We start from the raw sequence: 44,300 nt of genomic DNA, 5'->3' as shown, positions 1-44,300 counted from the left end.
CCTGCTGTGCGAACGCGGAACCGCGAAGTAGGGCCGCCTGCTTACTGTTTCGCGAGCGGCGCTTCGACCGCCTGCCGTTCGATGTCGGCCAGCGCGGCTGCCAACTTCTCGGGGTTGATCGCGTAGCTATCCAGAAACAGGCTGGGGTCGGAAACCGTGTGCTCGTCGCCGGGCTGAAACAGCTCGTGTTCGCCAACGAGGATCTTGTAGTCGCAACCTGCGAACAGCGCCATGTTCGACTGCGAGCAAAAGAGTTGCGTGTAAGGCGACGACAGTGCCAACACCTGGGTGCCTGGCTGGCAGAAGATCAGGTTGGTGAATGCAGCCCCCATGGCGCCGACGATGGTGCTTGCTTCGGCGAACAGGCGCACCTGCTGCTCGAACGACAGCTTGCCGGTGTCGACGATCTCGTAGCCGAATGAAGCGAGGACTTCTTCCACTTCCGGCGTGTTGATGATGTTGCGGCCCGTGCGGCGCGCTAGGAACACCTTCCGGCCGCCACCACCAGGTGCGGCCTCTTCGATGCCGAAACGCCGAAAAACGGTGGAGCGCATGTGTCCGAGCGTCTTGAAGCAGATGGCCGAAAACTTCCACATCGGTCCGCGCAGGTTGTCCGTGAGGTTCGTGCATGCGGAAGGGATGTAGAGTTTCCTGACCTTCAGCAGCGTCGAATCGTCGAGCCTGTAGATGGGCCAGTCGGGCAACATGGCCTGCAGCGACTCGAATTCCTGGGGGAACATCTTGTCGTCGACGATCAGTGGCGTCTTCTTCAGATTGTCCCGTTCCGAAAGAATATAGGCCTTGCCCAGGTATTCGATCAGCCAGTGGTAGTAATTGGGGCTGCAGCGCCCGCTCAGCAATATGGCCGAAGGAATGCTGATTTCTTTTTTATAGCGAAACCAGAAAAGAACCTCGCTTTTTTCGTCGAGCGAAACGACATACGGCCAGATGCCTGCAACAAAACCCTGGTGCGGGTCTGCGGCGGGCTCGTAAATAACCATGCGGTTGTTGGCCACTACCTGGAAGCCACCCAAGACGGAGGCATTGTCGATGGTCGCGAGCCATTTTCGAGGGACCTCCGCCGTGCGCAAAGGGCGTTCGACGTTGGCGCCAATGATCTCCGGTTCATGGAAATCCATCGGATATGCCGGCTCGATGTCGTCGAGCTTGTAGCCTGCCTCGGGTAAATCGAAAAATTCAACCGTCCTGAATTTCGAGAGAAATATCTTCTCCCCTGAATTGCCAGAGCTCAGTTGTCGAGCAATCGCCTTGGACTTGAGTTTTTCAAAAATTCCTGTGCGGGCAGCCTCGAAGATCGCGTATTTGTAAAGTGCAATTTCTGCCTCGCGGGCGCTGGGTTCTTTCGAGAGCGAGGTAAATTCGAGGCGCAAGAAATAAATTGCGCCGCTCATCGCTGCAAAGAAGCGATTGACGTATCTTTTTTCTTTTCGCCCCTTCAATGCATAGTGAGTGCCAGGCGAAATTCCTTCTTCCCGAACGTCGCGATAGGTTCGAAGATAGTAAGCGTTGTCAAGACAGAAGCGAACCAGAAATTTCGTGGTGGTAGCGTAGATCCAATTCGCGATGCGCTCCGCGGTGTAATTGGGGTATCGTCCTTCTTTTATTCCGTATTTGAAATAATGATAATTCGAGTCCAGTCCGGCTCTTGCGACGTCCTTGTATTTTTGATTATAATATTTCGCGTCGACAAATTTGGTTCGAGTGAGTGCGCGCAGAAGCAGGGATCGAAGGCGAATCATGGTGTGAAAACGTGTGCGTTGCCGCTCAATCGAGAGTCTTGTGGAATTTCATAAAAATCATGGTTTTAAAATGACTTCAGATAATACGGTATTCATTCACCCCCTGGCCGATGTTCAGGCAACTGAAATCGGACCGGGAACAAAAATATGGCAATTCAATGTTGTTCTCGCGGGCGCGCGAATCGGTGCAAATTGTAATGTGTCGGCGCATTGCTTCATCGAAAGCGATGTGGTGGTGGGCGACAATGTCACGCTGAAGTCGGGCGTCTACCTTTGGGATGGGATCACGCTCGAGTCGAATGTGTTCGTCGGCCCGGGGGCCATCTTTACCAATGACATGTTGCCCCGCTCGAAGGTCTACCCTGATTCGTTTCTGCGCACGACCGTATGTCGGGGTGCATCCATCGGCGCCGGGGCAGTGATCACGCCCGGCATCACGATCGGGCACGATGCGATGATCGCCGCGGGCGCCGTGGTGACGCGCGATGTGCAGCCGTTCTCCCTTGTGATGGGGGCTCCGGCGCGACATGTAAAATTCCTGTCGCGCTGAGGATACCGAAGAACTAAGAATTTCCAATACAGAGGGAGCCTCTCCGGATGGCGAGAATTTTTCACCGGCCAATGGCCCCCATTGTTTTATATGTGGGCGTACTTTTTGTCTTGAGTTTTACTCGTGACAATTCTCTGCAACCGGACATTCTGATCCGCATTGCCGATTTTTTGAATTTCCCGATCAGCAGTGACCCTCGTACATTTGCCGGAGCGGGCCTGGAGGTAAGCAAGAACGGGTGGTTGACGCCGCAGTCCATGTGGATATTCCATTTGTGGCCTCCTGGTTTCGCGATGCTGCTCGGCGGCATATTTTGGCTGTTTGGTGTCGACGCGCCTTTTCTAGCCATTCTTCTGGCGCTGACTATCGCGATTTGCACCTTCATGCTGATGACGGTGCGCCGCTACCTGATGCTGCATATGCCGCCGCCTTTGGCAACATTGTTGCCGTTGGCGCCTTTTCTCTTTCCGGTAACCCGATTTTTTCTGCTGCAGCCGATTGGCCTCGCTTTTGGCGAAGGATTATCGGTCATGTTTTTTATTCTTTCGATTTTTCTTCTTCTTATTTCTGTCGAAAAAAAGAGTGTTTCAGAAGCGGTTTTGAGTGGGTTTTTTCTCGCGCTTGCCGCATATTTTCGATCGCAGTATGAGTTGCTGACTGTTTGCATGCTCCTGGGAGCATTGGCTCTTATTATCTTGCGCCTGGTGGTCAATTTTTTTCCAGGAAAAAGCAATCCTCCCCGAAAGCCTTGGTGGGGCCTTGGATTGATGGCGGTCGCCGTATTGACCGCGCAAGTTCTGATGCTGCCCTGGCGAATTCATAACTACATCGAAGCTGATAAATTGGGCTGGGTGCAGACACAGGATCTGGTCGCACGAAATGCATTGACGTCAGAAGCCGCGCTACTCAAGAACGGCGCCAAGTTCGTGATCATGGGCGGTGGGCATCTGGCCTGCAAATTCGAACCAGATTACTGCGGCAAGGAAGACAAAGAGCTTTTCTACAAGGCCTTTTTACAGAATACCGGTCAGTGGCTCCAATACAAGGCCTCGCTGCTCGGAGAGTACTGGTTCCCGTCGGTGGAGTTTTTCCCAGAAATCGTGGCGCCCGATTATCCTGGCGACTATTTCTGGAATTCCATTGTGCTCGCAGTTGCGTTAATTTCTTTTTTCTTGGTATTTCTGGTGCGCAGGCAGCAGGTCGCCGTCGTTTATTTTTGGGCCTTAGCGTCTTTTTACGGATGCTTCACCGTTGTCTTTTCGTTGGTTCACCTCGAGGTCAGGTATTTCTTTTTGGTAAAGATATTTGCACTTTTTTGCGGTATCGCGTTGGCGGCCGCAGCCTGGTCTGGCAGATTCGGGGCAGAGGCCTCGAGGGCCCGGATGGGCGCCACCTGAATTCCTGAAAAAATACGAGGATCACGACAATGAAAGCGGTAATTCTGGCGGGTGGATTGGGTACTCGCATCTCGGAGGAAACCGGGCTCAAGCCCAAGCCCATGATCGAAGTGGGCGGCAAGCCCATCCTCTGGCACATCATGAAGATCTACGCCGCCCACGGTGTGAACGATTTCGTCATCTGCTGCGGCTACAAGGGCTACGTGATCAAGGAGTACTTCGCGAACTACTTCCTTCACATGTCAGACGTCACCTTCGACATGGTTGGCAACACCATGGAAGTCCACCAGCGCAAGGCCGAGCCCTGGCGCGTGACGCTCATCGACACCGGCGAAGACACCATGACGGGCGGGCGGCTCAAACGCGTGGCGCCCTACGTGAAAGACGAAGAGCTGTTCTGCTTCACCTACGGCGACGGCGTCGCCGACCTGAACATCACCGAGCTCATCGCCTTCCACAAGGCGCAGAAGGTCAAGGCCACGCTCACGGCCACCTTTCCGCCCGGGCGCTTCGGCGCGCTCGACATGCAGGGCGACAAGGTGCGCAGCTTCCAGGAAAAGCCCAAGGGCGACGGCGCCATGATCAACGGTGGCTTCTTCGTGTTGTCGCCTTCGGTCATCGACTACGTCGCGGACGATGCTTCGGTATGGGAGCGCGAACCGCTCGAACGCCTGGCCTCCGAGGGACAACTCGCCGCCTTCAAGCACGGCGGTTTCTGGCAGCCGATGGACACCCTGCGCGACAAGACCCATCTCGAAGAGTTGTGGGCCAGCGGCCGCGCGCCCTGGAAGGTCTGGGAATGACACCATCTTTCTGGCGCGGCAAGCGCGTCTTCCTGACCGGCCACACGGGCTTCAAGGGCAGCTGGCTCGCGCTGTGGCTGGAGAAGAACGGCGCCATCGTTCGAGGCTATGCACTGGCGCCGTCCACAGAGCCCAGCCTGCATGCGCTGGCTGCAGGGCGCTCGGCCGCGGATTCGGTGATCGGCGATGTACGCGATCTCGCCGTACTGCGCGCCGCCATGCACGATTTCGCGCCCGAGGTGGTGTTCCACCTGGCGGCCCAGCCACTGGTGAGGCGCTCCTACGTCGATCCGGTGGAAACCTATTCCACCAACGTGATGGGCACGGTCCACCTGCTCGAAGCGGCACGCGCCTGCGGCAGCGTCCGAGCGGTCCTGGTCGTGACCAGCGACAAGTGCTACGAAAACCGTGAATGGCAGTGGGGTTACCGCGAAAACGAGCCGATGGGGGGCTACGACCCCTACAGCAACAGCAAGGGATGTTCCGAACTGGTGGTGGCCTCGTACCGGTCTTCGTTCTTCAACGAAGACCGCCATGCCGAGCACGGCGTGGCGTTGGCCACAGCCCGCGCGGGCAACGTGATCGGCGGCGGCGACTGGTCGGAAGACCGGCTGGTGCCGGACCTGCTACGCGCCTTTGCCGAAGGCCGTACCGCGGACATCCGCAACCCGCACGCCATCCGGCCGTGGCAGCACGTGCTGGAGCCGCTTCGCGGCTACATGATGCTGGCCGAACGCCTGTTCACCGACGGGCCGGCATGGGCCGAGCCCTGGAACTTCGGCCCCGCGGACTCGGACGCACGTCCGGTCTCCTGGATCGCGGACCAACTGGTCGGCCTTTGGGGCGGCGAGGCGCAATGGCGCAACGGTGCGCAGGCGAACCAGCCGCACGAAGCGAGCTGGCTCAAGCTCGACTGCTCCAAGGCCCGGCAGACGCTGGGCTGGGTCCCGCGCTGGGACCTGCGCACGAGCCTCGGTGCTATCGTCGATTGGCAGCGGGCCTGGCTCGACGGCCGCGACATGGCGGACGTCACCCTTGAACAAATCGAAAAATACGAAAGCACCCCCACCCATGACTGAAATCTCCTTCAAGAAAAACGAGCTGCGCAAGAAGATCCTGGCGCTGGTCGGCGAGTACGGCGAACTGGCCAGCGTGCCCACGCCCTTCGTACCCGGCGAAACCATGATCCCGCCTTCGGGCAAGGTCGTCGGCGCGCCCGAAATGCAGCTGATGGTCGACGCCTCGCTCGACGCATGGCTCACCACGGGGCGCTTCAACACGCTGTTCGAAAGCCGCCTGGCGGCCTACCTCGGCGTGAAGCATCTGATGACGGTGAACTCCGGCTCCTCCGCCAACCTGGTCGCGTTCTCGACGTTGACCTCGCCCAAGCTCGGCGACCGCGCGATCCAGCCGGGCGACGAGGTGATCGGCGTGGCCGCTGGCTTCCCCACCACCGTGAACCCGATCCTGCAGTGCGGCGCTGTGCCGGTGTTCGTCGACGTGCACATTCCCACCTACAACATCGATGCCGACCTGCTGGAGGCCGCGATTGGCCCGCGCACCAAGGCCATCATGCTGGCGCACACGCTGGGCAACCCGTACAACCTGAAGGTCGTGAAGGCCGCATGCGAGAAGCACGGGCTGTGGCTGGTCGAGGATTGCTGCGATGCGCTGGGCGCGCGCTACGAAGGGCAGCTCGTGGGCACCTTCGGCGACATCGGCACGCTGAGCTTCTACCCGGCCCACCACATCACGATGGGCGAGGGCGGGGCGGTGTTCACCAACAATGACGAACTGCGGCTGATCGCCGAGTCCATCCGCGACTGGGGCCGCGACTGCTATTGCGCTCCCGGCAAGGACAACACCTGCAACAAGCGCTTCTGCTGGAAGCTGGGTGACCTGCCCGAGGGCTACGACCACAAGTACACGTACTCCCACCTGGGCTACAACCTCAAGATCACGGACATGCAGGCCGCGTGCGCACTGGCGCAGCTCGACCGGCTGGACGGCTTCGTGGCCGCGCGCAAGAAGAACTTCGCCTACCTGACCGAGCGCCTGCGCAGCTGCGAGGAGTTCCTGGAGCTGCCCGAAGCCACGCCGGGCTCGGAGCCTTCGTGGTTCGGCTTTCCGATCACCCTGCGCGAAGCCGCCAACACGCGGCGCGTGGACCTGCTGACCTACCTCGACCAGCAGAAGGTCGGCACCCGGCTGCTGTTCGCGGGCAACCTGCTGCGCCAGCCCTACATGATCGGGCGCAACTACCGGGTGGTGGGCGAGCTCAAGAACACCGACCGGATCATGAACGACACGTTCTGGATCGGCGTGTACCCCGGCCTGACCGAGCCCATGCTCGACCATGCCGTCGAGAGCATCGAGACCTACCTCGGTCTGCGTTTTGACTGACCTGGCCAATCCTGTTCCGGCAACGGAACTCGATGAAGTTGTCCGGCTGACCGCACCTCCGGTGTGGGAGGCGTTTCGCAACCAGGCGATGTTCTTGACGGGCGGCACCGGCTTTGTCGGCAAGTGGCTGCTCGAATGCCTGCTGCACGCCGACAGGGCGCTCGGCCTTGGGTTGAAATTGACAGTGCTGACGCGGGAGCCGGACCGGTTCGTTCAGGCCAGTCCGCACCTGGCCAAAGCCGCCCCGGTGACGCTGCTGCAAGGCGACGTGGTCGATTTCGAGTTTCCGCGCGGGTCTTTTTCTTCGGTGATCCATGCGGCCTTGCCGGTGGCGTCTTCGGGCATGGGGCCAAGCAATCTCGAGCAACTGGCCGAGGCCGGAACCCGTCGTGCTTGCGAGTTCGCGGCTGCTTGTGGTGCACGCCGCTTCCTGCAGGTCAGCTCGGGCGCGGTCTACGGCCAGCAGCCCGGTGACCAGGGGCTCGCGGAATCGCTGTCGTGGCAAGAAGATGATGGGGCTGATGGCGCCAACACCTACACCCGGGCGAAGCGCCGCGCGGAAGCGGTCGTGGGGCAAACGTGGCCCTTCGAGGTGGTCATTGCGCGCTGCTTCGCTTTCATCGGTCCTTACCTGCACGCCTCCAGCGGCGTGGCGGCGGCGCAGTTCATTGCGCAGGCCGCCAGCGGCAAGGGCATCGTCGTTCAGGGCACGGGCGAGGCGATCCGCACCTACCAGTACGCGGGCGACATGGCGCGCTGGTTGTTGAGCTGCCTGGCACTGGGTGCCCCCGGCCGGGCCTACAACATCGGCGGCGAGACCCAGGTGAGCATCGCCCAGCTCGCGGCCGAGGTGACCCGGATTGCCGGCACGGGCATCCCGGTCGAGGTGGCCGGCAGGCCGACGCCGGGCCTCGCCGGCCATCGCTACGTGCCGAGCCTGCGGCGCGCGGCCGAGGAACTCGGGCTGGCGAACGCCGTCAGCCTCGACGAAGGCATTCGCAGAACCCTCGCCTGGCTCGCAACGCCGGGTGCAAACCGATCCTTTCCAGCATGAGACATTCATTCGATCCCGCTTCCCTGCGCAAAACGGTGGTGGAGATGGCGTATGCGGGCAACGCCGTCCACCTGGGCTGCGCGTTCTCCATCATCGAGCTGCTGTCGTGCCTGTACGGGCGCCACATGCGCTACGACAAGGCCGATGCCACCTACCCGTTGCGCGACTACCTGGTGCTCAGCAAGGGCCACGGCGTCATGGCGCAGTACGCCTGCCTGTATGAACTCGGCTGGATAGACCGCACGGACATCGACCAGTACTTCCACGACGGCTCGCGGCTGAAAGGCTTGTCCGATGCGCATGTGCCCGGTTGCGAGGTGACCTCCGGCACGCTCGGCCATGGGCTCTCGGTCGGCGTGGGGCTGGCGCTGGCTGCACAACGCCGCAAGACCGGCCAGAAGTGCTACGCCGTGATCGGCGACGGCGAGATCAACGAAGGGCCGATCTGGGAGGCCATGCTGTTCGCGGCGCACGCCAAGCTGGACAACCTCATGGTGATCGTGGATGCGAACGGTTTTCAGGCCATGGGCACCACCGACGAGGTGATGAAGCTCGGCGACCTGGGCGCCAAGTTCGCGGCCTTCGATTTCGACGTGCTCACCATCGATGGGCATGACATGGACGCCATCTCGGCGGCCATCGAGCAACTGAATGGGCGCAAGAACGGACGCCCCAAGGCGCTGGTCGCCAAGACGGTCAAGGGCAAGGGCGTGTCGTACATGGAGAACGTCAATGCATGGCACTACTCGCGCCTGAACGCCGACCTGTATGCGCAGGCCCTGCGCGAACTCGAAGGAGCTTCGGCATGAGAGCCGCTTTTTCCGCTGCCCTGGTCGAGGCCGCCACCAAGGACGAGCGCGTGGTGCTCCTGACCGGCGATCATGGCTACGCCCTTTTCGACGAATTTCGCAAGCGCTGCCCCGACCAGTACATCAATGCCGGCATCGCCGAGCAGAACATGGTCGGCGTGGCCGCCGGGCTGGCCAAGGCGGGCTTCCGGCCTATCGTCTACGGCCTGAGCGCGTTCGTGCCAGTGCGGGTCGTGGAGCAGATCAAGATCGACGTCTGCTACGAGAAGCTGCCGGTCATCTTCACCGGCGACGGCGCCGGGCTGGTGTACAGCACGCTGGGCACCAGCCACCAGAGCTTCGAGGACATCGCCTGCCTGCGGTCGGTGCCGTACATCGACATCATGTCACCCTGCGACGCGCACGAACTCACGGCCTGCATGTCGACGGCGCTGGCGCTCCAGAGCCCGGTCTACATGCGCATGGGCAAGGCCGACCTGGGCGCGGTGCATGCCGGGGCGCCTTCGCTGGCGCGCGGTGAACTGGTCTGCGTGCAGAAAGGTCAGTCCCGGGTGCAGCTCATCGCGACCGGCTCCATGGTCAAGACCGCATGCGCGCTGGGCGCCGAACTTGATGCGTCCGTGTGGAGCGCACCGTGGATCAAGCCGCTCGATGCCGGGCAACTGGGCGCACTGGCCGCGGGCAGCAGTGCCTTTGTCACGCTGGAGGAGCATTCGGCGGCCGGTGGGCTCGGCGCCGCGGTGCTCGAGGCAATCTCGGAGACGAACCCCGTTCCGGTCCTGCGCATCGGCGTGGGCGAGCGCTTCTCCGAAACCTGCGGCTCGCATGCCCACGCCATGCGCGAGCACGGGCTCGACCTGGCGTCGGTGCGCGCGCGGGTGGCGCCTTTCGTCGGCAAGTGGGCGGCGTCCGGCGCATGCTGAATTCGCAGCTCCTGCGCTTCCTGCTGGTGGGCGGACTGAACACCGTTGTCGGCTATGCGCTGTTTGCTGTCTTCGTGTGGATCGGCCTGCCGTACCCGGCGGCCATCGGGCTGGCGACCGTGCTGGGCGTTGCCTTCAACTTCCAGAGCACGGGGCGGCTGGTGTTCGGCGGCGCACGCTTGTCGCAACTCGGTCGCTTCGTCGGGGTCTACGGCTTCGTCTACCTGCTCAACGTCGGATCGGTGGCGTTGCTGTTGCGTGCCGGGCTCAATGTGTACGTCGCGAACGCGGTGGTCCTCCTTCCCCTGGCGCTGGTGGCCTTCGTGCTGCAGCGCCGCTTTGTCTTCGCAGCTTCATGAAACACATCACCGTCGTCACCCCCTGCTACAACGAAGAAGACAACATCGAGGAGGTGTATCGGCAGGCGCGCGCGGTCTTCGAGACCATCGAGGGCGTGACGTACGAGCACCTGTTCATCGACAACTTTTCGTCCGACCGCACGCCTGAACTGCTGCGCGCAATGGCCGCGGCCGACCGCAACGTCAAGGTGATCCTGAACGCGCGGAACTTCGGGCACATCCGCTCGCCTTTCTATGGGCTGCTGCAAGCGCGCGGCGATGCTGCCATCTTGCTGGTGGCCGACCTGCAGGACCCGCCCGAGCTCATGAAGGACTTCATCGAGCATTGGCGCAACGGTGCCAAGCTGGTGGTCGGCGTCAAGCCGACGGCCGACGAGTCGGGCTTGATGTTCGCGATTCGCCGCGCCTACTACCGGACGGTGACGCGCATCGCCGACGTGAAGCTCATCCAGAATTTCACCGGCTTTGGCCTGTACGACAGGGTTGTGCTCGAGCAACTGCGTCGCATCGACGATCCGTATCCGTATCTGCGCGGCCTGGTGTCGGAGGTGGGCTTCGAGGCCGTCCAGGTGCCCTACAACCAGCCTCGCCGCAAGCGGGGTATCACGAAAAACAATTTCTACACGCTCTACGACATCGCGATGCTGGGGATCACCTCGCATTCACGCGTGCCGTTGCGGATCGCCACGATGGCGGGCTTTGCACTGTCGGGGATCAGCCTGGGCGTGTCGTTGCTCTACCTTCTGCTGAAGGTGCTGTTCTGGAGCGAGTTCTCGATGGGCACTGCGCCGATTCTCATCGGCATGTTCTTCTTCGCCTCGGTACAGCTCTTCTTCATCGGCCTGCTGGGCGAGTACGTGGGCTCGATCCTCACGCACGTCATGAAGCGCCCGCTGGTGGTGGAGCGCGAGCGCCTGAACTTCGACAACTGACCGGCCGAGGCCGGGGGGCGGAGCGGCGGGCGTGTGAGGCGTCAGCGCTCTACGATCCGCCCGTGTTCCAGATGGATCACGCGATTGCATTCCTTGGCGATGAGCTCGGGCGAATGCGATGCCAGCACCAGAATCCCCGACTTCGACACCACGTCGCGCATGCGCTTCTCGGCCTTCTCGGTGAAGGCGGCATCGCCCACCGACAGCCATTCGTCCATCAGCAGAATGTCTGCCTCGACGCTGGTCGAGATCGAGAACGCGAGCCGCATCATCATGCCGGTCGAGTAGGTGCGGACGGGCATGTTGACGTATTCGCCTAGGCCGCTGAACTCGCAGATGTCGGCCGTGAGGCGGTCGACCACTTTCTTGCTCATGCCCATCACCAGGCCACGCAGCATGATGTTCTCGATGCCGGTCGCATCCATCTCGATGCCCAGCGCGGGGTCGATCAGGCTGGCCACCGAGCCCTGGCGCGTGAATTCGCCCGACGAAGGCTCGTACACACCCGCCAGCGTGCGCAGCAGCGTGGACTTGCCCGCGCCGTTGTGTCCGATCAAGCCCAGCCGGTCACCGCTCTTGAGCTCGAGGTTGAGGCCGCTGAGCGCCTGCACCACGGTGACTCCGGTTTCCTTGCCGAAGCGTCCACCGGTGACCGAAGCCGCCAGCGTCTTCTTGAGCGACGCCGAACCCGCCCCATAAATGGGGAAGCTGACCGAAACGTTTTTGAGTGAAATGGATGCCATGGATCAGAGCCAGTAGACGACGCGACGGCGGTATTTGATGAACAGCACGCTCGCGAGGGACACGCACAGCACGGTCCACACGCCGATGCCGATCCAGCTGTGGAGATGGGCCTCGCCGCCCATCAGCGGTGTGCGCAGCAGGTCGAGCATTTGCGCGAACGGGTTCCAGAGCACGTACTTGGCACGGCTCGGGAGGTTCTCGGGCAGCCAGAACACGGGGGTCAGGAACATCAGCATCTGCATGACGCTGGTGATGATCTGGGTCACGTCGCGGTAGCGGGTGCAGACAAGGCCCAGCAGCAGGCCGAGCGCATGCGCGTTGACGATAAGGATCAGGAAAGCGGGAATGATCAGGAGCACCGACCATGACAGCGAAACACCGGCCCAGATGGCCACGGGGATGTACAGCACGATCTGGTGGGCGAACTGGATCAGGTTGCGCGCCAAGCCTCGCCAGACGAACAGGCTGATGGGAAAGTAGCCCTGCTTCAGGTAGTTGGACGAGCCGACAAAGGCGTTGCAGGCGTCGGTGACCACGGTGGAGAACAGGCCCCAAAAAATCACACCGAGGGCCAGGTGCGGGAAGAACTTGTCTAGATGGGTGCCGAAGAGCGAGGCATACAGCGGGCCCATGCCGCCGATCATGACGCCCATGCTCAGCGTGAGCCACAGCGGCCCCAGCATGGAGCGGCGATAACGCAGCACGATATCGAACCAGGCCAGCGTCCACCAGATGTCGGTGCGGCGGGTGCCTTCCCACCAGTCGGCGAGGGCGCTTCGATGCAGATTGGAATGAACTTGGCTCATGCGTGTGCGTCAGTGTCGTTGTCTGCCATGCGGACAGTTTTGTCCTGGGTCAGGTCGCCGCCGCATGAAACGGCGATGAGCAAAAGCGCTTCTTGGCCGATGGGGGTCAAGCGGGATTTCTTTGAGGGCTATGGCCGTATCGGCCGGGTCGGTGCTCGTGCGAGCCCGCGCATTTTATTCGGAGTATCAACTGAGAGATAATTTTACCGGCTCCGGTTCCGCAGCAATTCGTAACCTGTGCAGAGCCCGCCGTTCCCCCGGCCAGAAGGGCAGCACCAGCAACTGCCACCGGCAGCATGCATTACAGAAACTCGATTCACCCATGCAGGCAGCCCGTCCCCTCGAAGTCTCCGTCGCCCTGTGCACCTACAACGGCGCCGCCTTCCTGCGCGAGCAGGTGCGCAGCATCTGCCTGCAGACCCGCCCGCCGGTGGAGATCGTGCTGTCCGACGACGCATCGCGTGACGGATCGGTCGAGGTGGTGCGGGCGACGATGGCCGAATGTGCGGCCGAGCGGGCCGGGCAGGCACCCATCGCCCTGCGCGTGTTCGAAAACGCCAAGGCGTTGCGCGTCGTCAAGAATTTCGAACAGGCCATCAGCGCCTGCACCAGCGAATTGATTGCGCTGAGCGACCAGGACGACGTATGGATGCTCGACCGGCTCGAAAAGATGGTGGCTCGCTTCGAGAAGGACGACACCCTGGTGTTGCTGCACACCGATGCGCGCCTGGTGGACACCGACCGCCACGACATCGGCCATACGCTGTTCCACGCGCTGGAGGTCTCGCCTTCGGAGCTGGCACGCGTCCATGCCGGCAATGCCTTCGACGTGCTGCTGCGCCGCAACCTCGTGACCGGCGCGACCACGGTCTTTCGCCGCTCGCTGCTCGCCGATGCCCTGCCGTTGCCGGTCGAATGGGTGCACGACGAGTGGCTCGCGATCATCGCATCGACGACGGCACGGGTCGACCTGCTGGAAGAACCCCTCATCGAATACCGCCAGCACGCGTCCAACCAGATCGGCGCGCGGCGCGACACCTTTGCGGAGAAAGTGCGCAAGGCACTGGCCTCCAGGGGCAACACGCACGTCGAGCGGACGATCAAGGCCGAGCTTCTTCTCGCTCGGCTGCTGCAACTGGGGGACCGGGTGTCGCCCGACATCCTCGCCCAGGTGCGCAGCAAGATCGAGCACCAGCGCTTTCGCGCCGCGTTGCCGGCCTCGCGGCTCGCGCGCTGCATTCCCGTCTTTCGCGAGGCGATGACGGGCCGCTACGACAAGTTCGGCCGCGGGTTTCGCGGTGTCGTTCGCGACCTTTTCGAATCTGTGTAGGCTTGCGCCGAGCCCAAGTGCCTTACCCGACAAAAACAATGACCTCTGCGAACCCCTCTCTACAGCCTCTCGTTACCGGAGGCGCTGCTCCTTTGCCGACCGTGGTGGTGATCATCCCGTTCTACAACGGGGCCGATTTCATCGAGCGCTCGGTGAAGAGCGTGTTCGAGCAATCGGTGCCGGCGAACGAAGTGATCGTGGTCAACGACGGCTCGCGATCCGAGGAGCGAGCGGCGCTCGACGCGTTGGCGGCCCGCTACCCGTTTCGCATTCTCGACAAGGAGAACGGCGGACAGGGCTCGGCGCGCAATGCCGGGGTGGCGGCGTCCACCTCCGAATACATCTGCTTTCTCGACCAGGACGATTTCTATCTTCCGAACCACATCGAGACGCTCGTCACCTCCATCCCGCATGACGACCGGCTGTTCGGCTATGTCTATGCCGACCTCTACGAGGCGGACGGCGACGGCAACGTCATACGCACGGGGGTCATCAAGGACCATGCCCAACATCCGAAGCGCAGCATCTTCGACCTGCTGCGCTACGACATGTTCGTGCTGCCATCGGCCACGCTGGTGAGCCGCAAGGCATTCGAGGCCGTGGGCGGCTTCGACTCCCAGTTCATGGGCTACGAAGACGACGACCTGTTCCTGCGCATCTTCCGCAAGGGCTACAGCAACCATTTCGTGGACAAGGCGGTGACGGTGTGGTGCATCCACACGGCCAGCACGTCGTTCGGCATCCGCATGGTCCGCAGCCGCTTCAAGTACTTCAAGAAGCTGCTGCAGATGTTCCCCGACGAGCATCAGCGCGGCCGCTACTACCTGCGCGAATACCTCATGCCGAGGTTCCAGCTGTTCTTCGTGAACGAGGCGATCGAGGCCATCAAGAAAGACGACCAGTACCGCACGGAAATGGAAGCGGTGCTGGCCGAATACGCCGCCATCGTCTTCGCGAACCCCTATGTGGGGCGCAAGAAGAAGCTGCGCTTGTGGATCACGTTGTTCCTGCTGCGCCACAGCACGCCGGGCATGGTGCGCTTCGTGGGCGCCGTCACGCGGCTGCCGGGCATTCGCAGCCTGCGGCGCATCTACAAGAACTGACCCGGCCCGGCCGCCCGCGCCCCGTGGACGGGGCTGGCGCTCAGCGGGGCGCGGCGGGCGCCGGCTTCGGCGTCGTCATGGCGGGGTCGATGTAGATCGCGAACTTGCGCACGTACTCGGCCCGCAGGTGGCCCGCATCCTTGTAGATCGGCGTGGCATCGGCGTCCGCGCGCAGGCACCAACTCTTGTCGCACAGTGTCGGAATCGGATCGATCACGATGGCGCCGCTGCGCAACGCCATCTGGCGCATGCGCTCGTGCAGCAGTTTCTGCTCCGGCGACCAGGGCGCGGTCGGCGACATGCGGCCCACGCTCATGTTCCCGAGCCGGCTGCCCTTGACGAACTCCTCGGGGCCGAAGCCTTCTCCCACCGGGTTGTCGAGCAGCAGGTAGACCTGCTTGTGCTTGGACAGCGTCGTCATCACCGACTCGAGCATGTTGAGTGCGTAGTCCGCACCGCCACCGCCCATGAAGCGGCGCTTGTTCTTGCCGTCGATGTAGTAGTAGCGGTCGGCTGCCGCGTTGGCGGCATCGGGCTTGCCGGTGTCGGCGAAGTAGCAGTTCCAGCATCCGCCGAAGACCACGGCATCGAATTTCTCGCTCATGGCCATGCGCATGCCGGCGTCGCGGCGTTTGGCGCACAGGATGTTCTGTTCGTCGACCACGTTGGGAATGGGTGGGCAGGCCCCCCAGGTGAGGAACGAGAGCGAATCGAGCGTGTCCGGGGCAGTCTTGGACAATTCCACGGCACGCGGCCCGTACTGTTCGCTGTGGCTGTCGCCGAAGAACAGCACCCGGCGCTTGCCATTCCCGATCTGCTGGACGATCTCGTCGTCGATCACGGTCGCGTTCATGCCGTCCGGATAGGTCCAGTCTTTTGCCGCGGCTGCGGTCTTGACGAAATACTGATCGCTGTGCCGCCCCACGTAGTAGCGCGTGGTGGCCAGGGCGCCGAGCAGCAAGAAGCCCACCATCACCGCCACCAGCACCGACGTCACCGCCGGGTTTTCGGACTTGCGCGTATAGCGTTCGACGAAGCGGTAGGTCAGCCACGCCAACACGAACGCAGCAACCAGCATCAGCGCGCGAATGCCATCGGAAGGCAATTTTCCTTCGAGGATGCGCGCGTACGCCAGCAGCGGCCAGTGCCACAGATACAGCGGATAGCTGATCAGGCCCACCCACACCATCGGCTTTGAGGCGAGCACGTAGCGGTTCAGCACGCCGGTCGGCCCAGCCGAGATACAGAGGTAGGCGCCCACCGTCGGCAGGATGGCCCACCAGCCCGGAAAGGCCTTGCCGCCGCGGATGAAGCACAGGCCCAGCACGATCAGCAGCAGTCCGGCAATCGACTGCGCATGGCGCCGCCAGCCGGGGATCGGGGGCGGACGGTGCAGCCGCACATAGGCCAGCATGCCGCCGATCATCAGCTCCCAGAAGCGCGAGAGCGGCGAGTAGAACGCGGCCGTCCGATGGCTGTGGATGGTCGTGACGTTGAGCAGGAACGACAGCGCCGCCACCGTGCCCAGCACCGTGAGCATGCGCCACTTGCGCTTCCAGGCCAGGCCCAGCAGCACGGGCCAGAAAATGTAGAACTGCTCTTCGATGGCCAGTGACCACAGGTGCAGCAGCGGCTTGGTCTCGGCGGCATTGTCGAAGTAGCCTGCCTCGCTCCAGAAGGCGAAGTTCGAGACGAAGCCCGCGCCCGCGGCGACGTGCTTGCCGAGCTGCTCCCATTCGTGCGGCAGCAGCGAGAACCAGCCGAAGGCCAGCGTGGCGGCCAGCACCAGCGCCAGCGCCGGAAAGATCCGCTTCACGCGCCGGGCGTAGAACTCGCGGTAGCTGAAGCCTTCGCCCTCGAAGCTGCCCAGGATGATCGTGGTGATCAGGAAGCCCGAGATGACGAAGAAGATGTCGACGCCGATGAAGCCGCCCTTGATCCACTGCGGGAACGCGTGGTAGCCCAGGACCGAGAGCACCGCCACGGCGCGCAGTCCGTCGATGTCCGGGCGGTATTTGGGGTGAACCAGGTGGGCGTGTTCGTTGTGGAACGTCGGGTTGCTCGTTGTCGTCGTCATCGTCGTTGCTGAAAGCGCGCTTGCTTTTTGACTCCCGATTGTCCTCGCAAACGCGCGAGGCCCTCCTCAGGGGCGGGGCAGCGGCATTCGCCGGTAGCGCCAGAAGGTGACCGACAGCCACACCTTCAACAGGCTGCTCACGTGCCAGTACAGGTACTTCCGGCTCCGATGGCTCTCGCGCTGCGCGTCGTGCCGCGCGACCAGATCTTCCCCCACTTGCAGCTTCCAGCCCGCCAGCCGGGTCCGGGCGCAGATGTCGAAGTCTTCCCCGTACATGAAGAACCGCTCATCGAATCCGCCGACCTGGCGATAGGCCTCGCTGCGAAACAGCATGAACAGCCCCGGAATCCACGCCGGCACTTTCGGCTGCACGTAGCCGGGCTTCTTGCGCCCCAGTATCTCGAACGGAGTGAGCAGCGCCCGGTGCGGCTCCGGCGTGTTCTTGCCGGGTTCCAGGATGCGCGGCGTCAGCAGCCCGGCATCGGGCTTGGCCTGCGCGAGCAGCGGCACCAGCACGTCGCCGTCGAAGCGGATGTCCGGGTTGAGCACCAGGAACCACGGCGTGCCGCAGCGCTCGAAGGCCTGGTTGTGATTGGCGCCGAAGCCCTTGGGGCTCGCGTTCTCGATCCGCTCGACCTCGAATCCCCAGCTTCGGCCCGCGAGCATGTCGGGCTCGGGGATGTTCAACGTGAGCACGACCTTGGCAACCGAGGCGCGGCTGTGCCGGTCCAGCTGGTCGAGCAGCGGCAGCACCAGTGCGAGCTGGCCGTGGCTCACGATTGAAATGGTGATCGGGGCGATCGGGGTGGGGGAGAGGGGCGTGGGCATGGTCTAATTTCGCTCGGGAATTCTAGGGTTCCCGAACCCCCACACATGATTGCTCTGATCGTCATCAGTTTCTTCGTCGCCGCCTTCGCGGTCCAGCTGTTCATGCGCCGCGCGCGCAGGCATGCGCGACGCTATGGCGCTGACATGCCCCAACGCTTCCACAAGGGCCATGTGCCGCGCCTGGGCGGTGCGGGCATCCTGCTGGGCATGGGCGTGGCCTGGCTGGCCGCCGGCATCACAGGCACCGACCCGTTCAACGTGTCGTGGCCGGTCAAGACCTCGATGCTGACGCTGCTGTGCATCGCGCCGGCGGTGCTGGGCGGCATCCTTGAAGACGTCACGCAGCGCGTCAAGGTGCGTTACCGGCTCGGGCTCACCATCGGCTCGGCGCTCCTGGTGTGCTGGCTGCTGGGGCTGGGCGTGGCGCGCACGGGCTTCACGACGGTCGACGGCTGGCTGGCGATGATGCCGTACGCCGCCGTGCTGTTCGCGGCGCTGGCCATCGGCGGCTTGCCGCATGCGTTCAACATCATCGACGGCTACAACGGCCTGGCCGGCACGGTCGCCGTGCTGGTCTGCCTGGCCATCTCCCACGTGGCGCTCCAGGTCGGCGACCGCCAGTTGGCGGCCATGGTGATCTGCCTGGTGGGTGCCACCTTCGGCTTCCTGGTGTGGAACTACCCGCGCGGCAAGATCTTTGCCGGCGACGGCGGGGCTTACGTCTGGGGCATGGTCATCGCCGTGGCCTGCGTGACGCTGGTGCAGCGGCACCGCGTGGTGTCGCCGTGGTTCCCGATGCTGCTGCTGATCTACCCGGTGTGGGAGACGCTGTTTTCCATCTACCGCAAGCTGGCGCGCGGCCAGTCGCCCGGCACGGCCGACGCCTTGCACTTTCACCAGCTGATCTTCCGCCGCATCGTGCGCGTGGCCTTCGCGGACGACGAGGCACGCCAGCTGCTGGCGCGCAACAACCGCACCTCGCCGTACCTCTGGATGTTCGCCGCGCTGTCGGTGGTGCCCGCCGTGCTGTTCTGGAACAACACGCTGGTGCTGATGTTCTTCTGCCTGTTGTTTGTCACGACCTATGTGGGGGCATACCTCATGATCGTGCGCTTCAAGGTGCCGCGCTGGCTGCGGCCGTGACCGCATCTTTGCGAGAATTTCCCCTCCTTTCGTCCACCGCTTTGGAGCCTGACCGCCCATGACCGACCCCGTCCTCAACATTCCCCCGCGCGACAAGGCCGAGATCCTGGCCCAGGCGCTGCCGTACATCCGCAAGTTCCACGGCAAGACCATCGTCATCAAGTACGGCGGCAACGCCATGACCGACCCGGCCCTGCAGGCCGACTTTGCCGAAGACGTGGTGCTGCTCAAGCTGGTCGGCATGAACCCGGTGGTGGTGCACGGTGGCGGCCCGCAGATCGAGGCGGCGCTGAACAAGCTGGGCAAGAAGGGCAGCTTCATCCAGGGCATGCGCGTGACCGACGCGGAGACCATGGAAGTCGTCGAATGGGTGCTGGCCGGCGAGGTGCAGCAGGACATCGTGGGCCTGATCAACCAGGCCGGCGGCAAGGCCGTGGGCCTGACCGGGCGCGACGGCGGCCTGATCCGCGCGCAAAAGCTCAAGCTGGCCGACCGCACCGACCCCAACCTGCACCACGACGTGGGCCAGGTCGGCGACATCGTTTCCATCGACCCCAGCGTGGTCAAGGCGCTGCAGGACGACGCCTTCATCCCCGTGGTCAGCCCGATCGGCTTCGGCGAGGACAACGAGAGCTACAACATCAACGCCGACGTCGTGGCGGGCAAGCTGGCCACCGTGCTGAAGGCCGAGAAGCTCATGCTTTTGACCAACACGCCCGGCGTGCTCGACAAGAACGGCAACCTGCTCACCAACCTGAGCGCGCGCGAAATCGACGACCTGTTCGCCGACGGCACCATCTCGGGCGGCATGCTGCCCAAGATCGAAGGCGCGCTCGATGCCGCCAAGAGCGGCGTCAACGCGGTGCACATCATCGACGGCCGGGTGCCGCACGCGATGCTGCTCGAGATCCTGACAGACCAGGCTTACGGCACGATGATCCGCGCGCGCTGAGCCGGAAGGCGCGTGCTTACTGCGCTGTGCGAGAATCAATTGATTACATCTTTGCACGCGCTCCCATGCAGAACGAAGAGACAGCGGCCTCCGGCGTAGACACCCAGGCGGAAACGCCCAGCACTCCGACGCGCAAGCGTCCGAAGCCGGGTGAGCGGCGCGTGCAGATCCTGCAGGCGCTGGCCGCCATGCTGGAGCAACCCGGCGCCGAACGGGTCACCACCGCCGCGCTGGCCGCGCGGCTCGAAGTGAGCGAAGCGGCGCTTTACCGCCACTTCGCCAGCAAGGCCCAGATGTTCGAGGGCCTGATCGATTTCATCGAGCAGAGCGTCTTCACGCTGGTCAACCAGATCATGGAGCGCGAGGGCGCCACCGGCGCCCAGCAGGCCGCAAAGATCCTCACCTTGCTGGTCCAGTTCGCCGAGCGCAACCCGGGCATGACGCGCGTCATGGTCGGCGATGCGCTGGTGTATGAAAACGAACGTCTTCAGCAGCGCATGAACCAGTTCTTCGACAAGATCGAAGCCACGCTGCGCCAGGTGCTGCGCGGGGCCGCCGCGGCCGATGGCTCGGCCACTCCCTCCGTTGATGCGCAGGTGCGCGCCGCGGCGCTCACGGCCTTCGTGGTGGGGCAACTGCAACGCTTTGCGCGCTCGGGTTTTCGCCGGGCGCCGTCTGAACACCTGGAAGCCACGATCGCATTGATCGTTTGATTCGTCCCTATCGGGACGATAGGTCAATCTGATGCAGCAACGCTGCATTCATTGACAGAATGCATGGGCACCGACAACTCCCACGAGGAAATGCCCATGACCGACACCCGCAAGCTCACCACCGAAAGCGGCGCGCCCGTTGAAAACAACCAGCAGTCGCAGACTGCCGGCGTCAACGGTCCCGTGCTGATGCAGGATCACAACCTCATCGAGAAACTCGCGCGCTTCGACCGCGAGCGCATTCCTGAACGCGTGGTGCACGCCCGCGGATCGGGCGCATTCGGTACCTTCGAAGTCACGGCCGACGTGTCGAAATGGACCAAGGCCAGGTTTCTCGGCCAGGTCGGCAAGAAGACCGAAGTGCTGGCCCGCTTCTCGACCGTGGCGCTCGAACTCGGCTCGGCCGACACCGTGCGCGACCCACGCGGCTTTGCGCTCAAGTTCTATACCGAAGACGGCAACTACGACCTGGTCGGCAACAACACGCCGATCTTCTTCATTCGCGATCCGCTGAAGTTTCCGGACTTCATCCATTCGCAGAAGCGCGACCCGTACAGCCACGTGCAGGAGCCCAACAACGCCTGGGACTTCTTCTCGCACTCGCCCGAAGCCACGCACCAGTTCACCTGGCTGTTCGGCGACCGCGGCATCCCTAAGAGCTACCGCCACATGGACGGCTTCGGCTCGCACACCTTCCAGTGGGTGAACGCCAAGGGCGAGGCCTTCTGGGTCAAGTACCACTTCAAGACCAACCAGGGCATCGAGACCTTCGTGGCCGAAGAGGCACAACGCGTGGGCGGCGAGAACCCGAACCACCACCACCTCGACCTGCTGCACTCCATCGAGCGCGGCGAGTTCCCGACGTGGAAGGTGCAGGTGCAGATCATGCCGGTGGCCGAAGCGCAGACCTACCGCTTCAACCCCTTCGACCTGACCAAGGTGTGGTCGCACAAGGACTATCCGAAGATCGACATCGGCATCCTCACGCTCAACCGCAACCCCGACAACTACTTCGCGGAAATCGAGCAGGCCGCGTTCAACCCGGCCAACTTCGTGCCCGGCATCGGCCCCTCGCCCGACAAGATGCTGCAGGGCCGCCTGTTCAGCTATGGCGACACGCAGCGCTATCGCCTGGGCATCAACCACACCCAGTTGCCGGTGAACCGCCCGCACGCGACCACGGCGCAAAACTATGGCCGTGACGGCGCGATGCGCGGCGACAACAACGGTGGCCGCGGCCCGAACTACGAGCCCAACAGCTTCAGCGATGCGCCGAAGCAGACCAACGAGCCGGTGTACGCACCGCTGGAAATCCACGGCTGGACAGGAAGCCACCAGTGGCAGAAGCACCCCGAGGACACGGACTTCGTGCAGGCCGGCGATCTGTACCGCCTGATGGATGAAGCAGCCAAGCAGCGGCTCGTGAGCAACATCGCCGGTGGGCTTGGCGCGGTGACGCGGCAAGACATCATCGATCGCGCGGTGAGCTACTTCCGCCAGGCCGATGCCGACTACGGCGCGCGGCTCGACAAGGCCATCAAGGCCGTGCAAGCCAGGATCAAGGGCGACGAGACGAGCGTGCAGGTCGGCAAGCCCGCGCACGACAGCAGCAAGAGCTGATTCGCGCCGGCGGCAGACAGGGTACCCACGTGCCCGGGGGCGACCTCGACTTGATCCAACGCCGCGCGTAGGATCGATTTCCCCCTTGCCGCCCGGTCGCGGCGACAAGTCCTTGTTCGTGTGGCTTCTTGAACGGAGGTCCGTATGAGCTACCACCTGGAAGGTCGCCTGCTCGAGGTATGCAACTGCAACGTTCTTTGTCCCTGCTGGATCGGCGAGGACCCTGACAACGGCACCTGCGACACCATCGTCGCGTGGCGCATCGACAAAGGGACGATCGACGACATCGACGTCAGCGGCAACACCATCGCGGCCGTGGCGCATGTGCCCGGAAACATTCTCGAAGGCAACTGGACGGCGGCGATCTTCATTGACGACCAGGCCTCCGAGGCGCAGAAAGAGGCGCTGCTCAAGGTTTACACCGGGCAGGCCGGCGGACCCATCGCCGACCTGGCGCAGCTCATCGGCAAGGTCGTGTCGGTCGAGAGGGCGCCGATCCGCTTCACCGTGAACGACGGCAAGGGCGAACTGGAGATCGGCAAGGACTACTACGCCGAACTCGCGCCCTACCGCGGCGCGACCGGCGGGCTGACCGTCCTTTCCGACACCGTGTTCTCGACGGTTCCGGGCGCCCCGGTGTTCGTTGGCAAGGCGCCGACCTATCGATCGAAGAATGCCGCGCTCGGCATCGACCTCGACATCAAGAACCACAACGCCCTGCAGAGCACGTTCGTCTTCGACGCATGACCCCGGCAGCCGGCTTGCCGCCGCGCAAGGCCTCCCGTCATCGGCAAGTGTTCCTGCCGGTTCTGGCGGCGCTGGTCGCACTCGCATGGACGGTGTTGTGGGCCTGGACGCGCAGTCCTCATGGGCGCTATCTCGAACACGGCGACTGGACCGCCTCGGGACCGGCCGCGGCCCTGTGCCAGGCCGTTCCCGCCGGCGGCGTGGTCGTGCCCATGGTGCTCTACGCCATGGGGTGGATCCTCATGACCGCAGCCATGATGCTGCCGACCACGCTGCCGCTGTTCAATGCCTTCGACCGGTTGACCGTCGGCCGTCCGGACCACGGGCGCCTGCTGATGCTGCTGGGGCTGGGCTACATGGCGGTCTGGGGCGCATTCGGGCTGCTGGCGCATGTGCTTCACAGCGGGGTGCTGGCCCTGCTCGCCATCTCGCCGACGCTGGCCTGGCATGGCTGGGTGATCGGCGCCGCGACCTTCGCGCTGGCCGGCGCCTTCCAGTTCAGCCGTCTCAAGTACCGGTGCCTTGAGAAGTGCCGCACGCCGTTGAGCTTCGTCATCGAGCACTGGCGGGGGCGGGCGCAAGCCCGTCACGCGTTCGCGCTGGGCGCGCACCACGGCCTGTTCTGCGTCGGCTGCTGCTGGGCGCTGATGCTGCTGATGTTCGCGCTCGGCACCGGCAGCCTCGGCTGGATGCTTCTGCTTGCTGCCGTCATGGCGATAGAAAAGAACGTTCCCTGGGGCCGCGGTCTCAGCGCACCGCTCGGGTTCGCGCTGCTGGGCTGGGCCGCTTTCGTGGTGGCAACGCATGTCTGAAGAAGCGCACGATGGCCGGTCCACCCTGCAGGCCGTCGCCCTTACCGCGGCGGCCATGCTCGCGTTCGCGGCCAATTCGCTGCTGTGCCGGCTCGCGCTTCAGCATGGCGGCATCGATCCGGCCAGCTTCGGCTGCATCCGGCTGGTCTCCGGCGCCATCATGCTGGCCCTCGTCGTGCGGTTCAGGGTGCAGCCGCCGCCATCGGCGGGCCGGACCGATTGGCTTCCCGCGGTCATGCTGTTCGCCTATGTTGCATTCTTTTCGTTTGCCTACCTCAGCCTGTCCGCCGGCACGGGCGCGCTGATCCTGTTCGGCGCCGTCCAGCTCACGATGCTTGGCGCGGGCCTGGGTTCCGGCGAGCGCTTCGGTCCTATCGCGTGGCTCGGCTTCGTCCTGGCGGCAGGGGGACTGGTCTATCTTGTGTCGCCGGGCATCGCCGCGCCGCCGCTCCTTGGCGCCGTACTGATGGCCATTGCCGGCGTGGCGTGGGGCGTGTACTCGTTGCGCGGCCGGGGCGTGGCCGACCCGCTGGCCGCCACGGGCCGCAACTTCATGCGGGCGGTGCCGCTGGCCATGGCGCTGAGCCTTGTTTTCCTGGCCCGCGCCGACGTGGACGCTGCCGGTGCAGCGCTTGCCGTGGCCTCAGGGGCCTTGACCTCGGGCCTCGGCTATGTCGTCTGGTATGCGGCACTGGCCCGCCTCTCGGCCATGCAGGCTGCGACCGTGCAGCTGTCGGTACCGCTCCTGGCGGCGTTCGGCGGCGTGCTGCTCTTGTCGGAGGCGATCACGCCGCGGCTGGCCGCCGCCTCGGTGGCAATCCTGGGCGGCATTGCGCTCGTGCTGAGCCAGAAGTCGCGCAACGCGCGCCGCTAGGCGCGAAGGCTTTTATGCGGCGGCCGCGACGGCCACGCCCACCTTGGCCCCGGCCGCGACGATCTCCCCCCACGTCGCATCGTCCACCCAGATGCCGTCGCGTCGGCGTGCCGCGCGCGCCTTGCGTTCGGGTTCGCCGGCAATCTGCACCTCGTCGAACCCTTGTCCCTTCGGGCTCTGGCGCAGCCAGTCGATGAAGGCGTGCGCCTCCTCGTCGAAGCTCGCCTGCGTGCCCAGCTTCGCCGGATCGATCAGCACCGTCAGCATGCCGTTGAGGATCGTGCGCGAAGTGTCGGCCTGGCGGTGCCACGTGCCGCCACCGGTGAGCGCGCCGCCGAGCAACTCGCACACCACCGCCATGCCGTAGCCCTTGTGCTCGCCGAAGGTCATGAGCGCGCCGAACAGGCCATTGCCTTGCGGCACCACCACCACGCCCGGGTTGTTGGTCGGTGCGCCGTTCTCGTCGATCAGGTAGCCGTCGGGCACCTGCTCGCCCTTGTTGTGGGCCACGCGCATCTTGCCCTGTGCCACGCGGCTGGTCGCGTAGTCGAGCACGAAGGGCTCGGCGCCTGCCAGCGGGATGCCGATGCAGCACGGGTTGGTGCCGAAGCGCCCGTCGCCGCCACCCCAGGGCGCGACCACCGGGCGCGACAGCACGTTGACGAAGTGCATCGACACCAGGCCCTGCGCGGTCGCCATTTCGGCGAACTGCCCGATGCGGCCCAGGTGGTGCGCATTCGCCAGCGTGAAGATGCAGCTGCCGTGCTGCTTCGCGCGCGCAATGCCGAGCTCCATCGCCTGCGCGCCGACGATCTGCCCGTAGCCGTGCTGGCCGTCCAGGCCCATCATCGTGCCGATGTCGAGGTTGACCTTCACGGCCGCGTTCGGCGCCAGGCCGCCCTCGGCCACTGCGTCGACATAGCGCGGCAGCATGCCCACGCCGTGCGAGTCATGGCCGCTCAGGTTGGCCAGCACCAGGTTGGCGGCCACCTGTTGCGCTTCGGCGGGCTGGCTGCCCGCGGCTTCGAGGACGCGGGCGACGGTGGCTTGCAGGCTGTCGGCGGGCAATGTACGAGGCATGGTGGTCAGGCTCCTTTGGCGTTTAGTGTGATGGCATAGAGCGACGTCGTCGCGCAGATGAAAAGCCGGTTGCGCTTGGGCCCGCCGAAGCAGACGTTGGCCACGCGCTCGGGCAGCAAGATCTTGCCGAGCAGCGTGCCGTCCGGGTGATAGGCGTGCACGCCGTCCAGCGCGCTGGTCCAGATGCGGCCTTCGGTGTCCAGGCGGAAACCATCGAACAAGCCGTTGGTGCATTCGGCAAACACTTCGCCGCCGCTCAGGCCGCGGCCGTCGCTTGCGACCTTGAATCGGCGGATGTGCCGCGGCCCGTCGGCCGCATGGCTCGCGCCCGTGTCGGCGATGTACAGCAGCGATTCGTCGGGCGAGAACGCCAGCCCGTTGGGCTTGACGAAGTCGTCGGCCATGCGCGCGACCTCGCCGCTGGCCGGGTCGATGCGGTACACGTGGCAGGCACCGATCTCGCTGTCGGCGCGCAGGCCTTCGTAGTCCGACAGGATGCCGTAGCTCGGGTCGGTGAACCACACGCCACCGTCCGAATGCACCACCACGTCGTTGGGCGAGTTCAGGCGCTTGCCTTGCCAGTGCGAGGCCAGCACGGTGATCGAGCCGTCGTGCTCGGTGCGCGTCACGCGGCGCGTGAGGTGCTCGCAGCTCACGAGGCGGCCTTCGCGGTCGACCGTGTGGCCATTCGTGTTGTTGGCCGGTTCGCGGAACACCGAGACCGTGCCGTTGCGTTCATCGAGCCGCAGCATGCGGTTGTTCGGAATGTCCGACCACACCAGCGTGCGGTGCGCGCCGAACCATGCCGGGCCCTCGCACCAGCGCGCGCCGGTCCACAGGCGCTCGACGCGCTCGGGGCCCGGAATGCAGGTGTTGAAGCGCGCATCCAGCCGTTCGAAGCCGGTGCCGTCGAGAAAACCGAAGGGGAGGGTGGCCATGCTGTTCCTTGCCGATGGGTTCACATCACTTCAGGTCAGGTCACGTCACATCACCGCGCCGACCTGCCACGGCACGAACTCGTTCTGGCCGTAGCCGTGCTGCTCGCTCTTCGAGTGCGCACCCGACGCCGTGGCGAGCACCATCTCGAAGATGCGCTGGCCCATCTCCTGGATGGAGGCCGTGCCGTCGACGATCTCGCCGCAGTTGATGTCCATGTCTTCTTCCTGCCGCTGCCACAGCGCCGAGTTGGTCGCGAGCTTGAGCGAGGGCGAGGGCGCGCAGCCATAGGCCGAGCCGCGCCCCGTGGTGAAGCAGATGATGTTGGCGCCGCCGGCCACCTGGCCCGTGGCGCTGACAGGGTCGTAGCCCGGCGTGTCCATGTAGACGAAGCCGTGCGCTGTCACGGGCTCGGCGTATTCGTACACCGCTTCGAGGTTGCTGGTGCCGCCCTTGGCGACCGCGCCCAGCGATTTTTCGAGGATGGTGGTGAGCCCGCCCGCCTTGTTGCCCGGCGAGGGGTTGTTGTTCATCTCGCCCTGGTTGATCTCGGTGTAGTGCTCCCACCACTTGATGCGGTCCACCAGCTTCTGGCCGACTTCGCGCTTCACCGCGCGGCGCGTCAACAAATGCTCGGCGCCGTACACCTCGGGCGTTTCGCTCAGGATGGCGGTGCCGCCATGCGCCACCAGCAGGTCGACCGCCGCGCCCAGCGCCGGGTTGGCGCTGATGCCCGAGTAGCCGTCGGAGCCGCCGCACTGCAGCCCGATGGTGATGTGCGCCGCGCTGCAAGGCTCGCGCTTCACCGCGTTGGCGCGCGGCAGCATTTCATTGATGAGCGCCACGCCCTTCTCGACTGTCTTGCGCGTGCCGCCCGTGTCCTGGATGTTGAAGGTGCGGAAGTTCTCGCCCTCGGCCAGATGGCCCGTCGCGAGCCAGGCGTTGATCTGGTTGGCCTCGCAGCCGAGCCCGACCACCAGCACGCCCGCGAAGTTAGGGTGCGTGGCGTAGCCCGTGAGCGTGCGCTCGAGAATCTGCATGCCCATGCCCTGCGTGTCCATGCCGCAGCCGGTGCCGTGCGTGAGCGCGATCACCCCGTCGACGTTCGGAAACGCCGCCAGCGCCTGCGGGTTGGTCTTGCGCGAGAAGTGGTCGGCAATGGCGCGCGCGGCCGTGGCCGAGCAGTTCACGCTGGTCAGCACGCCGATGTAGTTGCGCGTGGCCACGCGGCCATCGGCGCGCTTGATGCCCATGAAGGTGGCCTCGCGCTTCGCGGGCGCGGGCTTCACGTCGGCGCCGAAGGCGTAGTCGCGTTCGAAGTCCCCCTTGTCCGGGCCCATGTTCAGGTTCTGCGTGTGCACGTGCTCGCCGGCGGCGATGGGCTTGCTCGCGAAACCGATGATCTGGTTGTAGCGGCGCACCGGCTCGCCCTGCGCAATGGCACGCATCGCGATCTTGTGGCCCGGCGGAATCAGGCCGCGCACGGCCACGTTTTCGACGGTGGTGCCGCCGAGCAGCTGGGCGCGCGCAATGACGACGTCATCGGCGGGGTGGAGTCTGATGTAGGGAGTCATGGTGTGGGAATGTGCTGGCCGTATGGCTGGCGTTGTTCTTGAAGAAAAAGGGCTGGCGCGCGTTTTCAGGAGGCCTTGGCACGGCGCCAGCTTGCGCTGAATCTCTGGTGGAACTTGTCCATGTGCTGGTGCATGGCCTCGCGCGCCGCCGCGGGGTCGCGTGCCGCGATGGCCGCGAGGATGGCTTCGTGCTCGCCGATGGCGGCCTGCCACGAGTCCATGGTCTCGAAGTAATCGATCATTCGCGCGAAGATCGGCCCCTGCCGCGACTCCCAGAAGCCCTGCACGGTTTCGGTCAGCACCACGTTGCCGCAGGCGTTGACGATGGCCAGGTGAAAGGCGCGGTCGCCCTCGTGCGGCACTTCGTTGCGCGCCGCCATGTCCCGCATCATCTGGATCGCGCGGCGCATGGCGTCGACGTCCTTGCGCTTGCCATGCTGCGCGGCGGTGGCGGCGGTTTCGCCTTCGACCATGCGGCGCGCCCGGATGATTTCAAGCGGGCCCCATTCGGCCCCGGTGTTGCTTGCCGGCGTGCTGGTGCGGTGCGAACGGTCGAGCACGTACACGCCCGAGCCGGTGCGGATTTCGACCCAGCCTTCCACCTCCAGTGCAATCAGCGCCTCGCGCACCGACGGCCGGCTCACGCCCAGTTGCTTGGCCAGGTCGCGTTCGGCGGGAATGCGCGCGCCCACGCCGAATTCGCCCTTGCCGATGAGGCCCCGGAGCTGGTCGGCAATCTGGCGGTAAAGGCGCTGGGGTTCTACGGTCTGGAGCGGCACGAGGTCGAAGGAGTTAAGGGTTGTCCTGAATTGGACAAGTGGTAAGGCCAATTCAGAATACGATACACCGTTCGCGCCACCCATCGGGCCAAACCCCAATCGCGGCCAGCCGAACGGCTCACCCCTGTACCCCCACGCCCCAGGAGACACCATGAGATTGAAGGGAAAAACCGCGCTGGTCACGGCCGCCGGTCAGGGCATCGGCCACGCCAGCGTGCTGGCGCTCGCCGCCGAAGGCGCGCGCGTCTGGGCCACCGACGTCAACGAGAAGCTGCTCGAACGCTATGCGGGCGTGGCCAACGTCACGGCGCTGAAGCTCGACGTGCTCGACAAGGCCGCCATCGGGGCGCTGGTGGCGCAACTGCCCACGCTGGACGTGCTCTTCAACTGCGCGGGCGTGGTGCACAACGGCACCATCGAGCAGGCCAGCGACGACGACCTGGCGTTCGCCTTCAATCTCAACGTGCGCGCCCAGATGTGGACCATCCAGGCCGTGCTGCCCGGCATGCTGGCCGCGGGGCGCGGCAGCATCATCAACATGGCGAGCGTGTGCTCGAGCATGAAGGGGCTGCCCAATCGCTTCGTCTACGGCACCACCAAGGCGGCGGTGCTGGGCCTCACCAAGAGCGTGGCCGCCGACTACGTGACCAGGGGCATCCGCTGCAATGCCGTGTGCCCCGGCACCGTCGACACGCCTTCGCTGGGCGACCGCATCAACGCCAACGCCGACCCGGACGAAGCCCGCAAGGCCTTCATCGCGCGCCAGCCCATGGGCCGGCTCGCGCAGGCCGAAGAAATCGCACCGGTCGTGGTGTTCCTGGCCAGCGACGAATCGGTCTTTGCCACCGGCCAGTTCTTCACCGTCGATGGTGGCCTGACGATATGAACCAGCTCGACTTCGCGGGCCGCCACGCCGTCGTTACCGGCGGCGCCACCGGCCTGGGCTTCGGCATCGCGCAGCGGTTGGTGGCCTCGGGCGGCAGCGTCACGCTGTGGGACCGCGACGAAGCCGCCGCCAACCAGGCCGCCCATTCGCTCGGCGACACGGCCTTTGCGCTGAAGGTCGACGTGTCGCAGCAGCCCTCGGTCGCCAAGGCCGTGGCGGCCACGCTGGCGCAGGTGCCGCGCATCGATGCACTGGTCAACAGCGCCGGCATCACCGGGCCCAACGCCAGGCTGTGGGACTACCCCGTGGACGACTGGCGCCAGGTGATGGACATCAACATCAACGGCGTGTTCTTGTGCTGCCGCGAAGTGGTGGCGCAGATGCGCAAGCAGGGCAGTGGTGGCGGTGGTGGCAGTGGCTACGGCCGCATCGTCAACATCGCCTCCGTGGCCGGCAAGGACGGCAACCCCAACGCCAGTGCCTACAGCGCCAGCAAGGCGGCCGTCATCGGCCTGACCAAGTCGCTCGGCAAGGAACTGGCCGACACCGGCATCCGCGTGAACTGCGTGACGCCCGCGGCGGTGAAGACGGCCATCTTCGACCAGATGACGCCCGAGCACATCGCCTTCATGCTCTCGAAGATCCCGATGGGCCGCTTCGGCACGGTGGAAGAGGTGGCCGCCATGGTCGGCTGGCTCTGCACCGAAGACTGTTCTTTTTCCACCGGCGCGGTCTTCGACCTGTCCGGTGGCCGCTCCACGTATTAGCCCATTCAATGCACTGAAAGGAAAGCATGAAACTCGTCCGCTACGGCAACCCCGGCAAGGAAAAACCTGGCCTCATCGATGACAACGGCCAGCTGCGCGACCTGAGCGCGGTCGTCAAGGACATCGGTCCCGACCAGCTCGGCGACGCCGCCATTGCCAAGCTGCGCAAGACCAAGATCGACAAGCTGCCGCTGGTCAAGGGCAAGCCGCGTTTCGGCAGCCCCGTGGCCAACGTCGGCAAGTTCATCGCCATCGGCCTGAACTACGCCGACCACGCCGCCGAATCCGGCCTGCCGGTGCCCAAGGAACCCGTGGTGTTCACCAAGGCCAACAGCTGCATCCAGGGTCCGAACGATCCGGTGATGCTGCCCAAGGGCTCGGTCAAGACCGACTGGGAAGTCGAGCTTGGCGTGGTCATCGGCACGCGCGCACGCTACGTGTCGCAAAAGAGCGCGCTCGACTACGTGGCCGGCTACTGCACCATCAACGACATCAGCGAGCGCGAATACCAGATCGAGCGCGGCGGCACATGGGACAAGGGCAAGGGTTGCGACACCTTCGGCCCGCTCGGCCCCTGGCTGGTGACGCGCGACGAAGTGCCCAACCCGCAGAAGCTTGCGATGTGGCTCGACCTGAACGGCCAGCGCGTGCAGACCGGCAGCACCAAGACCATGATCTTCAGCGTGGCCAAGATCGTCAGCTACGTGAGCCAGTTCATGACGCTGATGCCCGGCGACGTCATCACCACCGGCACGCCTCCCGGCGTCGGCATGGGCATGAAGCCGCCGCTGTTCCTGAAGAAGGGCGACATCATGACGCTGGGCATCGAAGGCCTGGGCGAGCAGCGCCAGGAAGTGATTCCCTTCAAGCTCTGACCCTCTGGGGCAGGTAGACCCTGGCGACGGGCGTGCAACGCGCCCGCGCCCGGTGTCTGCGATCATCCGGCGGATGAAGGCGTCCCCGGACCATCGCAGCCTGGTGTTCACAACCCCCTGGGAGGGGGTTCACGGCACCCTGATCGACAGTGCCCGCCACTACGGCCGGCACTGGCACGCGACCTACGGGCTCGGGCTGCTGGAGCACGGTGCGCAAAGCTCGGCCAGCGGCCGCGGCAAGGTCGACGCCTATGCGGGCGACCTGATCACCACCAACCCCGGCGAAGTGCATGACGGGCGTCCGCTCGGCGGACCGTCGCGCCGCTGGCGCATGGTGTACCTCGACCCAGGCGTCATCGCCGGCATGAAGGGCGATGCGCAAAGTGGCACCGACGTGGAGCTCACCCGGCCCGTGATCCGCGATGCGCGGCTCGGCGGCACGCTGCGCCGCCTCTTTCTTCGTCTCGACGACTGGCATGCGGCACCCGCGTCGAACAGGGTCGAATCGCTGGCCTGCGAAGAATCGCTGGTCGAGGTCTGCGGCCTGCTCCTCGACGGCCATGCCAACGCCTTGCCAGCCAGCGAGGCGGCCGGCGATGTGCGGCGCGTGCGCGAACGGCTGGCAGACGACCTGCTCGCGCCACCCACGCTGTCCGACATGGCCGCGATGACCGGCCTGAGCAAATACCAGCTGCTGCGCCGTTTCGAGAAAGCCTACGGCGTGCCGCCCCATGCATGGCTCGTGCTGCAGCGCGCCGAGCGCGCACGCAAGCTGATTCGCCAGGGCGCGAGCCTTGCGCATGCCGCCACCGACAGCGGCTTTGCCGACCAGAGCCACATGACGCGCATCTTCGCGCGCCAGTTCGGCTTCACGCCCGGTGCGTGGCAGCGGGCGCAGCGCTCGCAATGAACAGACCCGGCATTCAGCCCAGCACGCGCACCAGTTCGTCGTACACCAGCCGCACGCGCGCCGGCACCGGCGCGCGTTGCGCCCGATAGACGTAGATCGGCCATGGCTCCGCCGCATCGGCTTCGAGCACCGGCACCAGCGCACCCGATGGCAGCCACGGCTCCACCAGCGGCGCGATGAGCTGGCCGAAGCCCAGCCCCGCGAGCACGGCCGCGCACTCGGCGTCGTAGTCGTCCGTCACGAAGGCGGGCGAGGGCACCGCCACCTGCCGCGACCGGCTGAAGAACCACGGCCACGGCCGCCGCGACTTGCGGTTGATCAGCGAGGTGAGCGGCATCGCCGCCAGTGCCTCGAGGTTCTTCGGCACGCCGGTGCGCGCAATGAGCGCCGGCGCGCCCACCACGTGCAGCGCCATCTTGCCCACCGGCCGCGCCACGAAGCGCGAGTCGCGCAGCGGGCCCACGCGCACGCCAATGTCGATCTGCTGGCCGACCACGTCGGTGTGCTCCTCCGCCACGCGCAGGTCCAGCACCAGGCCGGGGTGCGCGGCCAGCATCGGCGCCAGCGCCTGCGGAATGAAGCGCCGTCCGAAGATGCCCGGGGCCGTGACCCGCACCGTGCCCGCGTGCTGCGAGAGCGCGCGCCGGTCGGTGCGGTGAAAGAGCGCGTCGACACCGCCCACCGCCATGCGCGCGCGGTCCGCCAGCTGGCGGCCGAAGTCGGTGAGCTGCACGCCCCGCGTGCTGCGGTGGAACAGCGGCTCGCCCAGCTCTTCTTCGAGCTCGCGCACTGCGCGCGTCACCACCTGGGGCGACACCGACAGCTTGACGGCCGCATCGCGGAAATTGGCGGCGTCGGCGGCGGTGCAGAACACGCGCAGGGCTTCGAGGCGGTTGGACAAGGCGGCACCTTTTCAAGAGGAAGAGTGTTCCTGAATGGCGAATTCTGAAGTCGCGGGAGTTTCATTTACGGGAACGCCTGGATTTTCCACACTGCATGCACTTCTTCAACACATGCAAAGGAATTTCCCATGACATCCGTTCAAGACAACATCAAGGGCAAGGTCGCCATCGTCACTGGCGCGAGCAGCGGGCTCGGCGAATCGACCGCGCGCCACCTCGCCGCGCGCGGTGCCAAGGTGGTGCTCGCGGCCCGTCGCACCGACCGGCTCGACAAGGTCGTCGCCGAGATCCGCGAAGCCGGTGGCGAGGCCATTGCCGTGGCCACTGACGTGGCCAGGCGCGCCGACCTTGAAAAGCTCGCCGCGGCCACCGTCGAGGCTTTCGGCCGTATCGACGTGCTGGTCAACAACGCGGGCGTGATGCCGCTGTCGCCCATCGAGAAGCTCCGCGTCGACGAGTGGGACCACACCATCGACGTCAACATCAAGGGCGTGCTCTACGGCATTGCCGCCGTGCTGCCGCGCATGCAGGCACAGGGCAGCGGGCACATCGTCAACGTGGCGTCCATTGCCGGGCTGAAGGTGTTCACGCCCATCGGCACCGTCTACAGCGCGACCAAGCACGCGGTGCGCGCCATCTCCGAAGGGCTGCGCGTCGAAGTGGGCAACAGCGGCGTGCGCGTGACCATCGTGTCGCCCGGCGCGGTCGAGTCGGAGCTGAAGTTCGGCAGCAGCGACGCCGAGAGCGCGGCCGGCGTGAAGGCCTTCTACGACGCCAACCAGATTCCCGCCGACTCGGTGGCGCGCGCGGTGGTCTACGCCGTCGAGCAGCCGGCCAACGTGGACATCAACGAAGTGGTGCTGCGGCCGGTGTCGCAGGAGTTCTGATCGGCGATTCCCGGATGCGGGGAGGCCCTATGGCGGCCCTCCCGCGCATCAATTAACCTTCCATAACTGAAGGTTTTTTGCGGCTGAAAGTGAAAAGCCCCTGCAAAATAGAACGACCGTTCGTTTTTGTTTGGAAATTCCACGATGCCAGCCACAGCCGTTCCCGCCAAGCCAGCCCGGGCTGCCCAGAAGGGCCAGCAAACCAAGGCCGTGATCGTCGACGCCGCGCTGGCGTTGGCCGCGCAGATCGGGCTCGAGGGCCTCTCGATCGGCGCGGTGGCCGAGATCACCAAGATGAGCAAGTCGGGCGTCTTTGCCCACTTCGGCTCGCGCGAGGAACTGCAGATCTCGGTGGTGCGCGAGTATCACGCGCGCTTCGAGCAAGAGGTTTTCTTTCCCGCCCTCAAGGCGCCACGCGGCCTGCCGCGGTTGCGCGCCATGTTCGCCAACTGGATGAAGCGCACCTCGACCGAAATCGATTCGGGCTGCATCTACATCAGCGGCGCCTCCGAATTCGACGACCGTCCGGGCCCGGTGCGTGACGCGCTGGTCGAGTCGGTCAGCATCTGGCAGGCGGCCGTGCTGCGCGCCATCGTGCAGTCGCAGACCGAAGGCCACCTGCGCGCCGACGCCGACGAGCGGCAGGTCGCGTTCGAAATCCACGGCCTGATCCTCGCGCTGCACTACGAAGCGCGCTTCTTGCAGGTGCCCGGCTCCATCGGCCGCGCCAACACCGGCTTCGACAACATTCTTGCACGCAGCGCCACGCCCAACGCCCCGAAGGCCGAGGCCGCCGCCGCGCCCGCCGCCCGCCGCCTCAAGCCCGTGCGCTGAGCACGCGGGCCGCTCCCCGTTTTCGTTTTCCTTCTTTCTTTTTTCCCTTTTATCTAGCTTCGACCAGGAGAGTCCCGGATGCCTACCTACAACCCCCCCGTGCGTGACATGCAGTTCGTGCTGCACGAAGTGCTCAACGTCACCGAAGAACTCAAGGCACTCCCGGCCCACGCCGAAACCGATGCCGACACCATCAACGCGGTGATCGAAGAGGCCGGCAAGTTCGCCGCCGAAGTGACCTTTCCGCTGAACATCAGCGGCGACGAAGAAGGCTGCACGCTCGACAAGGCCACGCACGAAGTCAAGACGCCCAAGGGCTTCAAGGAAGCCTACGGCAAGTACGTCGAAGGCGGCTGGCCCGCGCTCTCGTGCGACCCGGCCTTCGGCGGCCAGGGCCTGCCTTTCGTGGTCAACCAGTGCCTGTTCGAAATGCTCAACAGCGCCAACCAGGCCTGGACCATGTACCCCGGCCTCTCGCACGGCGCCTACGAAGCGCTCAAGGCCCACGGCACCGAAGAACAGAAGAAGACCTACCTGCCCAAGCTCACCAGCGGCGAGTGGACCGGCACCATGTGCCTGACCGAGCCGCATTGCGGCACCGACCTGGGCCTGCTGCGCACCAAGGCCGAACCGCAGGCCGACGGCACCTACCGCATCACCGGCAGCAAGATCTTCATCTCGGCCGGCGAACACGACATGACGGACAACATCATTCACCTGGTGCTGGCCCGCCTGCCGGACGCGCCCAAGGGCAGCAAGGGCATCAGCCTGTTCGTGGTGCCGAAGTTCAAGGTCAAGGCCGACGGCTCGCTCGGCGAGCGCAACCCGATCTTCTGCGCCGGCCTGGAGCACAAGATGGGCATCCACGGCAACGCCACCGCGCAGATCGTGATCGAAGGCGCCACCGGCACGCTGGTGGGCGAGCCCAACAAGGGCCTGGCCGCGATGTTCGTGATGATGAACGCCGCACGCCTGGGCGTGGGCAACCAGTCGCTGGGCCTGACCGAAGTGGCCTACCAGAACGCACTGGCCTACGCCAAGGACCGCATCCAGATGCGTTCGCTCTCCGGCGTGAAGGCCAAGGACAAGGAAGCCGACCCGATCATCGTGCACCCCGACGTGCGCAAGATGCTGCTCACCGCCAAGGCCTATGCCGAAGGCGGCCGCGCGCTGCAGATCTTCTGCACGCTGCTGCTCGACAAGGAGCACAACCATCCCGACGAGAAAGTGCGCAAGGACAGCGGCGAGTTGGTCGCGCTGCTCACGCCCATCGTCAAGGCCTTCATTACCGACAACGGCCACATCGCGACCAACTCGTGCATGCAGGTGTTCGGCGGCCATGGCTTCATCAAGGAATGGGGCATGGAGCAGTTCGTGCGCGACAACCGCATCAACATGATCTATGAAGGCACCAACACCATCCAGTCGCTGGACCTGCTGGGCCGCAAGGTGCTGGGCAACAACGGCGCCTCGCTCAAGAAGTTCGGCAAGCTCGTGGGCAAGCTGGTGGAAGAAGAAGGCGTGAACGAGAAGATGGCCGAGTTCATCAACCCGATCGCGATGCTGGGCGACCAGCTCACCAAGTTCACCACCGAGATCGGCTTCAAGGGCTTCCAGAACCCCGACGAAGTGGGCGCCGCCGCGGTGGACTACCTGCGCGTGGCCGGCCACTTCGTGTTCGGCTACCTGTTCGCCCGCATGGCGCAGGTGGCGCTGCGCGAGATCGCGGCTGGCAACGCCGACCCGTTCTACGTGGCCAAGCTGCAGACCGCGCGCTTCTACTTCGCCAAGCTGTTCCCCGAGACCGCGACGCTGATGCGCACCGCGCGCGCCGGCAGCAAGGTGCTGATGGACACCGACGCAGCGCTGGCCTGAGGCCACTTACTCACTGTCTTTCTTCTTCATCGTTCACACCGGGAGCCGCTCATGAAATCGACGCTTGCAGCCATCGTCCTTGCAGCCACCGCCGTCATTGCCGTCCCGGCCATGGCCCAGAGCACCCCCGTGGGGCTCTGGCGCAATGCCGACGACAAGACCGGCGAGGTCAAGGCCGAGATCCGCATCGCCGAGACCAACGGCGCGCTCAGTGGCCGCATCGAGAAGTCGCTGAAGAAAGACGCCAAGCCCGACGCGACCTGCGACGAGTGCGGCGACGACCGCAAGGGCAAGCCCATCACGGGCCTGGAGATCATCCGCGGTGGCAAGAAGGCCGAGGGCAAGGACGTCTGGGAAGGCGGCAAGATCCTCGACCCCGAGAACGGCAAGGAATACCGCGCGAGCTTCACGCCCATCGACGGTGGCAAGAAGCTCGAAGTGCGCGGCTACCTCGGCCCCTTCTGGCGCACCCAAACCTGGACCCGCGCGCAGTAAACAAACCTGCCGAGCGTTTTCAACCGAAGAAATACCAAGCAACATGTCCCGATTTCAAGTGAAGAAGGTCGCCGTGCTCGGCGCCGGCGTGATGGGCGCGCAGATTGCCGCTCATCTCGTCAACGTGCGCGTGCCCGTCGTGCTGTTCGACCTGGCCGCCAAGGAAGGCCCGAAGAACGGCATCGTCACGCGCGCCATCGACAACCTCAAGAAGCTCAAGCCCGCGCCCCTGGGCGACCTGGTCGATGCAGGCCTGATCGAGCAGGCCAACTACGACGACGACCTTGCCAAGCTCGGCGAGTGCGACCTCATCATCGAGGCCATTGCCGAGCGCATGGACTGGAAGCTCGATCTGTACAAGAAGATCGCGCCCCACGTCGCCAAGCATTCGATCCTGGCGTCGAACACGTCCGGCCTGTCGATCACCAAGCTCAGCGAAGCACTGCCTGAAGCACTGAAGCCGCGTTTCTGCGGCATTCACTTCTTCAACCCGCCGCGCTACATGTTCCTGGTGGAACTGATCAACACGCCCACCACGCAACCGCAGGTGCTCGACGACCTCGAAGCCTTCGTCACCAGCACGCTCGGCAAGGGCGTGGTGCGCGCGCACGACACGCCCAACTTCATTGCCAACCGCGTCGGCATCGCCGGCATGCTGGCCACGCTGAAGGAAGTCGAGAAGTTCGGCTTGACGCCCGACGTGGTGGACGACCTCACCGGCAAGAAGCTGGGCCGCGCCAGCTCGGGCACCTTCCGCACCGCCGACGTGGTGGGCCTGGACACCATGGCCCACGTCGTGAAGACGCTGCAGGACAACCTGAACGCCGAGAGCGATCCGTTCTACGCCAACTTCGCGACGCCGCCGGTGCTTGCCAAGCTGCTGGAGCTGGGCAACCTGGGCCAGAAGACCAAGGCAGGTTTCTTCAAGAAGGTCGGCCGCGACATCCTGCGCTTCGACCTGAAGAGCGGCGAGTACGTGCCCGCCGGCGCCAAGGCCGACGAGGTGTATGGCCGCATGCTGAAGAAGCCCGCGGGCGAGCGCCTGAAGCTGCTGCGCGAGAGCGAAGGACCGCAGGGCCAGTTCCTCTGGGCCATCCTGCGCGACGGCTTCCATTACGCCGCCGTGCACCTGGCCGACATCGCCGAAAGCGCACGCGACATCGACTTCGCGATGCGCTGGGGCTTCGGCATGAAGCAGGGCCCGTTCGAGCTGTGGCAGGAAGCCGGCTGGGCGCAAGTGGCCAAGTGGGTGCAGGAAGACATCGACGCAGGCAAGGCGCTGAGCAGCGCACCGCTGCCCAAGTGGGTGTTCGAAGGCCCGGTGGCGCAAGCCGGTGGCGTGCACACGCCCGAAGGCTCGTGGAGCGCGTCGCAGAACAAGTTCGTGCCGCAGCGCAAGCTGCCGGTGCATGACCGCCAGTTGTTCCCCGAGAGCGTGCTCGGCGCGAACGCGGCCGATGCCAACAAGGCCGGCACCACGATCAGCGACGAAGGCGACGTGCGCGTGTGGACGCTGGACGGTGAAGTGCTCATCGCCAGCATCCATTCGAAGATGCACGCCATCAGCCCCGATGTGGCCGAAGCGCTGGGCGCCGCCGTCGACCTGGCCGAAGCCGAATACAAGGGCCTGGTGATCTGGTCGCCCGACGAGATGTTCTCGGTCGGCGCCGACCTGCAGGCCATGCTGCCGGCCTTCGTGGTTGCTGGCATCGGCGCGGTCGAAGGCGCGGAAGAAGAGCTGCAGAACGTGATGCTCAAGATCCGCTACGCCAGCGTGCCGGTCGTGTCGGCCGTGCGCGGCCTGGCACTGGGCGGCGGTTGCGAGCTGGCCGTGTATTCGGCCAAGCGCGTGGCGGCGATGGAAAGCTACATCGGCCTGGTCGAAGTGGGTGTGGGCCTGATTCCCGGCGCGGGCGGCCTGACCTACATCGCACGCCGCGCGGCGGAGAACGCCTCGGCTTCCACGGGCACCGACCTGCTGCCTTTCCTGACCGAAGGCTTCACCGCCGCGGCCATGGCCAAGGTCGGCACCGGCGCGCTCGATTCGAAGAAGCTGGGCTACCTGCTCGACAGCGACGTGATCGTGCCGAACAAGGACGAGCTGCTGTACGTGGCGCTGCAGCAGGCGAAGGCCATGGCCGACGCCGGCTACCGCGCCCCGCTGCGCCGCACCTTCCGCGTGGCCGGCCGCAGCGGCGCCGCGACGATCAAGGGCCAGCTGGTGAACATGCGCGACGGCGGTTTCATCAGCGCGCACGACTTCCACATTGCCAGCCTGATCGCGAACGTGGTGACGGGTGGCGACGTGGACGCGGGTTCGCTCGTGACCGAGGAATACCTGATGACGCTGGAACGCAAGGCGTTCTGCTCGCTCATCGTGCATCCGAAGACGCAGGAGCGGATCATGGGGATGCTGAGCACGGGGAAGCCGGTGCGCAACTGACCTGGCAAGGACCATGAGCGAAGACATCGACACGTCCGGTCCCCTCTCCCGCTCGCGGGAGAGGGCTAGGGTGAGGGCACGCAGCCTTCGAGAAACCCCGACGGACGCCGAGTCCCTGCTCTGGTATCACTTGCGGGATCGCCGCATGGCCGACCACAAGTTCCGTCGTCAGCGTCCGATCGGTCCTTACTTCGCAGACTTCGCCTGCCTTGAAGCGAAGCTGATCGTCGAACTGGACGGCGGCCAACATCTGGAGGCCGCTGCCTACGACGAGAACCGGACCCGTTTCATGCAAGCCCAAGGCTATCGCGTGCTCCGGTTCTGGAACAACGAAGTGCTGACGCAGACGGATGTCGTTCGCGAACGGATCCTGCAAGCGCTGCAGGAAGACAACCCTCACCCCAACCCTCTCCCGCAAGCGGGAGAGGGGGCAAGACAAGATACAAGGACTGAAAAGCCATGAAACAGATTCAAGACGCCTACATCGTCTCCGCCACCCGTACGCCCATCGGCAAATCCCACCGCGGCTACTTCCGCAACTACCGTCCCGACGACCTGCTCGCGACCACGCTGAAGGCCGCACTCGCGGCAGTCCCGGGCCTTGACCCCAAGGCCATCGAAGACATCATCTGCGGTTGCGCGATTCCCGAATCGCAGCAGGGCCTGAACGTCGCGCGCATCGGCGCGGTGCTGGCGGGCCTGCCGACCAGCATCGGCGGCATCACCGTCAACCGCTTCTGCGCATCGGGCCTGTCGGCCGTGCAGATGGCCGCCGACCGCATCCGCGTCGGCGAGGCCGACGTGATGATCGCGGCCGGTGTCGAAAGCATGAGCATGGTGCCGATGATGGGCAACTCGCCGTCGCTGTCGCCTTCCATCTTCGAGCGTGAAGGCGATGTCGGCATTGCCTACGGCATGGGCCTCACGGCCGAGAAGGTCGCGCAGCAGTGGAAGGTGAGCCGCGAGGCGCAGGACGAGTTCGCGCTCGCCTCGCACCAGAAGGCACTGGCTGCGCAGAAGGCCGGCAAGTTCGCCGACGAGATCACGCCCATCGAAGTGACCGACCGCACGCCGAACCTGGAGACCGGCGAGTCGATCGCGAAGACGCGCACCGTCAACCTCGACGAAGGCGCGCGACCCGACACCAGCCTCGAAGGCCTGGCCAAGCTGCGCACCGTGTTCGCCGCGCGCGGCACCGTGACGGCCGGCAACAGCTCGCAGACCTCCGACGGCGCGGGCGCGCTGATCCTGGCGAGCGAGAAGGCGGTCAAGCAATACGGCCTCACGCCGCTCGCGCGCTTCGTGAGCTTCGCCAGCAAGGGCGTGCCGCCGCACATCATGGGCATCGGCCCCATCGAGGCCATTCCCGCCGCGCTGCGCTATGCCGGCCTGAAGCACGAAGACATCGACTGGTTCGAGCTCAACGAAGCTTTTGCCGCGCAGTCGCTGGCGGTCATCAACACGCTGGGGCTCGACCCGTCGAAGGTCAACCCGATGGGCGGCGCGATCGCATTGGGCCATCCGCTCGGCGCAACGGGCGCGATCCGCGCAGCCACCGTGGTGCATGCGCTGCGCCGCGAGAAGCTGAAGTACGGCATGGTCACGATGTGCGTGGGCATGGGGCAAGGCGCCGCAGGCATCTTCGAACGGGTCTGACCGATCGGCAGCGCGCAAGGCACCGCAACGAGTGTCGGCACAACGAAGGAGACAACTTCATGCAGACGCAGCAGCAACTCCCCGTCGATGGCGGCACGCAGCATGTGGCGGTGCGCTGCTACGAGCCCGCCGGTGCGCCGCGCGCCAGCATCGTCATCGGCGGTGCGATGGGCGTGCGCCAGTCGTTCTACGAGCCCTTCGCGCAATGGCTCGCAGAGCAGCAGGGCCTGCGCGTCTGGACCTTCGACTACCGGGGCTCGGGCGACTCGCGCGGCAATGCGCCGTTGCGCGGCTTCAAGGCCGACCTGTTCGACTGGGCGCGCGACTACGAAGCAGTCGTCGACGCCGCCAAGGCCGCGCTGCCCGACGCACCGCTGTACCTGCTGGGCCACAGCCTCGGCGCGCAGCTGCCGGGTTTTCTGCAACGCCCGGAGCAGGTCGCGGGCCTCGTGAGCATCGCGGCCGGCAGTGGCTACTGGCGCGAGAACGCGCCGAAGCTCAAGCGCAGCATCCTGTACTTCTGGTTCGTGCTGGTGCCGCTGGTCACGCGGCTGTTCGGCTACTTCCCTGGCCGCAAGCTGAAGAAGGTCGGCGACCTGCCGCGCGGCGTGATCCTGCAATGGCGGCGCTGGTGCCTGAACCCGCGCTACAGCGTGGGCGCCGAAGGCGAGCTGGCGTCGCAAAGCTACGGCCGCGTGCGCTTTCCGGTGCTCGCACTGTCGATCACCGACGACGAGCTCATGACGCTCGCCGGCACCGAGAGCCTGCTGAGTTTCTATGCGGGCGCACCGAGCGCGGTCGAGCGCATCGCGCCGGCCGACGTGCAGGCGCGTCGCATCGGCCACTTCGGTTTCTTTCGCGAGCAGTTCAGCCAGAGCCTGTGGCCGAGCACGGTCGACAAGCTGCACCGGCTGGCCGCGCTTACCGCGGTGCAACACGCCAACGTCCCGCACACGACTGCGTGACGCCGCCCACCGGAGGCACACTGCCGATCACCATGAGCAGCACGCAACACCCACACCCCTTCGACAAGGCCCTGGCACTGCACCACAGCGACATCCGCGTGGGGCACTTCACGGGCATGACCAGCCCCGATTACTGGAACATGGTCGGGCCCTTCGGCGGCACCACCGCGGCGATTGCGCTGCAGTCGGTGCTGCAGCATCCCGACCTGCTCGGCACGCCGATCGCGCTGACCGTCAACTACGCGGCCGCGCTCGAAGCCGGCGCCTTCGACGTGCAGGCCACGGCCGTTCGCACCAACCGCTCGACACAGCACTGGACGGTGCAGATCACGCAGGCCGGCGCCAGCGGCGCGCCGAACATGACAACCACCGCCACGGTGGTAACGGCCGCGCGCCGCGACACCTGGGGCCAGAGCGACATGCCGATGCCCGCCGATGTGCCGAAGCCCGAGACGGTCGATCGCATGACCATCGGCCCATCGGGCGTGGCCTGGATCAACCAGTACGAGATGCGTCCGTTCGGCGGCGCCATTCCCTCGAAGTGGGACGGCAGCCTGCACCACAGCGAAACCCGCATCTGGCTGCGCGATGCCCAGGCGCGGCCACTCGACTTCGCGTCACTGGCCGCGATGAGCGACATGTTCTATCCGCGCGTCTGGCTGCGCCGCGCCAAGCACGTGCCGGCCGGCACGGTGTCGATCACCACTTATTTCCATGCCGGGCCCGAGCAGTTGGCCGAGGTCGGCACGGGCTTCCTGCTGGGCCGCGCGGCGGGGCAGCAGTTCTTCAACGGTTTCTTCGACCAGACGGCGCATCTGTGGAGCGAGGCGGGCGTGCTGCTCGCCACGTCGAACCAGATCGTCTACTACAAAGAATAAGGAACAGCATCATGACGCCCACCAAAGCCGCACTCATCGTCGGCGCAGGCGATGCCACCGGCGGCGCGATTGCCCGCCGTTTCGCCCGCGAGGGCTATGCGGCCTGCGTCACGCGGCGCAGCCTCGACAAGCTGCAGCCGCTGGTCGCACAGATCGAGGCCGACGGTGGCCGCGCCCATGCCTTCGCCTGCGATGCGCGCAAGGAAGAGGAAGTGGTGGCGCTGGTCGAGCAGATCGAATCGACGATCGGGCCGATCGAGGTGATGGTGTTCAACATCGGCGCGAACGTGCCGGAGAGCATCCTGACGGAGAGCGCGCGCAAGTATTTCAAGGTGTGGGAGATGGCCTGCTTTTCGGGCTTCCTCAACGGACGCGAAGTGGCGAAGAGGATGGTGGCGCGCGAGATGCCGAAGGGTGGTCATCGCGGCACGATCATCTTCACGGGCGCGACGGCATCGTTGCGAGGCGCAGCGAACTTCGGCGCCTTCTCGGGCGCGAAGATGGCGTTGCGTGCATTGGCCCAGTCGATGGCGCGCGAACTGGGGCCGCAGGGCATTCACGTGGCCCATGTGGTGGTCGATGGCGCGATCGACACGGAGTTCATTCGCAGCAATTTCCCGGAGCGCTATGCGTTGAAGGAGAGCGACGGCATCCTGAACCCCGATCACATTGCCGACAGCTACTGGATGCTGCACTCGCAGCCGCGCGATGCATGGACGCACGAGCTTGACCTGCGTCCGTGGTCCGAGAAGTTCTGACATGACTTGTTCGGGGCTTGAGCCGGGGGGCTGCTGTTCGGGGCGACGCCCGCGCCGACGG

Annotated in this window: 43 protein-coding genes; 33 read left to right on the top strand and 10 right to left on the bottom strand. The window is 65.1% G+C overall.

Annotated features, from left to right (window positions below; all coding sequences use genetic code 11):
• Positions 1 to 41: 41 nt before the first annotated feature.
• Entirely contained in the window at positions 42 to 1,760 is a 1,719-nt protein-coding gene (locus DBV14_RS26610; RefSeq protein WP_124463804.1) for a DUF563 domain-containing protein, read from the bottom strand.
• A gap of 40 nt (positions 1,761 to 1,800) precedes the next feature.
• On the opposite strand from DBV14_RS26610, the gene DBV14_RS26605 reads away from it, so the two are divergent.
• From DBV14_RS26605 to DBV14_RS26560, 10 genes are all read left to right on the top strand, one after another.
• Positions 1,801 to 2,310 carry an acyltransferase gene (locus DBV14_RS26605; RefSeq protein ID WP_260397242.1) on the top strand — a complete coding sequence of 170 codons (510 nt, stop codon included), beginning with the start codon at positions 1,801 to 1,803 and terminating at the stop codon, positions 2,308 to 2,310.
• Between the two features lie 71 nt (positions 2,311 to 2,381).
• The gene (locus tag DBV14_RS26600) at positions 2,382 to 3,707 is read left to right on the top strand and encodes a hypothetical protein (RefSeq protein WP_124463802.1); all 1,326 of its coding nucleotides are present in this window, start codon (positions 2,382 to 2,384) and stop codon (positions 3,705 to 3,707) included.
• A gap of 29 nt (positions 3,708 to 3,736) precedes the next feature.
• Positions 3,737 to 4,510, top strand: coding sequence for a glucose-1-phosphate cytidylyltransferase (gene rfbF / locus DBV14_RS26595; protein ID WP_124463800.1), 774 nt, complete (start codon positions 3,737 to 3,739; stop codon positions 4,508 to 4,510).
• Positions 4,507 to 5,589, top strand: a complete 1,083-nt coding sequence (gene rfbG / locus DBV14_RS26590; protein ID WP_124463798.1) for a CDP-glucose 4,6-dehydratase — start codon at positions 4,507 to 4,509, stop codon at positions 5,587 to 5,589. The genes rfbF and rfbG overlap by 4 nt, the downstream gene beginning before the upstream one ends.
• The gene (rfbH, locus tag DBV14_RS26585) at positions 5,582 to 6,913 is read left to right on the top strand and encodes a lipopolysaccharide biosynthesis protein RfbH (protein WP_124463796.1); all 1,332 of its coding nucleotides are present in this window, start codon (positions 5,582 to 5,584) and stop codon (positions 6,911 to 6,913) included. The genes rfbG and rfbH overlap by 8 nt, the downstream gene beginning before the upstream one ends.
• A complete protein-coding gene (locus DBV14_RS26580; RefSeq protein WP_185546133.1) occupies positions 6,906 to 7,967 on the top strand; it encodes an NAD(P)-dependent oxidoreductase in 1,062 nt (353 codons plus the stop codon). Before rfbH ends, DBV14_RS26580 begins: the two co-directional genes overlap by 8 nt.
• On the top strand, positions 7,964 to 8,776 hold the full coding sequence (locus tag DBV14_RS26575) for a transketolase (RefSeq protein ID WP_124463793.1): 813 nt from the start codon (positions 7,964 to 7,966) through the stop codon (positions 8,774 to 8,776). Before DBV14_RS26580 ends, DBV14_RS26575 begins: the two co-directional genes overlap by 4 nt.
• Complete coding sequence (locus DBV14_RS26570) at positions 8,773 to 9,699, top strand: transketolase family protein (RefSeq protein ID WP_124463791.1); 927 nt, start codon at positions 8,773 to 8,775, stop codon at positions 9,697 to 9,699. Before DBV14_RS26575 ends, DBV14_RS26570 begins: the two co-directional genes overlap by 4 nt.
• The gene (locus tag DBV14_RS26565) at positions 9,693 to 10,058 is read left to right on the top strand and encodes a GtrA family protein (protein WP_124463789.1); all 366 of its coding nucleotides are present in this window, start codon (positions 9,693 to 9,695) and stop codon (positions 10,056 to 10,058) included. Before DBV14_RS26570 ends, DBV14_RS26565 begins: the two co-directional genes overlap by 7 nt.
• Positions 10,055 to 10,990, top strand: a complete 936-nt coding sequence (locus DBV14_RS26560; RefSeq protein ID WP_124463787.1) for a glycosyltransferase family 2 protein — start codon at positions 10,055 to 10,057, stop codon at positions 10,988 to 10,990. Before DBV14_RS26565 ends, DBV14_RS26560 begins: the two co-directional genes overlap by 4 nt.
• Before the next feature lie 41 nt (positions 10,991 to 11,031).
• On the opposite strand, the gene DBV14_RS26555 is transcribed toward DBV14_RS26560, so the two are convergent.
• Positions 11,032 to 11,733 (bottom strand): ABC transporter ATP-binding protein, encoded by a 702-nt coding sequence (locus DBV14_RS26555; protein WP_124463786.1) that lies wholly within the window; start codon positions 11,731 to 11,733, stop codon positions 11,032 to 11,034.
• A 3-nt stretch (positions 11,734 to 11,736) separates the two neighbouring features.
• Entirely contained in the window at positions 11,737 to 12,540 is an 804-nt protein-coding gene (locus DBV14_RS26550; RefSeq protein ID WP_124463784.1) for an ABC transporter permease, read from the bottom strand.
• A gap of 130 nt (positions 12,541 to 12,670) precedes the next feature.
• Between DBV14_RS26550 and DBV14_RS26545 the strand changes: the two genes are divergently transcribed.
• Both DBV14_RS26545 and DBV14_RS26540 read left to right on the top strand, forming a co-directional pair.
• Positions 12,671 to 13,870: a glycosyltransferase family 2 protein gene (locus tag DBV14_RS26545; protein ID WP_260397241.1), complete on the top strand. Its 1,200-nt coding sequence runs from the start codon at positions 12,671 to 12,673 to the stop codon at positions 13,868 to 13,870.
• A 101-nt stretch (positions 13,871 to 13,971) separates the two neighbouring features.
• Complete coding sequence (locus DBV14_RS26540; RefSeq protein WP_260397240.1) at positions 13,972 to 14,973, top strand: glycosyltransferase family 2 protein; 1,002 nt, start codon at positions 13,972 to 13,974, stop codon at positions 14,971 to 14,973.
• A gap of 40 nt (positions 14,974 to 15,013) precedes the next feature.
• On the opposite strand, the gene DBV14_RS26535 is transcribed toward DBV14_RS26540, so the two are convergent.
• On the bottom strand, positions 15,014 to 17,050 hold the full coding sequence (locus DBV14_RS26535; RefSeq protein ID WP_124463778.1) for an acyltransferase family protein: 2,037 nt from the start codon (positions 17,048 to 17,050) through the stop codon (positions 15,014 to 15,016).
• Positions 17,051 to 17,116: 66 nt separating this feature from the next.
• Positions 17,117 to 17,878 (bottom strand): glycosyltransferase family 2 protein, encoded by a 762-nt coding sequence (locus DBV14_RS26530; protein WP_124463776.1) that lies wholly within the window; start codon positions 17,876 to 17,878, stop codon positions 17,117 to 17,119.
• A 45-nt stretch (positions 17,879 to 17,923) separates the two neighbouring features.
• On the opposite strand from DBV14_RS26530, the gene DBV14_RS26525 reads away from it, so the two are divergent.
• The 7 genes from DBV14_RS26525 to DBV14_RS26495 all read left to right on the top strand — a co-directional run bounded on the left by DBV14_RS26525 (position 17,924) and on the right by DBV14_RS26495 (position 24,739).
• The gene (locus tag DBV14_RS26525) at positions 17,924 to 19,021 is read left to right on the top strand and encodes a glycosyltransferase (RefSeq protein WP_124463774.1); all 1,098 of its coding nucleotides are present in this window, start codon (positions 17,924 to 17,926) and stop codon (positions 19,019 to 19,021) included.
• 58 nt (positions 19,022 to 19,079) lie between these two features.
• A complete protein-coding gene (gene argB / locus DBV14_RS26520) occupies positions 19,080 to 19,973 on the top strand; it encodes an acetylglutamate kinase (RefSeq protein WP_124463772.1) in 894 nt (297 codons plus the stop codon).
• A gap of 65 nt (positions 19,974 to 20,038) precedes the next feature.
• Entirely contained in the window at positions 20,039 to 20,686 is a 648-nt protein-coding gene (slmA, locus tag DBV14_RS26515; RefSeq protein ID WP_124463770.1) for a nucleoid occlusion factor SlmA, read from the top strand.
• A gap of 96 nt (positions 20,687 to 20,782) precedes the next feature.
• Complete coding sequence (locus DBV14_RS26510) at positions 20,783 to 22,306, top strand: catalase (RefSeq protein ID WP_124463768.1); 1,524 nt, start codon at positions 20,783 to 20,785, stop codon at positions 22,304 to 22,306.
• A gap of 144 nt (positions 22,307 to 22,450) precedes the next feature.
• On the top strand, positions 22,451 to 23,053 hold the full coding sequence (locus DBV14_RS26505) for a DUF1326 domain-containing protein (protein WP_124463766.1): 603 nt from the start codon (positions 22,451 to 22,453) through the stop codon (positions 23,051 to 23,053).
• Positions 23,050 to 23,865: a DUF2182 domain-containing protein gene (locus tag DBV14_RS26500; RefSeq protein ID WP_124463764.1), complete on the top strand. Its 816-nt coding sequence runs from the start codon at positions 23,050 to 23,052 to the stop codon at positions 23,863 to 23,865. Before DBV14_RS26505 ends, DBV14_RS26500 begins: the two co-directional genes overlap by 4 nt.
• Entirely contained in the window at positions 23,858 to 24,739 is an 882-nt protein-coding gene (locus DBV14_RS26495; RefSeq protein ID WP_124463762.1) for a DMT family transporter, read from the top strand. Before DBV14_RS26500 ends, DBV14_RS26495 begins: the two co-directional genes overlap by 8 nt.
• A gap of 12 nt (positions 24,740 to 24,751) precedes the next feature.
• On the opposite strand, the gene DBV14_RS26490 is transcribed toward DBV14_RS26495, so the two are convergent.
• The 4 genes from DBV14_RS26490 to DBV14_RS26475 all read right to left on the bottom strand — a co-directional run bounded on the left by DBV14_RS26490 (position 24,752) and on the right by DBV14_RS26475 (position 29,108).
• Positions 24,752 to 25,819 carry a malate/lactate/ureidoglycolate dehydrogenase gene (locus DBV14_RS26490; protein WP_124463760.1) on the bottom strand — a complete coding sequence of 356 codons (1,068 nt, stop codon included), beginning with the start codon at positions 25,817 to 25,819 and terminating at the stop codon, positions 24,752 to 24,754.
• A 5-nt stretch (positions 25,820 to 25,824) separates the two neighbouring features.
• Positions 25,825 to 26,757, bottom strand: coding sequence for an SMP-30/gluconolactonase/LRE family protein (locus tag DBV14_RS26485; RefSeq protein ID WP_124463758.1), 933 nt, complete (start codon positions 26,755 to 26,757; stop codon positions 25,825 to 25,827).
• 45 nt (positions 26,758 to 26,802) lie between these two features.
• Complete coding sequence (locus tag DBV14_RS26480) at positions 26,803 to 28,329, bottom strand: UxaA family hydrolase (protein WP_124463756.1); 1,527 nt, start codon at positions 28,327 to 28,329, stop codon at positions 26,803 to 26,805.
• A gap of 65 nt (positions 28,330 to 28,394) precedes the next feature.
• Positions 28,395 to 29,108 (bottom strand): FadR/GntR family transcriptional regulator, encoded by a 714-nt coding sequence (locus tag DBV14_RS26475; RefSeq protein WP_124463754.1) that lies wholly within the window; start codon positions 29,106 to 29,108, stop codon positions 28,395 to 28,397.
• A 151-nt stretch (positions 29,109 to 29,259) separates the two neighbouring features.
• On the opposite strand from DBV14_RS26475, the gene DBV14_RS26470 reads away from it, so the two are divergent.
• The 4 genes from DBV14_RS26470 (at position 29,260) to DBV14_RS26455 (ending at position 32,546) form a co-directional block, all read left to right on the top strand.
• The gene (locus DBV14_RS26470) at positions 29,260 to 29,994 is read left to right on the top strand and encodes an SDR family oxidoreductase (RefSeq protein ID WP_124463752.1); all 735 of its coding nucleotides are present in this window, start codon (positions 29,260 to 29,262) and stop codon (positions 29,992 to 29,994) included.
• Positions 29,991 to 30,761 carry an SDR family NAD(P)-dependent oxidoreductase gene (locus DBV14_RS26465; protein ID WP_124463750.1) on the top strand — a complete coding sequence of 257 codons (771 nt, stop codon included), beginning with the start codon at positions 29,991 to 29,993 and terminating at the stop codon, positions 30,759 to 30,761. Before DBV14_RS26470 ends, DBV14_RS26465 begins: the two co-directional genes overlap by 4 nt.
• Before the next feature lie 26 nt (positions 30,762 to 30,787).
• Complete coding sequence (locus DBV14_RS26460; protein ID WP_124463748.1) at positions 30,788 to 31,636, top strand: fumarylacetoacetate hydrolase family protein; 849 nt, start codon at positions 30,788 to 30,790, stop codon at positions 31,634 to 31,636.
• Positions 31,637 to 31,739: 103 nt separating this feature from the next.
• Entirely contained in the window at positions 31,740 to 32,546 is an 807-nt protein-coding gene (locus DBV14_RS26455) for an AraC family transcriptional regulator (protein ID WP_311732867.1), read from the top strand.
• A gap of 13 nt (positions 32,547 to 32,559) precedes the next feature.
• Here the strand turns inward: DBV14_RS26455 and DBV14_RS26450 are convergent, their stop codons facing one another.
• Entirely contained in the window at positions 32,560 to 33,447 is an 888-nt protein-coding gene (locus DBV14_RS26450; RefSeq protein ID WP_124463745.1) for a LysR family transcriptional regulator, read from the bottom strand.
• A gap of 129 nt (positions 33,448 to 33,576) precedes the next feature.
• Between DBV14_RS26450 and DBV14_RS26445 the strand changes: the two genes are divergently transcribed.
• The 10 genes from DBV14_RS26445 to DBV14_RS26400 all read left to right on the top strand — a co-directional run bounded on the left by DBV14_RS26445 (position 33,577) and on the right by DBV14_RS26400 (position 44,239).
• Positions 33,577 to 34,335, top strand: a complete 759-nt coding sequence (locus tag DBV14_RS26445; protein WP_124463743.1) for an SDR family oxidoreductase — start codon at positions 33,577 to 33,579, stop codon at positions 34,333 to 34,335.
• A gap of 144 nt (positions 34,336 to 34,479) precedes the next feature.
• Entirely contained in the window at positions 34,480 to 35,169 is a 690-nt protein-coding gene (locus DBV14_RS26440) for a TetR/AcrR family transcriptional regulator (RefSeq protein ID WP_124463741.1), read from the top strand.
• Between the two features lie 78 nt (positions 35,170 to 35,247).
• Positions 35,248 to 37,044, top strand: coding sequence for an acyl-CoA dehydrogenase C-terminal domain-containing protein (locus tag DBV14_RS26435; protein WP_124463739.1), 1,797 nt, complete (start codon positions 35,248 to 35,250; stop codon positions 37,042 to 37,044).
• Between the two features lie 51 nt (positions 37,045 to 37,095).
• Entirely contained in the window at positions 37,096 to 37,539 is a 444-nt protein-coding gene (locus DBV14_RS26430; RefSeq protein ID WP_124463737.1) for a DUF2147 domain-containing protein, read from the top strand.
• Positions 37,540 to 37,582: 43 nt separating this feature from the next.
• A complete protein-coding gene (locus DBV14_RS26425; RefSeq protein WP_124463735.1) occupies positions 37,583 to 39,982 on the top strand; it encodes a 3-hydroxyacyl-CoA dehydrogenase/enoyl-CoA hydratase family protein in 2,400 nt (799 codons plus the stop codon).
• A gap of 13 nt (positions 39,983 to 39,995) precedes the next feature.
• On the top strand, positions 39,996 to 40,445 hold the full coding sequence (locus DBV14_RS26420) for an endonuclease domain-containing protein (RefSeq protein WP_124463733.1): 450 nt from the start codon (positions 39,996 to 39,998) through the stop codon (positions 40,443 to 40,445).
• Positions 40,442 to 41,638, top strand: a complete 1,197-nt coding sequence (locus tag DBV14_RS26415) for an acetyl-CoA C-acyltransferase (protein ID WP_124463731.1) — start codon at positions 40,442 to 40,444, stop codon at positions 41,636 to 41,638. Before DBV14_RS26420 ends, DBV14_RS26415 begins: the two co-directional genes overlap by 4 nt.
• A 59-nt stretch (positions 41,639 to 41,697) precedes the next feature.
• A complete protein-coding gene (locus tag DBV14_RS26410; protein WP_124463729.1) occupies positions 41,698 to 42,603 on the top strand; it encodes an alpha/beta fold hydrolase in 906 nt (301 codons plus the stop codon).
• Positions 42,604 to 42,635: 32 nt separating this feature from the next.
• Positions 42,636 to 43,481: an acyl-CoA thioesterase II gene (locus DBV14_RS26405; protein WP_124463727.1), complete on the top strand. Its 846-nt coding sequence runs from the start codon at positions 42,636 to 42,638 to the stop codon at positions 43,479 to 43,481.
• Positions 43,482 to 43,492: 11 nt separating this feature from the next.
• Positions 43,493 to 44,239 carry an SDR family oxidoreductase gene (locus DBV14_RS26400; protein ID WP_124463725.1) on the top strand — a complete coding sequence of 249 codons (747 nt, stop codon included), beginning with the start codon at positions 43,493 to 43,495 and terminating at the stop codon, positions 44,237 to 44,239.
• Positions 44,240 to 44,300: the final 61 nt, after the last annotated feature.

Origin of the sequence: Variovorax sp. KBW07, assembly GCF_003852515.1 — a bacterium.
Lineage (GTDB): Bacteria > Pseudomonadota > Gammaproteobacteria > Burkholderiales > Burkholderiaceae_C > Variovorax.
The sequence above is the reverse complement of the archived record's forward strand: the minus strand, read 5'-3'. Positions and strand labels throughout refer to the sequence as shown.

Bases quoted from the DNA above. Each gene is read 5' to 3' on its own strand.
- DBV14_RS26485 (WP_124463758.1), bottom strand. From the start codon at position 26,757: ATGGCCACCCTCCCCTTCGGTTTTCTCGACGGCACCGGCTTCGAACGG.
- DBV14_RS26525 (WP_124463774.1), top strand. From the start codon at position 17,924: ATGATTGCTCTGATCGTCATCAGTTTCTTCGTCGCCGCCTTCGCGGTC.
- DBV14_RS26535 (WP_124463778.1), bottom strand. From the start codon at position 17,050: ATGACGACGACAACGAGCAACCCGACGTTCCACAACGAACACGCCCAC.
- DBV14_RS26500 (WP_124463764.1), top strand. From the start codon at position 23,050: ATGACCCCGGCAGCCGGCTTGCCGCCGCGCAAGGCCTCCCGTCATCGG.
- DBV14_RS26470 (WP_124463752.1), top strand. From the start codon at position 29,260: ATGAGATTGAAGGGAAAAACCGCGCTGGTCACGGCCGCCGGTCAGGGC.
- DBV14_RS26400 (WP_124463725.1), top strand. From the start codon at position 43,493: ATGACGCCCACCAAAGCCGCACTCATCGTCGGCGCAGGCGATGCCACC.
- DBV14_RS26510 (WP_124463768.1), top strand. From the start codon at position 20,783: ATGACCGACACCCGCAAGCTCACCACCGAAAGCGGCGCGCCCGTTGAA.
- argB (WP_124463772.1), top strand. From the start codon at position 19,080: ATGACCGACCCCGTCCTCAACATTCCCCCGCGCGACAAGGCCGAGATC.
- DBV14_RS26425 (WP_124463735.1), top strand. From the start codon at position 37,583: ATGTCCCGATTTCAAGTGAAGAAGGTCGCCGTGCTCGGCGCCGGCGTG.
- rfbF (WP_124463800.1), top strand. From the start codon at position 3,737: ATGAAAGCGGTAATTCTGGCGGGTGGATTGGGTACTCGCATCTCGGAG.
- DBV14_RS26410 (WP_124463729.1), top strand. From the start codon at position 41,698: ATGCAGACGCAGCAGCAACTCCCCGTCGATGGCGGCACGCAGCATGTG.
- DBV14_RS26600 (WP_124463802.1), top strand. From the start codon at position 2,382: ATGGCCCCCATTGTTTTATATGTGGGCGTACTTTTTGTCTTGAGTTTT.
- DBV14_RS26570 (WP_124463791.1), top strand. From the start codon at position 8,773: ATGAGAGCCGCTTTTTCCGCTGCCCTGGTCGAGGCCGCCACCAAGGAC.
- DBV14_RS26460 (WP_124463748.1), top strand. From the start codon at position 30,788: ATGAAACTCGTCCGCTACGGCAACCCCGGCAAGGAAAAACCTGGCCTC.
- slmA (WP_124463770.1), top strand. From the start codon at position 20,039: ATGCAGAACGAAGAGACAGCGGCCTCCGGCGTAGACACCCAGGCGGAA.
- DBV14_RS26480 (WP_124463756.1), bottom strand. From the start codon at position 28,329: ATGACTCCCTACATCAGACTCCACCCCGCCGATGACGTCGTCATTGCG.
- DBV14_RS26430 (WP_124463737.1), top strand. From the start codon at position 37,096: ATGAAATCGACGCTTGCAGCCATCGTCCTTGCAGCCACCGCCGTCATT.
- DBV14_RS26555 (WP_124463786.1), bottom strand. From the start codon at position 11,733: ATGGCATCCATTTCACTCAAAAACGTTTCGGTCAGCTTCCCCATTTAT.
- DBV14_RS26490 (WP_124463760.1), bottom strand. From the start codon at position 25,819: ATGCCTCGTACATTGCCCGCCGACAGCCTGCAAGCCACCGTCGCCCGC.
- DBV14_RS26560 (WP_124463787.1), top strand. From the start codon at position 10,055: ATGAAACACATCACCGTCGTCACCCCCTGCTACAACGAAGAAGACAAC.
- DBV14_RS26465 (WP_124463750.1), top strand. From the start codon at position 29,991: ATGAACCAGCTCGACTTCGCGGGCCGCCACGCCGTCGTTACCGGCGGC.
- DBV14_RS26405 (WP_124463727.1), top strand. From the start codon at position 42,636: ATGAGCAGCACGCAACACCCACACCCCTTCGACAAGGCCCTGGCACTG.
- DBV14_RS26435 (WP_124463739.1), top strand. From the start codon at position 35,248: ATGCCTACCTACAACCCCCCCGTGCGTGACATGCAGTTCGTGCTGCAC.
- DBV14_RS26495 (WP_124463762.1), top strand. From the start codon at position 23,858: ATGTCTGAAGAAGCGCACGATGGCCGGTCCACCCTGCAGGCCGTCGCC.
- DBV14_RS26550 (WP_124463784.1), bottom strand. From the start codon at position 12,540: ATGAGCCAAGTTCATTCCAATCTGCATCGAAGCGCCCTCGCCGACTGG.
- DBV14_RS26420 (WP_124463733.1), top strand. From the start codon at position 39,996: ATGAGCGAAGACATCGACACGTCCGGTCCCCTCTCCCGCTCGCGGGAG.
- DBV14_RS26575 (WP_124463793.1), top strand. From the start codon at position 7,964: ATGAGACATTCATTCGATCCCGCTTCCCTGCGCAAAACGGTGGTGGAG.
- DBV14_RS26545 (WP_260397241.1), top strand. From the start codon at position 12,671: ATGGCCGTATCGGCCGGGTCGGTGCTCGTGCGAGCCCGCGCATTTTAT.
- DBV14_RS26415 (WP_124463731.1), top strand. From the start codon at position 40,442: ATGAAACAGATTCAAGACGCCTACATCGTCTCCGCCACCCGTACGCCC.
- DBV14_RS26610 (WP_124463804.1), bottom strand. From the start codon at position 1,760: ATGATTCGCCTTCGATCCCTGCTTCTGCGCGCACTCACTCGAACCAAA.
- rfbH (WP_124463796.1), top strand. From the start codon at position 5,582: ATGACTGAAATCTCCTTCAAGAAAAACGAGCTGCGCAAGAAGATCCTG.
- DBV14_RS26440 (WP_124463741.1), top strand. From the start codon at position 34,480: ATGCCAGCCACAGCCGTTCCCGCCAAGCCAGCCCGGGCTGCCCAGAAG.
- DBV14_RS26445 (WP_124463743.1), top strand. From the start codon at position 33,577: ATGACATCCGTTCAAGACAACATCAAGGGCAAGGTCGCCATCGTCACT.
- DBV14_RS26530 (WP_124463776.1), bottom strand. From the start codon at position 17,878: ATGCCCACGCCCCTCTCCCCCACCCCGATCGCCCCGATCACCATTTCA.
- DBV14_RS26565 (WP_124463789.1), top strand. From the start codon at position 9,693: ATGCTGAATTCGCAGCTCCTGCGCTTCCTGCTGGTGGGCGGACTGAAC.
- rfbG (WP_124463798.1), top strand. From the start codon at position 4,507: ATGACACCATCTTTCTGGCGCGGCAAGCGCGTCTTCCTGACCGGCCAC.
- DBV14_RS26505 (WP_124463766.1), top strand. From the start codon at position 22,451: ATGAGCTACCACCTGGAAGGTCGCCTGCTCGAGGTATGCAACTGCAAC.